We start from the raw sequence: 54,458 nt of genomic DNA on the forward strand, positions 1-54,458 counted from the left end.
GAGCTGATCGTGCGCGCGGCCGACGTCTGTCTGAAGGAGCGCCGGCGCGTCGTGCTGTTGTTTCGCGAGACGCCGCTGCATGCCGGCCATATCGCGCTGATGGACCAGGCAACCCGCAACGGCGCAATCGTCATGCCGCCGGTGCCCGCCTTCTATTCGAAGCCCAACTCATTGGATGAAATGGTGACCCAGACGGTCGGCCGCGCGCTCGATCTCTTCGACATCCACCTGCCGATGGTCAAGCGTTGGAAGGACGGCCCTGGTTCACCCGGCCAGCACTGATCTTGTGCTCCGGGTATCGACCCTAAAGGGCCAAGAGCGCATTTTCGATCACGGCAAGCGCCGTGGCAGTCTTCTCGTCCGGCTCCGCTCCACGGAAAAACCTCACGACGTTTCTGAGATTACCAGCTGCATCGCCTGTTGAACCGTCGGCTGCCATCAGCGCCTGCCCTTCGGCCTCCAGCATCGCCAGCTCGATCTTTTCCGAACTGAGTTCGACACCTTTCACGCCGTTGCGCAGGGTTTCCGTTTCTTTGGTGGGGGCCGGATGCGGCCCGCTCTTCAACCGCCGGCGCGCAGCGCGGAGCGGCTTCACCACCTCATTGCGCCAGTCTGCGACGCGGCCGTCGATACGGGCAACCTCTGTTGGCGAAAGCGCCACGGAATTTTTTTCCAGCCAGGCGGAGAACAACAGCACCGGCACGTCGACGCCGCTGTCGTCCTGAAGCAGAAGGCAGGCTTCGCCGACACCGGGCGTACCATAAAGCCGCAATGCGAAATCCCAAAGTCCCTGCCCGATATCCGCAGCCATGCAGCCTCTCCATCGCCTTGGCACGGCTTATCAGCTTGACTGCGAACCAGGCAAGCTTCGCCTCAGGCGGCGCGGCGACGCCGCCCGGCCTGGGAAGAGCCGGCGGTGAGCTGGAACTGGCCGACCATCTGGCGCAGTTTCGAAGCCTCGTCGGCGAGACCGGAGCTCGCTGCCGTCGTCTCCTCGACCATGGCGGCGTTCTGCTGGGTCATCTGGTCCATCTGGTTGACGGCCGAGTTGATCTCCGAAAGCCCGGTCGACTGTTCGCGGGCCGAGCGGGCGATATCGTCCACATGGCCGTTGATGGTGATGATATATCCCTCGATCGACTTCAGCGATTCACCGGCGTCGCGGACATATTTCACGCCATGGCCGACTTCGACTGTCGAGTTCTGGATCAACGCCTTGATCTCCTTGGCAGCGTTCGCCGACCTCTGCGCGAGTTCGCGGACTTCCTGCGCGACGACCGCAAAGCCCTTGCCAGCCTCACCGGCCCGGGCAGCCTCGACGCCGGCATTCAGCGCCAAAAGATTGGTCTGGAAGGCGATCTCGTCGATGACGCCGATGATGTTGGAGATCTGGCTGGAACTTTCCTCGATGCGGCGCATCGCCTCGACGGCATTGGCCACAACTTCGCCGGAACGGGCGGCGGACGAATTGGCTTCCGCAGCGATCTGGCGCGTCTCATCGACTTTCTTGGACGCGGAACTGACATTCGCAGTGATCTGATCGAGTGCGGCGGCCGTCTCTTCGAGTGAAGCGGCCTGCTGCTCCGCGCGGCGCGACAGGTCGGATGCGGATTGGCTGATTTCCTGGGTTCCCCCGTCGATCGCCTCGGCGCTGCCGGCAATCTGCGTCAGCGTGCTGGCGAGCTGGGCGATCGAGGTATTGAAATCGTGGCGCAGAGCCTCGAAATCCGCCGAAAAGGCGTCTGTGAGCTGGAAGGAAAGATCGCCTGCGGCGAGCCGGCGCAGGCCGCCGCCAAGGCCGGATGTCGCGACGCGGAGCCTCTGGGATGCGTCGGTTTCGGCTTGTTCCTGCGCGGCGATGCGCTCGGCTTCCGACCGGTTACGGGCTTCGATGGCCTCGTCTTCCAGCCGTTTGTTGTCGAGTGCCGCCCGGCGGAAGATCTCGACTGCCGCCGCCATCCCGCCGATCTCGTCCTTGCGGTCCATGCCGAAAATGGTCAGCGCCAGTTCGCCGCCGGCGAGGCGCCGCATGCAATCCTGCAGACGCTGCAGCGGCCCGACGACGCCCGACAGCACGACCCGGATCGAGAAGCCGACCACGATCAGCGACATGACGCCGATCACGGTCATCCAGACGAAGAGGCTGGCCTTGTCCTTCAGCGCGTCCTCGAAACTCGTGTGTGCGACGTCGAGCTGCAGCTTGGTCAGCGCGTTCAGCGGTTCGGCAAGCGGCTCGATCGCCGGGTAGAGCCGCTTCGTCACATAGGTATCCAGGGCCGTCTGATCGCGCTTGCCCATGATCGCCAGAAGCTCGTTGACGGCCTTGGTGGTTTCGGTATGAGCGCCGAGGTAACGCTGAACAAGACTTTTTTCCTGATCGGTCAGGTAGGTTGCCTGGTAGGCCGCCCATTCGCGGTCGGCGGTGACAAGCGCTGCCCGGACGGTCTGTTCGCCCAGTTCCCAGCTGAATGCGCCGCTGCGGGTCTTGTGAGCGGTGTCCACGATGGTGACCGCATAGGCGTCGGAGACCATCTTGATCTGCGCCATGGGCTCGATTCGATCTTCTACGATCATGCGGGTGCGGGCCGAAAGCGTGTCCATTCCGATGAATGCGGCTGTCGTCGTTGCCGCCAGCGCAAGCGCAAGGCCGACGACGCTGGCGACAAGCTTGAATTTAATGGTCATCGGAAAGATCCATGGCTGCATTTGAGACAATGGCCAAATCCTGTTGGCCCGCTATGGTTAAGGATTGCGGAAAATGCTGAGGATATGTTTAACGGCACTACCAGAGATGGCATCGGTTGCGTCTTTCGCTCGGGACCGAGGCCGCGTTTGACGAGAGGCAGGCGGCGACGGTTCGGGAGCCGGCATGAGGGAGATGAGTTATGAAACTTGCGCATGTCGCGCTTTGGACACCGGAACTCGACAAGCTCGTTGCGTTCTTCGAAGACATGTTCGGCGCCACCGCCAGCCCGCTCTATGAGAGCCGTCGGCGCGCCGGCTTCTCCTCGAAATTCCTCACCCTTTCCGAAGGTGCTACGATCGAGATCATGAGCGGCCCGTGGATTGCGCCGGAAGCGCCGCGGGAGCGCGCCGGTTACGCGCATATGGCAATTTCGCTCGGCAGCCGAAAGGCGGTCGACGAGATGGCCGCCAGGGCGGCAGCCATGGGCGTCCTCGTCTCCCCGGCCCGCATGACCGGGGATGGGTTCTACGAGGCGGTGATATCGGACCCTGACGGCAATCCGGTCGAGATCACGGAGTGATGGATCTCAGGTCTGGCCGGCTCAGCCTTGAAAAGTCCAGGGATTGAGGCAGGGCACGCCGAGCGGCTCGAAATCTAAGATGTTACGGGTGACGACGGTCAGCCCGTGATGCAGCGCTGTTGCGGCGATCATTGCATCCGGTGACGGCCGCTTGTTCGGAGTGGGAAGGGCGCCGGTGCGAAGAGCAATCGCCGTGTCGAAGGGAAGAATGCGGTCGCTGAAATTCACCAGCACATCCTCGGTCAGCCAGCGTTCCAGTTCAGTCGAGAAAACAGCGTTTCGGCTTTGCTCCAGTCGGACCCCGAAACGAATCTCCATGATGGTGATCACTGACAGAAACGCGTCGTCTATGCGGAACTTCCGCATGAAAGCCTGAAAGGCAGGGGCTTGCTTTTCCGGCCGCTTCGAGCACGAAATGACATTGGTATCCAGCAGGAATGCCATTCAGAACTCAACCTCGCGCCCCTCGAAACTCAGGCGCGGAGGGTCGAAATCCTGATCGACGGTACCTTGGGTATCACGCAAAGCGTCGTAGAGGCTCTTCTGCTTCTTCCAGTTGGCCTCGAATTCGTCGTAGCTGACAAGCACATGCGTCGGCTTGCCGTGATCGGTGATGACCAGCGGGTTTTCGTTTGCCGCTTGCCGGGCCTTGCTCGGGTTCTGGTTGAAGGAGGCACTGGTCATGTATGAAAGGGGCATGGGGACCTCCGGAGCATCTCTAGTATCTTTTTTCGAAAATATACTAGAATTGCCCGTCCTTCAATGCAGATGCCGTCAGCCCTTGCCCAGTGACCTCACATTGGCGGCAAGTTCCGTTGCGAGCCTTAGTGCAGCGCCGGTCGCCATCACCATAGGTGGCAGGATCAACCATTCGAGCGTCCAGGCTGCACCTGAGCGTTCCTGCTCGTGCACCATCGATTGCTGCATGCCGGAAAGCTGCACCGCGTTGAAACGTGCGAGCGATACCAGCACTTCGGCGGCTACCGGGTTCTGCTTGTGGGCCATGGCGGAGGAGCCACCGCCGCCGGCGAGCTCCATTTCCCCGCCCATCAGGGCAAGCAGCGCCACATCCTGGCCGAGCTTGCCGAGCGAGCCGGAGATCAATGCGAGGATGCCGGCGAACTCCGCCAGCCGGTCGCGCTGGCTCTGCCATTGCGGCGCGTCAGTCAGAAACAGTTCCCAGGCCAGCGCCTTGCGCACGTCGGCGGCCTTGTCTCCGAGCTTTTCGAGGCAGCCCGCGGCGCCGCCGAACTGCACGGCAAAACCGGCCTCGGAAAACCTGTCCAGCCGCTGGTGATGCCGGGTCAACGGTTCTTTCCAGGCGCGGATACGGTCCGAAACGGTGATCGGGATCGCCGCCTGCATGCGGGTATGGCCCATCAGCCTCCGGTTGCCGAATGCCTTGTCGATGTCATCGAAAACCTTCTCGAGGGCAGCGAGCCGTTCGATGAACAGAGAGCAGGCCTGCTTCAGGCGGATCATGAGCGCCGTGTCGATGACGTCCTGGCTAGTCGCGCCGAAATGCACGTGCTTGGCGGCCTCGCCGCCGCCTGCCTGCTGATTGACGGCATCGCGAAGCTGCTTGACGAGTTCGGCGACAACGACGCCGTCGCGCGCGGTCCCGTTTCGCAGGCCGGCCATGTCCGGCTCAAATGTCTGCAAGGCTGCGGCAATGCGCTCCCCAGCCTCGGCCGGGATGATGCCGCAGGACGCCTCGGCCCTGGCAAGGCCCGTCTCGAAGGCCAGCATGGCGTCGATCTCGGCTTTCACCGAAAACAGCTGTCCGGCCTCGTCGTCACCGACGAGACCGGACAAAAATGGATGCTCGAAAGCCGAGACGCTCATATCTACTCCCGGGGCGAACCCTGATTCTTCGATCTCAGATATCGAAGAATATGGTTTCGTTTTCGCCCTGAAGATAGATGTTGAAGGTGACGGTATTACCGTCACGCTTGCCGATCAGGGTTGGAACGCGAACCCGGTGCTCGATGCGCGACAGGATCGGATCCGCTGCGTTGGCCTCTTCCTCATCGGAGAAGTACATGCGGGTGTTGAGGCCGAGATTGATGCCGCGGGCGACGACCCAGAAGGTGACGTGCGGAGCCATCGGGCGGCCGTCACGGAACGGCACGCTGCCCGGCTTGATCGTTTCGAAAGCAAACTCGCCGGTCGCCATGTCGCCTGGCTGACGGGCCCAGCCGAAGAAGTTCGGATCGGCCTTGCCACGGGTTTCCGACGGGCTGTTGTAATAGCCGTCGGCGTCCGCCTGCCAGATCTCGATCATCGCATCCTTGAGCGGCGTGTTGGCGCCGTCATAGATGAAACCGCGAATGGTGATGCGTTCGCCGCGCGTCTGGTCATTGACCATCGGGCCGGAGCCGAGATCGGTGTCATAGACGCCGGTAATGCCGGAAAAGTTCGGCGTACAGCCGATATGGACATACGGACCCGCGGTCTGCGAAGCGGATTCCTTGAAGTAGGTGAGCGGCTGGACCATCTCAGTTGCCCTCTTTACGGTTCTCGAAGAATGTCGAGCGACGGCCGCGCAGGACGATATCGAATTTGTAGGCCCGCATGTCGTGCGGGATGGTGTTCTGCATGTCGAGCGCGGCGATCAGGCCCTTGATCGCGTTTTCGTCCGGAATGGTCTTCACGATGGGACAAATCCAGATCATCGGATCGCCCTCGAAATACATCTGGGTGATCAGGCGCTGGGCAAAACCATGGCCGAAAACCGAGAAGTGGATATGGGCCGGACGCCAGTCGTTGACGCCGTTCGGCCACGGATATGGGCCGGGCTTGATGGTCTTGAAGGCGTAGCCGCCGTCCTCGTCGGTGATCGTGCGGCCGAAGCCGCCGAAATTCGGGTCGAGTGGGGCGAGATAGGTTTCCTTCTTGTGGCGATAGCGGCCGCCGGCATTGGCCTGCCAGAATTCCACCAGCGCGCCCGGAACGCCGCGGCCACGCTCGTCGACGACGCGGCCGTAGACGAGGATGCGTTCGCCAAGCGCCATCTCGCCCGGCTTGGCATAGTTGACGATCAGATCGTTGTCGAACTCGCCGAGGATGTTGTGGCCGAAGACCGGGCCGGTGATCTCGCTCTTGGTGCCTTCGAGCGAAATCAGCGCGCGCTGCGGCGAGCGCAGCACCGAAGTCTTGTAGCCTGGCGTGAAGGCCGGCGGATGCCATTCCCGGTCACGGGCGAAAAAGGGTGTGGTTTCTGGGGGTGTGTTCTTCATTTTTGCTCTCCCGCGGCCTTGTCCGCGTCCATTTCGGCATAAGTGGCTTTGGCGATCTTGAAGGCATGGTTGGCGGCCGGAACGCCGGCATAGATTGCCACATGCATCAGGGCTTCGCAGATATCGTCCTTTGTCGCGCCCGTATTGGCGGTTGCGCGGATATGCATGGCGACTTCGTCGTGATGGCCGAGTGCCGCGAGAAGCGCGATCGTCACCATCGAGCGCTCGCGCTTCGTCCAGTTCGGGCGCGACCAGACCGTACCCCAGGCGCCTTCGGTGATCATTTCCTGGAACGGTCCGTCGAACGGCGTCTGGTTTGCCAGGGCGCGGTTTACATGGGCGTCGCCCAGCACCGCACGGCGGGTCTTCATGCCCTGAGCGTAACGTTCCGATGGCGCGGAAGGATCAGCCATGTCTATTCCTCGAGTTGTTCGATGAAGCCGCGGATCAGCGCGGCATGGGCGGCGGGTGCCTCGACGCAGGGGATATGCGCCGCACCCTCGATGATTTCGTAGCGCGCGCCGGGGATCAGGTCGGCAAACGATTTGACGAGTTCGGGCGGTGTCGAGCCGTCCTCGCGGCCGACGATACAGAGCACCGGCACGGCGATCTTGCTTGCAGTCTCGGTGAAATCGGCATCGCGGATCGCGGCGCAGGTGCCGCTGTAACCGGAGGTCGGCTGGCGCACGAGCATGTTGCAATAGGCCTGGTAGGCGGCATTGTCCGGCTTGCGGAACGGCGCGGTAAACCAGCGCTCCATGATCGCATCGAGAATGCTGCCGATGCCGTTTTGCTCGACGGCGGTAATGCGTGCCGCCCAGCTTTCGGCCGTACCGATCTTGTGGGCGGTGTTGGAAAAGATCAGCGCCTTCACGAGGTCCGGACGAGTGGCATACAGGCTTTGCGCAATCAGCCCGCCGACCGAAAGGCCGCAGACGATGACCTGGCTGAGCTGCAGGTGGTCGAGCAGGCCGGCAAGATCGGCCCCGTGGTCGGCGATCGAATATGGTGGGCTGCCGAGGCCGGAGAGCCCGTGGCCGCGCTTGTCATAGGTGAGGATCGTATAATCTTCGGCAAGCTTCGGCAGTTCGTGATGCCAGATGCGACTGTCGGTTCCGAGCGAATTGATGAACACGATGACGGGCTTTCCGTCGCCCGCGCGCTGGATGTCGTAATGGATCACAATGTCGTTGATGTGTACAAACTGCATCAGCGACTCCTCTCGCTTTGATAGATTGCACTAGTTTCCAGTTAGGTAAAATGATATTTCAGCATCATCCCCTAACCGCAGGGTTATTTGATCTTGATCAACTCCCGAGTCAAGTTTCGGCACTTGCATACATTTGTCGAGGTCGCGCGCCAAAAAAGCGTGGTCAAGGCAGCCGAGATTCTGCATGTCAGCCAGCCGGCCGTCACCAAGACCATCCGCGAGCTCGAAGAGGCGCTCGGCGTCGCCGTGTTCGAGCGCGAAGGCCGCGGCATCCGCATCACCCGCTACGGCGAGGTTTTTCTCCGCCATGCCGGCGCGGCGCTGACGGCGCTCCGCCAAGGCATCGATTCCGTCTCGCAGGAACTGTTCGATTCCGCACCCCCGGTCCGCATCGGTGCGCTCCCAACCGTCTCCACACGGGTGATGCCGCTCGCCATGACGCTCTTCCTCGCCGAAAAGACCGGCAGCCGGGTTAAGATCGTGACGGGAGATAATGCCGTTTTGATGGAACAGCTTCGAGTCGGCGATCTCGATCTGGTGGTCGGCCGGCTCGCCTTGCCGGAAAAGATGACCGGCCTGTCCTTCGAACATCTTTACTCGGAGCAGGTGGTGTTCGCCGTCCGCACGGGGCACCCGCTGCTCGATGGCAAGCAATCGATCTTCGAGGGCTTTGCCGACTATCCGGTTCTGATGCCGACGCGCGGCTCGATCATCCGGCCATCGGTCGAACAGTTCCTGATCGCCAACGGCGTGGCCAGCCTGCCGACCCAGGTGGAGACCGTCTCCGACGCTTTCGGCCGTGCCTTCGTGCGGTCGAGCGATGCGATCTGGATCATCTCCGCCGGGGTGGTCGCCGCCGACATCGAGGACGAGGTTCTGGCGACGCTGCCGATCGACACAAGCGAGACCCGCGGCCCGGTCGGCCTCACCATTCGTGCCGATGCAAATCCCTCAACGCCGCTGTCGATCCTGATGCAGACCATCCGCCAGGCGGCGGCAGAAATCATGCCGGCGCGGTGACGGGGTGTGGGCCCGGCGCTCAATCAGACCGGTGCGATTTTCCTCACCTCGTCGCCGCAAAACAGGATGACGTATTTTCCGATCTTGTTGCCCGCGTTGGCCCAGGCCTGCAAGTCGGAACAATACGGCTCTTGCTGCCACATATCCGGATGATCCGGATCGACCAGAACCGTCAGCTGCGGTCCTTGTTCATAGACCAGCATTTTCGAGCGCAACGGTTGCCAGGTGTCGGAGACATTCGCATCCGTCATCCACCGACAGAGGAAATCGCGGCAGAGTTGAGGCCGATCGGTATAGATCGCGCAGCCCTGCCCCTCGGAACAGTGTCGGCACCATTCATCTGCCGACTTGTCCAGTGCTGCTATTTCGGGGAGCCGGCAGCAGAGCGTGCAGGTGCCGCAGGACCGCCCTGCATTCCCTTGTTCAAACGTGTCCAAGATCTCGCTGCCCTAACCGCAAAAAAAGCCCGGCCGAACAAAACGGCCGGGCCAGCGATTATACGCTGCGGTTCTTCCATGCAAACAGTGGTCGCGACCTTAGGTCGGTCGAAGCTCGGGAAACGCGCGCCGCAATTCGTCCATCGAGGCCATCACCGCGTCGTCTGCGCGCAGCGTCACCGAGATATTGTCGGCGACGTTAAGCGTTTCCTCGAAATGGATCGGCATTTCAACACCGCCCTGGCGGACCAGTGTGGCTTCGTTGCGAAAGCCATGCTTCAGCAGCCAGTCGCGCGGGGCGCTCAGACTCACGGCCACATGAAACGCGCCGTTATCCTCCTTGCTGGCCTTCAGTTTGTAAGTTACGGCGGACCTGTCGCCGCCGATGTCGATCTGGCCCGGGTAACCGGCTTCTTTCAGATGTTCAGTCACGCTTTTCGCTCCTTCGTTTGATGAGCCCATGGGACAACCGACACTCGCTCGCTTTGTTCCGGTTGAGGGGACCGATACATGAACAAGCCCGGTTGACGGCTGTTAAGCACCGTGATCGAAAGGGCGCGGACGACCAAGAGGAGGAGACGCGATGACCGACCGGGAATTGCTGGAGGCGCTGTTTGCCGCCGCCGTGAAGGCCGCCGATCCGCTGACCGGCATCGTGAAACACCTGCCTGCCCCGCCCGTGAACGGCCGAACCGTGGTCATCGGCGCTGGCAAGGGCGCCGCGCAGATGGCCGCGGCACTCGAGAACGTGTGGACCGGGCCGCTGACCGGTGTGGTCGTGACCCGCTACGGTTATGGTTGTGAAACGACGTCGATCGAGATACTCGAGGCCTCGCATCCGGTGCCGGATGCGGCGGGCCTCGCCGGCGCAAAACGGCTGGTCGAGACGATTTCAGGCCTCTCCGAAAACGACCTCGTCATCGCGCTCGTCTGCGGCGGCGGTTCCGCGCTGCTGCCTGCCCCACCCGAAGGGCTGACGCTGGAAGACGAGATCGCCCTGAACGAGACGCTGCTTGCCTCGGGCGCGCCGATCTCGGCCATGAATGTCGTTCGCAAACATCTCTCCACCATCAAGGGCGGCCGGCTTGCGGCGGCGACCAAGGCCCGCGTCGTCAGCCTGATCGTCTCGGACATTCCCGGCGACAACCCGGCCTTCGTCGCCTCAGGCCCGACCATTCCGGATGCCACGACGCGCCAGGATGCACTTGCGATCGTCGAGCAATACAAGCTGGAACTGCCGGCTGCGATGACCGCGCATCTGAATTCGCCGGCCGCCGACGCGCCGGAACCGAACGATCCGGCCTTTGCCCACCACGAGCATTTCGTCATCGCCTCGGCTGGCGTATCGTTGGAGGCAGCAGCGGCGGTCGCGCGCGCCCATGGCGTGACGCCTTACATCCTCTCCGATTCCGTCGAAGGCGAAGCGCGTGATGTGGCGCTGGTGCATGCGGCGCTTGCCCGCGAGGTGTCGCTCCGCGACCGGCCGTTCGCAAAACCGGCGGTTCTGCTGTCGGGTGGGGAGACGACGGTGACGCTGCGCGCCAAGGGTGGTCGGGGCGGCCGCAACGGCGAGTTCGCGCTCGCCTTGGCGCTGGCCATCGACGGGCATGAGATCACCGCGCTTGCCGCCGATACGGACGGCATCGATGGCTCGGAGACAAATGCCGGCGCCTTCGCGGATGGCACGACGGCAAGGCGTCTGCGCGCCGCAGGTTTGGATGGCCGCAAATTGCTCGATGGGAACGACAGTTTTTCAGGGTTTTCGGCGATTGGCGACGTGTTCGATACCGGGCCGACCGGGACCAATGTCAATGATTTCCGGGCGATCCTGGTACGGTAGCGGCACCAATCTCTTCTCCCTCCAACTGGGAGAAGAGATCACTGCAACTGCGGCTTCCGCAAAAAATCGTTCCGGTCCGCCGACTTCACCCTCAGCCAGGCCTCACGTCCGTCGCGCAAAACTCGCATCGGGATTTCGGCGCCCGGAGGGCCGCTGTTCCAGATCTTGCGGTAGAAATCCGCAAGTCCGTCGACCTCGCCGTCGCGGATCTCCGAAATCACGTCGCCGCGCTTCAGGCCGGCCTGGGCCGCCGGTCCGTTCTCGGTGACGCTCATGACCACTACTTCGCCGTTGCTTTCCGCCGACATGGCGCCGAGCCACGGGCGTGGCGGGCGGTTGAACTCGCCGCGATTGAGGAGATCGTCGAGGATCGGCTTCACGAGGTCGATCGGCACGACCATGTTAATGTCGGCGATCTCTCCACCCTTGCTCATCTGCAGGCGTAGCGATCCGACGCCGAGCAGCTTGCCTTCCGTATCGATCAGCGCCGCTCCGCCCCAGGAGGGATGGGCGGGCGCGATAAAGATCGCCTCGTCCAGCAGATATTCCCAATATCCGGCGAATTCCTGCTTGGCGACGATATTGCCGCGCACATATTCTCCCTCGCCATCGGCGAAGACAACGGGATCGCCGAGCGTCGCGGTGGCGGAATCGCCGATCTGGAGTGCCGGCAGATCAAGCGGCGCCATGGCCTGTACCAGGCCGAAGCCGCTTTCCTGATCGTAGGCGAGCGCGTGAGCCGGCACGACGCGGCCGTCCTGGCGTGTCAGCCAGACGTCTTCGGCTTCGGTGATCAGGTAACCGATCGTCAGGACCAGCCCGTTTTCGCGGATCACCACGCCGCTACCTTCCCGGCGGGTGCCGAGAGTATTGGCCGTAAAGGCGTTGTCCGGAATTGAAGCACGCACGGCCACGACCGACCGTAAACTTTTCTCGATATCCATGATGCAAATCCTGATGAGGCAATACGCGGTCCGGAACCCCGCAAGGGTCTGCAAAGGCTAACCATACCGTCTCTTAAGGTATGAATGTGAGCGGCGTGGAGCAAGAGGCCGGAGAGAACTCATGCTCGCGAAATGCTCTACCTCATTTGGGCCCTCCCCCGTTTCCGGGGAAGGAATGCACTTTAAAACCTCAGCCCGCTGGCGTCAGCGTCACCGAGGTGCCGGTGGCGGCGACGTTGAGGCCGAGCTGGCCCGTGACGCTCACCGTCTGCAGGTGGATGGAGCCGGCGGTGCCGCCGACAAGGAGGTTGGCGCCGATGCCGGCACCGACGGTGGCCTCGGCGGTGGCGCCCTGGTAGAGGCCGCCGAGCGAGCCGTGGTGATAACCGGCGGTCGGGGCGAAGACCGCCCAGATCAGCCGCGAGCGTGTGGTGAAGCCGAGATCGACCCCCATCTTGCGCACAGTGCCGGTATAGCGGTCGAGGGGTTCGCTACCGATTGCCGTTGTAAAGACGCAGTCGGCTTCCTTGGCGGAGCCAAGCACGTAACCGACGCCACCGCCGATCGAGCAATCCAGATAGCCGATGCGTACCCCACCGCGCTGATCCGGTTCTTCATAAACCGGAACGCGGTCCCGGCGGGTGATCAAATCGGCGGAAAAGGCGGCTCCGGCGCTGGTTACGACCGGCAAAGCGGCGAGCGCCACGGCAACAATCTTCTTCATCCCTGTACTCCTTATAATTCTTCAGCCGCCCTTGTTGAGACTCATGTAAGCGGGTCAGGCAGCGTTGGAGAACGCATATGGCGGAAGAATGATCCAATGCCAGCGCACACGAATTGTCACCAAATTGTTCCAACCGTGAGATGACCGATTGGCCGATCGGTTTTAATTCCCGCCGGTCTCTCCCGCCCCGCGCCTTCGGAGAATGATCCGGTGCAGTTATCGAGGGTGGCCATTAAATCACCGAGCGGCGTCGATTCCGGAACCGCGGTCATCCGGGTACGTTCCTGTCGATCTTTCGGGGAGATCGGGATGGACATGGACAGGAAACTGGAATGGCTGGCGAGGTCCGGTTATGCGGCGCGGGGCATCGTATACATCCTGATTGCCGGCATGGCCTCACTCTCGACCCTCGGCGGTGGCGAGCCGGATTCGAAATCCGCCCTGCAGATCGTGCTGGCACAGCCCTTCGGGCAGATCTGGCTCGGCCTGATCGGCATAGGCCTGATCGGGTTCATTCTTTGGCGGGTGGCACAATCGATCCTCAATACCGACCGGCATGAGAATAATGCAAAGGGGTATCTGGTCAGGGCAGGTCTGCTCGTCAGCGCCGCGACCTATACCGGTCTCGCCTTCTATGCGGTCGGACAGGCCCTGCATCTCGGCCTCGGCAGCGGATCGTCCGGCGGCCGCGAAAGCTGGACCGCCTGGCTGATGCAGCAGCCGTTCGGGCCTTATCTCGTCGCCTGCGTCGGCCTGGCGATCGTCGGCGCCGGCTGCGCCCAGGCGGTAAAGGGCATCAAAGGAGGATATCTGCGTTATTTCGAAAACGGGTTCCAGAACCGGACCGCCCTCAACGGCATCTGCACCTACGGGCTGCTGGCGCGGGGCGCCATTTTCCTCATTATCGGCGGGTTCTTCATCTATGCCGCCTTCGCGGTCGATCCGAACCAGGCTGGCGGCATGGCGGATGCGCTTGCCTGGGTGCGCCGGCTTCCCTTCGGAGCGATCCTTTACGGATTGGCGGCGATCGGGCTTTTCGCCTTCGGTCTCTACGGATTGATCGAGGCCCGATATCGGATCGTGCAGCCGCCTTCGATGGATCGGCCGCTCCGCGCGATGCGGTCGGCCGTGAACTGAAATTGAACAAGGAGCTTGGATGGCATTCCATCAGCGCGTGACACGAAAAGTGGTCGAAAGGGTCATGACTTTCGAGCCGATCGGCCTGATGATGGTCGCCTTTCTGGCAGGTGGGCTTTTCGTCTTCTTCAGGCTGACCGACGAGGTTCTGGAGGGCGAAACGCATGCCTTCGACGAAAAGATCCTGCTCGCCTTGCGGGACGCTACAGATCTTGCGACGCCACTCGGCCCCTATTGGCTCAACCATGCGATGGGGGATATCACTGCGCTCGGCGGCGTCACCGTGCTGACCCTGATGACCGTGATGGGAACCGCTTTCCTGCTTTTGTCGCGGCAAAGGGCGATTGCTCTCTTCATGTTCCTGTCGATCGCCGGCGGCTGGCTCGTCAGTTCGCTGCTGAAGCTCGGCGTGGCGCGTCCGCGGCCGGATATCGTGCCGCATCTGGTCGAAGTCAGCGACCTCAGTTTTCCGAGCGGCCATGCGATGCTGTCTGCCGTCACCTACCTGACGCTCGGAGCGCTGCTGTCGCGCGCCCAGCCTTATCGTTCCACGCGGATCTTCCTGATTGGCGCGGCGATCTTCCTGACGTTCATCATCGGTTTCAGCCGGGTCTATCTCGGCGTCCACTATCCGACCGACGTCCTCGGCGGCTGGTGCGCAGGCGCGACCTGGGCGCTGGCGTGCTGGATGATCGCGCGACGCTACATTTCGGCGGTACCGGAGTAGTCCGGCGAATCGGATATCTTTGGGAGGAGTTTCGGGCATGAGCACGTCCATATTTTTCTGGCGTCGGACCGATATCGAAGGGTTTGAAAGGCTGGAGCTTTCGGTCGAGCCGGACGTCGTCACCGCGACGTCGACGGTGCTCTGTCTGGAAGCCGGCGGCTTTCGCCTCGATCATCGCTGGCGGCTCGATCCCGGCTGGCGTGCTCAATCGGTCACCGTCGAGCGCTGGAATGGGCAAGGCCATGGCCTGCTGCACCTGGAACGCGTCGGCAAAGGTTGGCGCGTCAACGACACGGCCCGCCCCGACCTCGATGGCGCGGAGGAGCCGTACCTGTCGGTCACTCCGTTCTGCAACACCTTTCCGATCCGCAGGACCGCAGAGGAGAAGGGAGCCAGCCTGACTTTGGATACGGCATTCATCGATGGTCCAGCGCTCACGGTGGCGCGGTCGAGCCAGCGTTACGACCGCCAGGGTCCGGGCCGGGTGCGCTACGTCGATCTCGGCCTTTCCGCAGGTTTCGAAGCGGACCTCGTCATCGACGGCGAAGGGCTGGTTTTATCCTACGAACACCTGTTCGAACGGGTGACGCCGGAGTGATATTGATGATCCCTCACGGGTCGATATAGCCGATCGCCCGGACCCGCACCTCGCGGGTGCCCGGATCCTCGGAAAACAGGATGGCGCCGGAGGATTTGGATTTTGCCGGCACATAGTCGAAGGTGACGTCGGCGTCTTCGATCAGCTTGCCGCCATCCAGAATCTCGCCACGCACAATAACGGCAGCAGCCGTCGCCGTCGCCTTGTTGGCGATATCGAAGGCGACACGGTAGCCGCCTTCCACCGGTCGCCTCTCGGTGATGGCGATGGAGAATTCCGGCTGCATATCCTCGTCCGTCCAGGCCTCGTATCCGACCAGGCCGATCGTTGCGACAACGATGAGCGCCGAAATCATCCCGGTCGCCCATTCGATCCAGTGCGGCTCCTTGACTTCCCTGTGGCGTTTGTTGGCTGTGGTTGTCATCGATCACTCGTTACAGGATGAGGCGAGCGGCAGCGGCGCCGATTGCGCCGGGGAAGCTGAGGACGACAGCCGACATCAGCATCTGGGTCGGTGCCGTGTCGTCGAGTCGACCGAAGGTCCACAGGACATAGAGGCTGATCAGCATCGCGACCAAGTAGCCTGGCAAAGTGAAGCGGAAGAAAGCATGCCACCACGGCGTTTCCTTCGAAATTTCATGGGTGCCCTTGAAAGCGACCGCATAAACAAACCCGTGCATGATGGCGATCGACAGGCCGATCGTCAGGAGCGCATGCCACGGCGTCATCTTGTAGGCGATCAGGATGATTTCCTCGGTCGGTGCGACGTTGAGGTTGAGGAAGAGCGCGCCGACCGCCATCAGGAAAAGCTCGCGACTGTAACTGGTGGAAATTTCGTCGGGCACTGCGTCGCCGCCTTCCCTTTCCTCCGCGCCGTCCTCGCGTTCATCCCCGCCGGTCTGTCCGCCAAGCTGGGACCGGCCGAGCAACGCTCCGATACTGGCCGGCACGGACTGTATGGCGATCTTGCCGAGCATTTCGGAGAGCGGCATGTGGGGCTTGATATCGCCGAGCATGACGAGACCCACCGCGCTTATGATAATGCCGAGACCATAAGCGATGGTGGCGTCGCGACAGGCTTGCGCTACGGTGGAGGTACGCTCAAAACCGATCTGGTCGGCGAGCAATATCAGAAGCGGAATATTGGCGATCAACAGCAGGAGCAGGCGCCAGCGTTCGATGTAGAAGCCGAGCTGCCAGAGCTCCATGGTCATCAGCATCGGGATGCCGAACAGCATGGCGCCGGCAGCGCCACGTCCGAGACCGATCAGGAAGTTTCGACTTCCGCCTGCGTCATCGCCCTGTTCCGCCGTGACACCGTTCAACGCCGGCTCCTCCCCTTTGTTCGTCAAGCGGGCAGGAACTCGGAAAGCGTGAGAAATGTTCCGGACATGCAGGAGCGGGAGAACGAACGGGTCAGCGGTCGAACAGGTCCTGCCATTGCTTTTCCCCGACCAGGCAGTCGCTGGACGGCTGGTTGCTGGCTGCCTTCTGCACGATTGCGGGCGGCATGAGTCCGCTGATCTCTAGGACCAGCTTGCGGCGTACCGCCACGGCAAAATCCTCGATTTTGTGAACCGGCAGCACGAAGGAGCCGGGTCCGCCGATGACGCAGTCGCCGTAATATTTGTCGAGCCCGCCAGGTGCGCCCGAGGGCCGCAGCATGATCGCCAGCCCGTTGATGATGATGCCCGCCTCCATGGCCTTGTTGCGGGCCGGGACGACGGGATTGCCGGAATTGTTCGGCCCGTCGCCGGAAATGTCGATCACCTGCCGAGCGCCGCGATAGGAATTGGCGACAATCATCGTTGCCCCTTGGGCGATTGCCGCGGAGATCGAGGTGCGGCGCTGGGTAACGATCGGCCGGGCTTCGAGCTTGGCAGCGAAATTGATCGCGTCCTGTTCGTTTTCGATCACTGTCCAATCGATGACCGATTCCGGCACGACGTCGCCGGCCCATTCGAAATAGCTCACTGCGATGCGACCGTTCAGTCCGGTCTTTACCGCTGCGATGAATTCCCTGTGCTTGAGCGCCTCGACATAGCCCTCGCGCTGGACGCTGACTTCCTCGTAATCCATGGAGCGGGACGTATCGACCGCGAGAACCAACTCCACATCGACTTCGCCTCCCTTTTGCTGCGCGACCATCGGGGCGGTGGCAGCGGCGGAAAGGCTGATGAGCATCGCGAGTGTTGTAAGCATTGGCAATCCAATCACTGCGTTATCGATTGCTTAAAACTGTAACACAGCGCCGATGCAGGGCGACTCCGCTCCGCGTGCCTCCCTTCAATTTTCGGTGATAAGCCTTTATTCCGCAGCCACTCCACGTAATCTGCCATGGCGGCCGCGGCTGCATCGACGGCGCCGGGAGTGCGCCTATCAACGGGTATCTGGGCGGGATCATGCGATGACGAGGTTAACCGGCAAATGTTTTTGCGGCGCAGTCGCCTACGAAGTGGAGGACGCCTTCGTTTACGCGGCCAATTGCCATTGTTCGGATTGCCGCCGCACTACCGGCTCTGCCTTCAAGCCCTTCGCCGGCATCGAACGGCAGAAATTTGCGGTGGTAAAGGGTGAAGACGGCTTGCTGATCTTCGGGGATGCCGAAAATCATGACGCCCATTGCAAGACCTGCGGTTCGCTTCTCTATTCGCGGGTGCGGGAGGCGGCCTGGGTGCATGTGGCGATGGGCACGCTGGTCGATGCCCCGGCAATCCGGCCGTCACACCATATCTTCGTCGGCTCGAAAGCGCCCTGGTACGAGATCACCGACGACCTGCCGCAATATCAGGGTCATAAGGGATAGCTATTCCAGGCCGGCCAGCGCCTTCAGCTTCGGGCCTTCGAGTCGATAGAAGATCCGGTCTTCCTTCCGGTCGCCGCCAAGCTCGTCGTAGAATTTCAAAAGCCGCTCATTGGCCCGCGCCGCCGTCCAGTCGATGCGGCCGAAACCGCGCTCGACTGCCAGCCCTGCCAGCCGCTTCATCAGCGCGGCGCCGATATCGCGGCCGCGCTCTGACCCCGCGACATAAAGCTCCTTGAGGAAAAACCCGGGCTGCAGGCCGGGTCCGGGATAGATGGCGGCAAATGCCGCAGCGGCGATGATGCGGTCAGTCTCGGCAACCAGGAATTCGGTCTGCGGAGGACGGTTGAGAATCCCGCTCAGGATCGCTTGGCGCGGCGGGCAGAAGACACCGTAATAGGCCTGCATCTCCTCAAAGAGGCAGGCCAGTTCCTCTGCGTCGGCGGGTTGGAAAAAGCGAATATTCATAAACTGGACCCGTTGAAACCGAGCCACTATTCCGGTGCCGCAAACCTGTGTCAACTTGGGGTATGGGCTATTTCCGGCAGCCGCTGTTGACTTCAAGGCGCGCATATCGACAGAGTGGCGCCGAAGAAGGAACCGCCATGTCCAGGTCAGAAAAATTCATCGTGCTGCCGTTCAAGAAAGTGCGGGGCAACGTGACGCCTGGCGAGATGCGCGTGGCTTCGAATGCCGCTTCTGCCGAGAAGATCGCCCGCGCCATGGCTGACCGCTTCGTCGGCGTCGCGGCGTACTCTGTTCAGGTCGATATGGAAAGCGGCGACATGTCCGATCCGCGTATCCTCTGGCAGACAGGCGAAATCGCCGATATCGCCGCCTAGAGGCTTTAGCCGTTATCCTCGTCGATACGCGCTTCGATCCCGGCTATTTGCGGAGGATCACCCACAGCGCATGCACGATGCCCGGCAACCAGCCGCAGAGGGTGAGCAGGATGTTTAGCCAGAATTGCAGGCCAAGGCCGACCTGAAGAAACACGCCGAGCGGTGGCAGGATGAAGGCGAGCAGAATGCGGATGATATCCAACGGGCGTTCTCCGGGTTGATGGGTTCGGCCGGTAACGCGCTGGATGGGATATGGTTTCAGGAGACGCTCATCTCAGCAGCGTCTTTGCGATAATCTCCAGCTGAATCTCGTTGCTGCCGCCGAAAATGCTCTGGGAGCGGGAATTGAAATAGACGGCGGAGGCGACCGTGCGCTCTTCATCGATGTCGCTTTCCTCCGGCAGCTCGTGCAGCGGCCGGTGTTCTTCAAAGCGCAGCGCATCGGGGCCGAGGATCGAGGCAGCCAATTCGGCGATCGACTGGCGGATGCGGCTGCGCTCGATCTTCATCGTCGAGGACGGCACCGACCCCGGATTACCGCCCGCCTGGACCTTGGACATGGCGGAAAGCTCCAGCATGTCATTGGCGTCCACATCCGTGGCGATCTCGGCAAGGCGTGCCATGAACAGCGGATCGTCGATCATCGTTCGCCCGTCCGGCAGTGGCTGGGAGGCGAGCCGATGCAGGCGCGTCAGCATAGCCCGCAATACTCCGCCGGCGAAGGCGCCGCCCCGCTCGAATTCGAGCAGGTATTTGGCGATATCCCAGCCTTCGCCTTCCTCGCCGATGCGATCCGAGACCGGCACTTTCACGTCGTCAAAGAAGACCTGATTGAACTCGTGGGTGCCGCAGATCGAGCGGATCGGCCGGATGGTGACGCCCGGCGATGTCAGGTCGATCAGGATGAAGGTGATGCCCTCCTGCTTTTTGCCCGTGTCAGCCGTGCGTACCAGTGCGAACATCCGCGTGGCGTGATGCGCCAGGGTCGACCAGATCTTTGAGCCGTTGACGATGTATTGGTCACCGTCGAGCACCGCCCTGGACTTCAGCGAGGCAAGGTCGGAGCCGGAGCCCGGTTCGGAATAACCTTGAGCCCAGAGATCCTCACCACTCAGGATGCGCGACAGGTAGAAGCTTTTCTGCGCCTCGTTGCCGTAGCGCATGATGACCGGGGCGATCATCTTGATCGAGGCGCCGCGAAAATGTGGCTCGCCGGCCCGTTCACATTCCTGATCGAAGATGTAGCGCTCGGCGAGCGTCCAGCCGGTGCCGCCATATTGTTTCGGCCAGGATGGGGCGGCCCAGCCCTTGTCGTTGAGCTTCGCCTGCCATTTGAGGCCGATGGCGGGGTCGGCGAGGAAGCTGGGGTTTAGCCGCTCGGCGCGCTTCAAATCATCATCCAGATGGCCGTCGAGGAATGTCCGCACCTCGTTCCGGAACCGAACCTCTTCTTCCGTCATCAACAGATCCATGGAAATCTCCTCAGACGGGTTCACGCAGCAAGCTGCCGGAGAGCATGGCAGGATCGCGGATGATCTCGCCATAGCGCTTCAGGTGGTCCGCGGTGGTGCCAAACGTGTTTTCGATCGCATAGAGTCGGCGGAACCAGGCGCCGATCGGCATCTCTTCCGAAAAGCCCATGGCGCCATGCAGCTGGATCGCCTCCTGCGCGACAGAGCGGGAGATCTTGCCGATCTTCGCACGGGCGCCGGAAACGCCGCGGATGCGCATCGGGCGCGGCGCGTCGACGGAAAGCGTGGCGAGCAATGCCGAACCGCGGGCCTCCTGGCATTTCACCGCCATCTCGGCCATGCGGTGCTGCAGTGCCTGGAAGGCGGCGAGCGGCTTGCCGAATTGCACGCGCTCCCTGGTATAGGCAACGGTCGCGTCGATCAGCGCATCCATGATGCCGACCGCTTCCGAGGCGAGCGCCGCATTGACGCGGTCATGGGCCGCCTCGATTTCGAAGAGCGTATCGGCTGCGGCACCCAGCAGCGCCGAAGCGGGCACGGAGACATTGTCGAGGACGAGATCGCTGGCACGGCTGCCGTCGACGAGTTTCACTTCGGTGCGGGTCAGACCGGCAGCATCCCCAGGCACGACGAACAATTTTACTATCCCATCGAGCTTGGCCGAGACCAGAAAGATATCCGCGAAGGAGCCGCCGGCAACCAGCGGCTTTTCACCGGAGATGCGATAGATCTCGCCGCTGGGGGTCGCGGTGGCGGCGATATTGCCGAGGTCAAAACCGCTCTGCCGCTCGGCATGGGCGAGCGCCGGACGCGACGTACCAGCGATCAGGCCGCCGAGGATCTCGGCTCTCTGCTCTTCGGAGCCAAGCTTTTCGACTAACCCGCCGGCGAGAATGATGGATGCGAGATAGGGCTCGACCACCAAAGCGCGGCCAATTGCTTCCATGATCAGCGAGATTTCCACCGCGCCGCCGCCAAGCCCGCCGTTCTCTTCGGCAAACGGCAGCGCCAGCCAGCCGAGATCGGCCATCTCGGACCAGATGCCGGCATCGAAGCCGGTCTCCGACGCGACGATCTTGTTGCGCTTCTCGAAGTCGTAGCGATCCTTCAGGAACCGCTCGGCGCTTTCCTTCAACAGAAGCTGCTCGTCCGAATAGTTCAGGTCCATGATTGGGTCTCGTGGTTGGATGAAGTGAGGCGGCGCGGCAAACTCCCAGATCTCCCCTTGATGTCACCGGAGGTGACAGAGGGGGCCGCGTCGCGAACTCAACTGCAGAAGAGCGTGCCGCGGCACTCCCCTCTGCCCTGCCGGGCATCTCCCCCTCAAGGGGGGAGATCGGCTTGCCGCTCCGCTCCACGCCTCCATCCGCTTTGTGAGTCTGACGCGCGGAAGCCCTCACTCCTCGCGCTTGTAAGCCCCATGCCCCGGGCGATAGGTCTTCGTGTCAAGAAACTGCGACAGCCCCTTTTCGCGGCCCTTTTCAGGGTCGACGAACGTCGTCTGGTCGGCCTTGGCGGTCAGGTATTCGGCCGACTCTTCCCAGGTCATCTCGCGCACGTATTTATAGGCCATGCGGGCCTGGCGGAGCACGGTCGGGTTCTTTTCGAGGAGCACGCGGGCGATCTCGACGGTGCGCTCGCGAAGCTTGTCGCCCGGCACCGCCTCGTTCACCAGGCCGAGTTGCTCGGCCATCTTGCCGCCGAACTTTTCGCCGGTCATGACGTAATACATCGCCTTGCGGTCGTTCATCAGCGTCGAGATCGCCTTGGAGACGACGCCGCCGGGGATGACGCCCCAGTTAATTTCCGACAGGCCGAAGACGGCGTCTTCGGAGGCGATCGCAAGGTCGCAGCAGATCAGCGGCGTGAAGGCGCCGCCAAAACACCAGCCGTTGACCATGGCGATGGTCGGCTTGGCGTAGTGCATCAGAAGGCGCCATTGCCAGGCGCGGGTGGAGCGATAGGCGCGCATCCGCTGGATGTCGGAGCCGCCGTCGGTCGCGCGGAAGAAGTCCTTGAGGTCCATTCCGGCGGAAAAGGCTTCGCCTTCGCCGGTGAGGATCACGACGCCGGCGCGGTCGTCGATTTCAAGCGCGTCGAGTACCCGGATCATGTCTTCGGCAAGGCCGACGCTCATGGCGTTGCGCTTGTCCGGGCGGTTCAGTTTCACCCAGGCAATGCCGTCTTCGAATTCGACCTTGACGTTCTCTCCGCCCAGATCGCTTGCTTCAATGGTCATCATGTTCTCCTAAAAGGTCCGGGACCTTATGACAGGCTGGTCATTTTGGTGACGAGATAGGCGTCCATGCCCTCGGTGCCGCCTTCGGAGCCGTAGCCGCTCTGCTTGACGCCGCCGAACGGCGTTTCGGCCATCGAGATGAAGTTGTTGTTGATGCCGACCATGCCGGCTTCGAGTGCGTCGCTGACCATCGCCGCGGTCTGGCTGGACCGGGTGAAGGCGTAGGAGGCAAGGCCGTAGGGCAGCCGGTTGGCCTGTTCGATCACCTCGTCGAAGGAGGTGAAGCGGGCAGTGACCGCGACCGGGCCGAAAGGCTCGTCATTCATGATGATCGCGTCCTGCGGCACGTCGGCGAGAACCGTCGGCTGGAAGAAATAACCGCGATTGCTGCCGCGCTCGCCGCCGGCCTTCACCTTGGCGCCACGCTGCACGGCATCGGCGACCATGCGCTCCATCGCCGGCACGCGGCGGCTGTTGGCAAGCGGCCCCATTTGGCTCGACGGGTCGAGACCGTCGCCGATTTTCAAGGCCGAAGCCGCCTTGGCAAAACCGTCGACGAACTTGTCGTGGACGCTGTCATGTACGTAGAACCGGGTCGGCGAAATGCAGACCTGGCCGGCATTGCGGTATTTCGCGTGCACCATGACGCGGATCGCGTGGTCAATATCGGCATCTTCGAAGATCAGCACGGGGGCGTGACCGCCAAGTTCCATCGTGGCGCGCTTGACGCCGGCTTTCGCGGCGAGGACGGCGAGATGCTGGCCAACGGCTGTCGAGCCGGTGAAGGTGATCTTGCGGATGCCGTCTGCGGCAATCAGGTGTTCGGAGACATCCGCCGGCTTGCCGTGCACGACGTTCAGCACGCCGTTCGGCAGGCCGGCATCTTGCAGCGCCCGGGCGATTTCGAGCACGGTCGACGGCGTCTCTTCCGAAGGCTTGATGACCATGGTGCAGCCGGTCGCAAGCGCTGCGGAAATCTTGCGGGCAGGAATAACGCCCGGGAAATTCCAGGGCGTGAAACCGGCGACGGCCCCGACCGGTTCCCTCGTGACCATCCAGCGGGCGCCGGGCACGCGTGAAGGCACGATACGGCCATAGGTACGGCGGCCTTCGTCGGCGGTCCAGTCGAGAATGTCGGCCGAGATGTGCACTTCCGGGATCGCTTCGCCGATCGGCTTGCCCTGGTCGAGCACCATGCGCCGGCCGATCTCGTTCGCCCGTTCGCGCAGCAGATCAGCCGCCTTGCGGATGATCTTGGCGCGGTCGAAGGCGGTCATCGCCTTCCATGCCTTGAATTCGCGGGTCGCGGCTGCGACGGCTCGCTCGAGATCCGCCGGCGTTGCGTGCGGCAAGGCGCCGATTGCCTCGCCGGTCGCAGGATTTATGACGTCCTCGATAACCCGGCCTTCCGCGCCGAGCCATTCGCCATCCACGAAAAGTTTCAACTCACCATAAGAATGGGTCTGCGTCACGGTTTCCTCCCTCGCGGCGACCATAAAAAACGGCAGGGGGCAATGCCCTCAGCGCACCACGAATAGCGCGTCGAGAGCCAAAGCCCCGTCCCCCTCGCCATAGACAACGAGCGGATTGATATCGACTTCGACAATCTGAGGCTCCGAGCGCATCAGCGCGCCGAGCTTGACGACCACGTCGGCAATTGCTTCGACATCGCGCGCCGGCTGGCCGCGAAAGGCCCCGAGCAGCTTCGATGCCTTCAGCTTGTGGATTTCGGCGATCGCCCGCTCGCGGCTGATATCGGCCGGCAGCAGGCGAGCATCGGCGAGAGCCTCGATCCAGACGCCGCCGAGGCCAACGAGTACGACCGGACCCCATTGCGGATCGCGCTTGGCGCCGACCACCATTTCGAGGCCCTGGCGCGCCATGCCCTCGATCAGCACGCCGTCGAGCTTGAGGCCCGGCTTGTGCTTGGCAATGCTGGCATACATCTTTTCATGCGCCGCCCGAAGTGCCGCCTCGTCGGCGATATTGACGATGACGCCGCCGGCATCGCTCTTGTGGGCGAGTTCGGCCGCCTGCGCCTTCATGACCACCGGATAACCGACATCGGCTGCGATCGTCGCGGCCTCGTCGGCGGATTTTGCCAAAGCGCCCTTCGGGATGTGGATGCCGAGATCGGTAAGGATCCGCTTGCCTTCATACTCGACCACAAGGCCGGAGGGCGGCAGTTTGCCGATCCGTTCGCCTTCCGGCGCCCGGTCGTTGGTGGCGGCGAGCGCAGCCGCATAATTCATCACCACCGCCATGGCGCGCATGGCGCGTTCCGGCGAGCGGAAGAACGGAATGCCGCTGTCGCGCACCGCCTTCATGAAGGTCGGGTCGAGCGGATAGTCATCGCCGACGATGTTGAGGATGACCGGCTTTGTCGCGGTCGCGGCGACCGGAATGATGGCGTCCGACTTCTTGATCTGCATCGGCGGCGAGCCGCCCGCGTGCGACAGGAAGACGATCCCCACATTCGGATCCTTCAGCATGGATGCCGTGGACGTTCCGAAAATACCGGGATTGGAGAAGCCGGTGGTGCCGATGTCGAACGGGTTGTCGACATGCACATAGGGCGGCACCTGCGTGGTGAGCTCCGCATGCACCTCTTCCGACAGTGTCGCGATCGGCAGGCCGACGCGTTCGCAGAAATCGAAGCAGAGACCGCGGATGGCGCCGGAATTGGTGACGATGCCGGCTTCACCCGGCGGCGGCGACGGATAACGGGCAAGGATCGCGGTGACGTCGAATAGTTCGTCGGTCGTCTCGACCAGCGCGACGGCTTCGTTGCGGACGGCGGCCTGCATCAGCGCGTGGTCGCCGGCCAGTGCGCCGGTATGCGATTGCGCCGCCTGCTTGCCGCGCTCGCTGGAACCCGGATGCAGCATGACGATCGGCTTGCCGAGTTCGCGGGCGCGCCGGGCGACGGCGAGAAACTTCTGAGGATTCTTGATCTGCTCGACATAGACCGCGACGACGGCGTTGTCCTTGTCCTCGATCAGCCAGCCGACCAAGTCCTCGGCAGCGATCACCGCCTCGTTGCCGGTGGCGATCACATAGGAAACCGCGATTTCGCGCGAATGCATGGCGAAGCGGATATTGGCCGCCGTCGCACCGCTCTGGGCGACGATGGCGACTCTGGAGCGCTCGCCGACGCCGCGCAGGTCGACCGGCTCGAAAGTCAGCGGAATGCCGTCGACATAGTTGGTATAGCCCATGCAGTTGGGTCCGAGCATCGCCATGCCCGCCTTGCGGCAGATCTCAGCAAGCTCATTCTGCTGCTGGCGGCCTTCCTCACCGGCTTCGGCGAAACCGGAAGAGTAGACGATGACGCCCGCCACATCCCGCTCGACGCAGGCAAGAACCGAGTCCCTGATCGCCACCTGTGGCACGATGAGGATCACCACGTCGACGCCCTTGGGCAGGTCGCCGATGGTCTTCACGCAGGGGCGACCGTTGATCTCGCCGCGCGAACGGCTGACGAGATGCAGGTCGCCGGCATATTTGAAGAGTTCGAGATTGGCGAGCACGCCGCCGCCGATCGAGGCGGGATCCGGCGACGCGCCCACGATCGCGATCGATCGTGGGCGCAGCAGACGGTCAAGATCGAACGGCTTGGCCGGATCGAGCGTCTTGGGAGCGGTGGTCATCGTATCAGCCATGGGAGCCACTTCTTAGTCGCGACGGTAGGCACCGAGGCCCGGGCGGAAGGATTTCTCGTCCAGGAACTGGCTCATGCCGGTATTGCGGCCGTTTTCCGGGTCGCGGAGTTCCGTCTGATCGGACTTCGCCATCAGATATTCGCCGGCCTGTTCCCAGGTGAGATCGCGGGTGAAACGGCAGGCGGTCTTGGCCTGGCGCAGCACGAAGGGGTTCTTGCCGATCAGCGTCATGGCGAGCTTGCGGGTCTCGGCCTTCAGCTCGTCCGGCGAAACGGCCTTGTTGACCAGCTTCATGTCGGCAGCCTGCTGGCCGGTGAAGGTTTCCCCGGTCATGATGTAATACATCGCGTCGCGGAAGCTCATCGTCTCCAGCACCGACTTGGTGACGATGCCGGCGGGGATGATGCCCCAGTTGATTTCAGAAAGGCCGAAGATGGCGTCTTCCGAGGCGATGGCCAGGTCGCAGCCGACCAGGAACTGGAAGGCGCCGCCGAAACACCAGCCGTTGACCATGGAGATGGTCGGCTTCGGGAAATACATCATCCGGCGCCACTGCCATGCGGCGTTCGCCCGGAACAGGCGTTCGCGCTGGATCGGCGGCACCTTGTCGGTGGCGCGGAAATATTCCTTCAGGTCCATGCCGGCCGAGAAGGATTCGCCGGCGCCGGTGACGACCATCACCTTGCAGCGGTCGTCTTCTTCCAGCGCATCCATGATCGCGTTCATTTCCCAGACGATGCCCGGGTTGATGGCGTTGCGCTGCTTCGGACGGTTGAGCGTCACCCAGGCGATGCCCTCGTCGAAATCCACGGTAACATATTCGCCCCACTTGCCATTGTTCTGGCCGGCGGCAGCGGATTCGGTCTGGTTTTCCATAGCAAATTCTCCCTACTGGGGAAATGGATATCAGGGACCCGAATATGCGTCAAGCGGCTTTCAGTCTCAGGCCTGGCGAAAAGAAAGCCGTTTGACGTCGTGCTGACCCGATGCTTAACCGCGGCCGAGGAATGGCATTTCGACCGGCAGGATGATGCTCTCGTAAAGGTTCACGTCGTCCGGCAGCGTCGCCATCAGCACGACGATCCGTGCCACATCCAGAGGCATCATCGTTGCGGGACGGACCTTGTCGGTGATGCCGGGAACCAGCGAACTGACCGTCGAGCCCGGATGCACCATGGAGACCGCAATGCCGTGCTCGCGGCCGTCGACGGCGAGCGAACGGGTAAGGCCCTCGAGCGCGAACTTGCTCGCCGTATAGGCGGCGGTATGGCCGCGCGGAACTTTGGACGACAGGCTGCCCATGTTGATGATCCGGCCGCGCTTCTGTTCCTGCATGATGACGAAGGCGGCGCGGCTGCAATAGAAGACCGAGTGCAGGTTGGCACCGATCACCTCGTGCCAGCGCTCGTTGGTGAGCTTTTCGACCGGCGTATGATCGGCGATGCCGGCATTGTTGATCAGGATGTCGAGCCGGCCGTATTTTTCCTTCACCGTGACGAACAGCTTTTCGACCTGCGCGTCATCGGTGACGTCGGTCTGGACGACGAACGCATGGCCGCCGTCGGCTTCGATCTCGGCCGCCAGTTTTTCAAGCTTGTCGGCGCTGCGGGCGGCAAGCACGGTGAAGGCACCCTCAGCGGCAATCGCCTTGGCGATGCCCCAGCCGATGCCCGAACTGGCGCCGGTGACGATGGCAATACGGTCCTTGATCGAAATCATTTGAAACTTCTCCCCTGATTAATACGCTTAGGCGCGTGAAATTCCTTCATAAAGCGCTTCGAGCCCGCGCCGGTCGCTGACCCCGAGCTTGCGATAGGCACGCTGACGGTAGGTGACGATACTCGAAAGCGCGAGCCCGACCTTTTCGGAAATTTCCCGATGTGTGCGGCCGAGTAGCAGGCCGGCGGAAACCTCTGCCTCACGGCCCGAAAGTGCAAACCCCGCCTGCAGCAGCCGCCCGGCGATCTCCTGCTGCGGCGGATGCAACGGTGCCGTCTGCGGCCTGCCTTGGAGCCGCACATGCTTGACGACCATGGCCATCAGCAGCGGCGCGGAGGCTTCCAGCCGTTCGACCGCGGAGAGCGGGAACGGGCCGCTTTCGCGGGTGCGATAGAGGCTGGCGAAGATCCGCGGCTCCTCCGAATGATAGATGGTCAGGCGTTCCAGCACATGGGCGCGCTCGTAACAGTCTCGGCGGTATTCGGGATCGCGGATGCCGTTCCAAGCCTGGCGCACCACCTGCACCTTGGCAAGTCCGGGGCCTCCGTTCAGCATCTGGCGGGTCACCCGGTCGCGTAGCCAATAACGGCGGGCATAGTCGAGCGAGGCGCGCTCGGCAAAGCCCGGAATGGTCGAGTGATAACCGCAGGCGAAGAGATAGGTGAGCGACCCGTCTTCCTCGGCCTGGAAGGCGGAACAGAAATCGGTGCCGGCGATGCCGCGCAGGGTTTCCAGCAATTTTTCGGGAAAGCCGGGCTCGCCGACCTCGTCCACGAGGGCAGCCATGACGGCCACGTTGTCTCCATCAAGCGCAGGCATTGACGCCTCCAGGGTTGAGAATAAATCCGTCGTGGGCATGTCCACCTGCAAGGTGGACATGGGAGGGTCGGCAAGGGCCTACCATCACGGCCAATGCAACAAGCCTGGATATGGAGGAACCACCATGGTTGACGCACCAAAGCTTCGCAAACTCTATCACTTTTCCTACCCCTGCCGCGATGGCGAGGAGACTCGCAAGTTCTACGAGGACCTGCTTGGCCTGCCGCTGGTCAATTGCATGACCGCCGACAAGGTGCCGTCGACGGGCGAAGAAAAGCCCTACGCGCATTTCTTCTTCGAAATGGGCGACGGCTCCTACATGGCCTTCTTCGACCTCGGCGAAAACGCCATGCCGCTTCCCTCGCCGAACACGCCGGACTGGGTCCAGCACTTCGCGATGGAAGTCGATTCCGTCGAAGAGGTTCTTCAGATGAAGAAGCGTCTTCAGGATGCCGGCGTGAAGACCACCGACGTCATCGACCACGAGTTCATCAACTCGATCTACTTCTTCGACCCGAACGGCCTTCGCCTCGAAGTGACGGCCCGCACGGAAGAGCCGGGCTATCTGGAACAGGCGGCTTCGGAAGCCCATGACGCCATGAAGGCATGGGTGAAGAAGAAGGCCGGGATGATTGCGGCGAAGTCGGCTGCGGCTTGAGGTAGCCAATCGGGGACCGGACGAATGGCCGGTCCCCGATCCCGCCGTGAAGGCGGGAGATGAAATCGGAGCACCACCGATCCAGCCTTGACGGTGGTGCTTTTCATTAAAGCTCACGGTCAAACCTCCCGATGATCCGGAGCCCGCCCCCGACAAGCTCCGGCTTGTCTTTCAAGACAACAACCCCTGCCGCCTGCTCCAGTCGATCACCCGGTCGATGCAGGCTTTTAAGAGCTCCGGCTGGCCGAGGTAATAGTGGGTCGCGTGCGGGATGGTCATGTATTCCTTGTTCTCGGTGGCGAGCGCCGCCCGGATCGTCGGATTGTGTGTCGCCGGGACCGCCTCGTCGGCATTGTTCTCGATCTGCAGCACCGGCGAGCGCTTGATCAGCGCCGCGTTCATCGGACCCTTGGCATTCGACAGGTCGTAGCTCCACTGGGATAGCCACGAGCGCAACGTCGTGAAGCGGGCGAGCCCGACCGGGCCGACATTGACCGTGCGCGGATCACCCATATAGCTCTTGCCGATCGGCCGGTCGTTCGGGTCGATCGTGCCGTCGAACCAGCGCACGTCGCACATAGTGCGGTGGACGACGAAGGCGCGTTCCTGCTCGAACGAGCCGCGGCGCTTCAACTCCGCCAGCATGTCGAGCGCCCAATGGGTAATCTTGCGGTTGCGGGCGACCTGGGCCGCCCGAAACCGCTGGATGAATTCCGCCGAATAGGGCGGCTGGTGCGGGCAGTCCGGCGAATAGATGTCGAATTCCGGGTCGCGCAGATCCGGGTCCAGTTCGTCGAGAACCGACGGGTCGAGCCATTCGGTCAACGTTTCGGCACGCGACAGGTGGGCGGCGATGAAGATCACGCCGTCGGCCGGCTTCAGGCCCACTTCGACGAGGTTGACCTCGTCGCCGGCCGGCGTGTGGGTGATCGTCGGGTTTTCCGCCTGTGCCTGGTAGAACAGCGATAGCGAACCGCCGCCCGACCAGCCGACCAGCACCACCTTCTCGTAACCAAGCTCGCCGCGGGCATAATCGAGCCACTTGCCGAGGTCGATCGCCACCTTTTCCATGATCAGAGCGGTATCGTTCTTCGGATAACGGCTTGCGGCGCAAAGCACGTGCAGACCGGCGTCCGCCAGCGCCGTCGGCATCGGCAGGAGCTGCAGCGTCGAGGTTGGATGCATGAAGACATAGACCGTCTTCGACGGCGCACCGGCGCCGCGCAGAAGCTGGCCCTCCAGGTTGACCCTGCCGGAATTGCCGGCAAAGCCGTAGGTCTCAGTATATTTCGCGGTCTCCGGAAAGGAGACGATCAGCGGGATCCGCTGCCATTCCGCCTTGGTGGTCATGGTGTCCTACCCATTATGCTTCGCCCGCTCGGCCGACGGAACCGGCGAGCAGGCTTTCCAGATTGAGCTGCGAATATGCCCCTAGGCAACCGCTTCCGGCGACCTGGTTCCCGCCACGACCGGCACCGAGGTGGCGTCGTAGGTGAACAGCCATTCGTAGCGCTGCTTGACCTTGTCTTCCTGCCATTCGGCGTTGACGTAGTCCTCGGCGAGCTTCGGATCCTTCAGCGCGGCATTGTGGAAACGGCTGAGATTGCCTTCGGCGCCGCGGACGATCTTGCCGGTGCGCTCGACGCGGGCCGCCTCGTAACCGGCGAAGGCCGCTTCGTAATTGCCGTTGTTCTCGGCAAGCGCGCGGGCGAGCACGAAACCGTCCTCGATCGCCATCACCGCGCCTTGCGCGAGGAAGGGCAATGTCGGATGGCACGCGTCTCCGAGCAGCGTCACGCGGCCGCGGGTCCAGTCGTCCATCGGCGGGCGCAACATCAGGGCCCATTTATAAGGCACGTCGATTGCCTTGATCATCGTGCGGATGTCTTCATGCCAGCCTTCATAGTCGGCAAGGCACTCTTCCACGGTGCCCGCGACCGACCAGGATTCGACCTGCCAGTCGGCGCGCTCGACGACCGAGACGTAATTCATCAGCTTGCCGCCGCGCAGCAGGTACTGGATGACGTGGCCGCCGGGGCCGATCCAGTTGGTGCCGACCGGGCGCAGCATGCGTTCCGGCAGGCGCTCGACCGGGATGACGCCGCGCCAGGCGACGATGCCGGTGAATTTCGGGTCGTCGCGGCCAAACAGCGTCTCGCGGATCTTCGAATGCACGCCATCGGCGCCGACCACGATGTCGGAGGTCGCGGTGGTGCCGTCAGCGAAGGTGATCGTCGCGCCCTTGTCGTCCTGGGTGATCCCGACGCATTTCTTGGAGAGCTTGATCGCATCAGGCTTGATGCGGCGCACGCCTGCGGCCAGCGTCTGGTGCAGGTCGTTGCGATGGATGGTTATGTAAGGGAAGCCGTAACGCTCGATCGACAGCGGGCCGAGGTCGAACAGTTTCCAGGTCTGCCCGCTGTTCCAGAGGCGAATCTCCTTGCCCTCCGCCTGAGCGGCGATCGACATGATGTCGTCCTCGAGCCCGAGCGAAAACAGGATTCGCGTGCCATTGGCGCTGACCTGAACGCCGGCGCCGACTTCTTTCAACTCGACCGCCTGTTCGTAGACATCAACGTCAAATCCTTGGCGGAGCAGCGACAATGCCGCTGTCAGACCACCAATTCCGCCTCCCACAACAGAAATCTTCATTTTGTATCCTTTGAAATGCTGGCGACCAATCTCTCCGGTGCGCCCGCGCCTGTCAACTATTTTTGATAAAGTATAATTGACTTTGTTAAAAACCAATTTCATATCTGCCACACTGAAGCATGCGGGCAGGTCCTTGGAGGAAGATGCTCACATCTCAGAGTTTCAATACCCGGTTCAAAAACAGGAAAGAATGTCACCGATTACACCTGCGATATCTGGTTTCCTGATATTATTGCGATAAGATCGAAAACGCCGGATAGCTGTGGTATCTGGTGGACAGAGGACAGCGGAATTCGATTGACTGACAAGAGGAATACTCTTGTATATAGTCAAATCTAGTTGCCTATAGACGAATTCAAGGCGGCGAGGTCGAGGCGCGGTCCGAGGAGCATGCATAATGACGGTTTGGCTGACGCCCAAGGGTGGCCAGATCGCTTCAACAGTCAGGTTTTCAGGGAGGAAACCATGGTAATCAAAAGTCCGCAGGATTTCGGCGCGGGCATCTTGTTCATCCTTTTCGGCGCGATCGGCCTCTTTGTCGGCTCGGACCTCACCTTCGGTTCCGCCCGCAACATGGGTCCTGGCTATTTCCCGATGATCATCTGCGGCCTGATCGCCCTGATCGGCGTGATCGTCACGGTAAAGTCGCTGGCGATCGAAGGCCCGGCCATCGAACGCATCCAGTTCCGCCCGATCATCTTCATCCTGCTGGCGATTGCCGCCTTCGGCCTGCTGATCGCCCAGATCGGCGCGGTGATCTCCTCGATCCTGCTGATCATGTTCGCTGCCTATGCGCGGCGCGGCGTCAATCTCGTCGAGACGGTGATCTTCGCGGTCACGACCGCGGCATTGGTCGTCATCATCTTCGTCTATGGCCTCGGGCAGCCGATGCCCGTCTGGTGGGGCAGGTAAGCAATGGAAGTTTTTGAACACCTCGCAACCGGCTTCATGGCGGCGGGCTCGCTGGAAAATCTGATGTTCTGTCTGATCGGCACCGTTCTCGGCACGCTGATCGGCGTTCTCCCTGGCATCGGACCCATCCCCGCGCTCGCCATCCTCCTGCCGATCACCTTCGGCCTCGATCCGCTGTCGTCGCTGATCATGCTCGCCGGCATCTACTACGGTGCGCAGTACGGCGGTTCGACCACCTCGATCCTGGTCAACATGCCCGGCGAGGCATCCTCGGTGGTCACCTGTATCGAAGGTCACCAGATGGCCCGCAAGGGCCGCGCCGGTGCAGCACTCGCGATCGCCGCTCTCGGCTCGTTCTTCGCCGGTACGGTCGGTACGGTCTTCATCGCCGCCTTCGGCCCGCCGCTCGCTTCGATCGCCCAGCAGTTCAACTCGCCGGACTATTTCGCGCTGATGCTGCTCGGCCTCGTCATGGCGATCGTGCTCGCCCACGGCTCCGTCCTCAAGGCGGTCGCCATGGTCCTGATGGGACTGCTGCTCGGGCTCGTCGGCACCGATATCAACACCGGTCTCACCCGCTACACGTTCAGCCTGTCGGGTCTCTGGGAGGGTATCGACTTCCTGCCGCTGGTTCTCGGTCTCTTCGGTATCGTGGAAATCATCCGCAACCTTGAAAACCCGCCGCCGCCGCGCGAAACGATCAGCACCCGCATGCGCGATCTGTGGCCCAACAAGCAGGAATTTCGGGACTCTATTCCGGCGGTCCTGCGCGGCACCGGCCTCGGCTCGATCCTCGGCATCCTGCCGGGCGGGGGCGCGGTTCTCGCCTCCTTTGCCAGCTACACGCTGGAAAAGAAGATCTCCAAGAACCCCCGCAAGTTCGGTCACGGCGCCGTGGAAGGCGTCGCAGGTCCGGAATCGGCCAACAACGCCGCTGCCCAGACGTCATTCATCCCGCTCCTGACGCTCGGCATTCCGTCGAACCCGATCATGGCGATCATGATGGGTGCGATGATCATCCAGGGCATCCAGCCGGGCGCTGCCGTCATGACCACCCGTCCCGACCTCTTCTGGGGCATGGTCGCCTCGATGTGGATCGGCAACCTGATGCTCGTCGTCATCAACCTGCCGATGATCGGCATCTGGGTGAAGCTGCTGTCGGTTCCCTACCGGCTGCTCTACCCGGCAATCCTGCTGTTCTGCGCGATCGGCGTGTACTCGACCAGCACCGAACCGTTCATGATGGTTCTGATGATCGTCTTCACGGTGTTCGGTTACGTCCTTCACAAGCTCGGCTGCGAGCCGGCACCGATGGTGCTCGGTTTCATTCTCGGGCCGCTGATGGAGGAGAACCTCAGGCGTTCGCTGGTCATTTCGCGCGGCAACCCGTCGATCTTCATTGATCGCCCGATTTCCGCGACGCTTCTGGTCGCCACGCTTCTGATGATCGGCCTGATCGTCTTGCCGCAGTTCCGAAAGACACGCGAGGAGGCGTTTCAGGAGGAATAACACACATTCCGCAGCAGTTTTGGAGGAGGAGCCAATGACTGAACGACATCTGAAACTGACAAGACGCACGCTGCTTGCGGCGGCCACGATGGCCGCCGTTCTGCCGGGTGTCTCGTTCGCACAATCCAGCTATCCCAGCGCCACGATCACTTTCGTATGCGCCTTTCCGGCCGGCAGCGGCGCCGACGTTCTGGTCCGCTTCTTTTCCGAGAAGGTGGCGGCGGTCTCCAAGCAAACGGTGATCGTCGAGAACAAGCCGGGCGCCAACGGCAATATCGCCGCCGAATATGTCAGCCGCGCCAAACCCGACGGCTACACGGTCTACGTCCATTCCGGCACGTCGACCGCGGCCAACATGTCGTTGTTCAAGAAACCGTCGATCGACGTCACCCAGGCGTTGCGCGGCGTCCAGTTCATCAACAAGCAACCCTTCATGATCGCGGTCGCGGCCGACAGCCCGATCAAGGATATGAAGCAGCTTACCGAGCATCTGAAGGCCAAGGGCGGTGATGCCACCTACGGCTCAACGGCAACCTCGGGCAAGGTCCTCGCCGAAGTCTACCTGCAGCTCGCGGGGGTCTCGGCAACCGAAGTCGCCTACAAGACCGGCCCGGATTCCCTGAACGACATCACCAGCGGCCAGCTCGATTTCGCAGCGCTCGACCCGGTCTTCGCCCTCAGCCAGCAGCGCGAGGGGCGCTTGAGGCTGCTTGCGGTCGGCTCGCCGCAGCGCATGAAGTCGACGCCCGAGATTCCAGCCGTCAAGGAATACGGCCTCAATGTCGACCAGCTTGGATGGTGGGGTGTATTCGTGCCGGCCAAGACCCCGGACGATATCGTCATGAAGCTGAATTCGCTGTTCCAGGAAGTGCTCGACAAGCCGGAAACGGAAGCCTTCCTGAACAAGTTCGGCGGAGACGTCTACAAAGGTACGCCGAAGGAGGTCGACGAGCTTCTTGTGAAGACCGTCGAGGAGTGGCGTGGCTATGTGGCGCTTGCGAAGATTCCGCAAAACTGAGGCCTGTTCGACAGGCTTCACGGGAACCTTTTATGGGAATGACTGGGGCGTTCAAGGGAGGAACTTGTGCCGATGACCACTGAAATCTCACGCAGAAACCTGATGATGGCGACCACCGCCGTCGCGGCGCTCGCATCCTTTGGTGCATTCGCGCAGGGTGCCTATCCGAACGGCCAGATCACATTCGTCTGCGCCTTCCCGGCCGGCTCCGGCGCGGACGTTCTGGTCCGTTTCTTTGCCGAAAAGTTCGCCAAGGTCTCCGGTCAGATGGTGATCGTGGAAAACAAGCCGGGAGCTGCCGGCAACATCGCCGCTATGTACACCGCCCGCGCCAAGCCGGACGGATATACGATCTACGTCCATTCCGGCACCTCGACGGCGGCCAACATGTCGCTGTTCAAGGCGCCGCCGGTCGATGTCGTCAAGGAACTGCAGACGACGTCCTTCATCAACAAGCAGGCCTTCATGTTCGTCGTGGCTTACGACAGCCCGATCAAGGACATGAAGGCGCTGACGGAATCCCTGAAAAAGAAGGGCAACAACGCCAGCTACGCGACGGCTGCGACCTCCGGCAAGGTCCTCGGCGAAATCTACAAGCAGAAAGCCGGCGTCGACCCGGTCGAGATCAGTTTCAAGGACGCCAAGGATTCACTCAACGACATGCTGAGCGGCTCCATCGACTACGGCGTCCACGATCCCGTCTTCGCCCTGTCGCAGGCCAACGAAAAGCGTATCCGGATCCTGGCGACCGGTTCGCCGATCCGGCTGAAGTCGCTGCCCGACATCCCGACCGCCAAGGAACAGGGCTACGATATCGACCAGCTCGGCTGGTGGGGTTCTTTCGTTCCGAAAGCCACGCCGAAGCCGGTGGTCGACAAGATCAACGCGCTGTTCAACGAAATCCTGGCCCAGCCCGATACCGTCGCCTTCCTCGCGAAATTCGGCGGCGACGTCTATGTCGGCACCCCGGAAGAGGGCCAGGCACTGCTCGCCAAGACGGTCGAGGAGTGGAAGACGTATGTGGCCATGGCCAAGATTCCGCAAAATTAATCAACCGATTCGAAAGACCCTGTCGCCATAGTGCGGCAGGCCCTTTCGCAGGGACCCTTACGAACCGCCATAGGAGATGAAAAGTGACAAAATGGCTTAAGAAGATCGCCCAAGCCACCGCCGCCATGGCGATGCTGGCGGTCGCACAGATTGCAAACGTTACGCCCGCTCAGGCCGCTTATCCGGAGCAGACGGTCACCTTCGTCTGCGCCTTCCCGGCAGGTTCAGGCGCCGACGTTCTCGTCCGCTATTTTGCGGACAAGGTGTCCAAGATCGCGGGCGCCACGATCATCGTCGAAAACAAGCCGGGCGCACTCAGCAACATCGCTGCTGAATACACCTCGCGCTCCAAGCCGGATGGCTACACGATCTTCGTTCACTCCGGCAACTCGATCGCCGGTAACATGTGGATCATGAAGAAGCCGCCGATCGACGTCGGCAAGGACCTGATGACGATCGCGACCATCAACAAGCAGGCCTTCATGATCGCCGTCGCCAAGGACGCGCCCTACAAGGACCTGAAGGAACTGACCGCCGCCATGAAGGCAAAGGGCGACGGTGGCTCCTACGCCGTCAACGCCACCTCGGGCAAGGTCATGGCCGAAGTCTACAAGCAGAAGGCCGGCCTCGAAACCGTTTCCGTCCAGTACAAGACCGCTGCCGACTCGCTCAACGACATCACCAGCGGCGCAATGGACTTCGGTTCCTACGACCCAGTCTTCGCCCTCTCGCAGCAGCGCGAAGGCCGTTTCCGTCTTCTCGGCGTTGGTTCGCCGGAACGCATGAAGGGTGCTCCCAGCATTCCGACCCTGAAGGAACAGGGCTTTGACGTCGACCAGCTCGGCTGGTGGGGTGCCATGGTTGCCAAGGGCACGCCGGAAGACATCACCACCAAGATCAACGGCTGGTTCAACACCGTTCTGCAGCAGCCGGAAACCCAGAAGTTCCTGGCTGATCAGGGTGGCGACCCCTACATCTCTACCCCGGCCGAAGCCCAGGCTCTGATGATCAAGACGATCGCGGAGTGGAAGGACTACGTGGCGATCGCCCAGATCCCGCAGCAGTAAGACCTGCTGAAGCAGATAAAAAAGCCGGCGGAAACGCCGGCTTTTTTCGTTGCGGAGAATGACAGGAAGATCTGCCAGTTCCCGGCAAGCGGGCATTTCGGATGTCAATCGCGATAGCTCGGATCGATCCTATCCAGTTTTCGCAGCATCGCCGGCCATTCTTTCAGCCCCGGCTTGGCCGGCGACATCTCGTACATATGCGCGGTCAGTTCGGCGATCTTCTCTTGCGGGATCGTGAGGCCCTGCGGCTGGGCGGCCATGGCGGCGAGCTGGGCGCGGGCGGCCTTTTCCAGCCAGAAGGTCCAGACGAACGCCTCGCCGACGCTTTCGCCCGAGGTCAGCGTGCCGTGGTTCTTGAGGATCATGTTCTTGTGCGGGCCGAGATCGTGGATCAGGCGCTCCTGCTCTTCCATGTTGAGGGCTAGGCCCTCGTAGCCGTGATAGCCGATGCGGTTGTAGAAGAACATCGAATGCTGGGAGAGCGGCAAGAGGCCGCAATCGAGCATGGAAAGCGCCATGCCCGCCTCGGTATGCAAATGCATGACGCAGTTGAGCTCGTGGCGCGCCTTGTGCACGGCGTGGTGGATGACGAAACCGGCGCCGTTCACCGGATAGTCCGACTTGCCGATGATCTTCGCCTCGTGGTCGATCTTGACGAGGTTGCTCGCCTTGATCTCGTCGAAGGCCATCCCGAACGGATTGATCAGGAAGTGGTTTTCGGTGCCCGGGACGCGGGCGGAGATATGCGTGTAGATGAGGTCGTCCCAGCCGTAGAGTGCCGCGAGACGATAGGCGGCGGCGAGATCGACGCGGACGGCCCATTCCTCGTCGGTGACCGAGGCGCGGTCGAACTCGGTAATGACTTCGCCGGATTGGTCCTGTCCTGCCAGTCCGATGACGTGACGTTGAAATGCCATGTGACGTCCTCCCCAGAGTTCAAAGGCTAGAGTTCAAAAGCCCAGATTGCAATCGGAACCACCGGCGTCGGCAACGGCGTTCCCTTGAAAAACGCTTGGACATTCTCGACCAGCAAAAGGGCCATGGCGAGGCGAGTTTCCGCGGTAGCGCTGCCCTGGTGCGGCGTCATGATGACATTCGGCATCCACAGCAGCTTTTCTGAAACCCTCGGCTCGTTGGCGAACACGTCCAACGCCGCAAAGCCGAGCTTGCCGGTTCTGAGCGCCTCCACCAGCGCCGCCTCGTCGACGATCGAACCGCGCGAGACGTTGACCAGCGTGCCCTCGGGTCCGAGCGCCTCCAGCACTTCGCGGTTGACGATCTTCCTGGTGTCCTCGCCGCCGCGGCTGGCGACGACGAGAAAATCGCTCTCCGTCGCCATCGCGACGAGGTCCGGCATGTAGGTATAGGGGACAGGTTTCTGCCGTGGACCATGATACGAAACCCGCATGCGGAAAGCGGCGGCGCGTTCTGCAATCGCCGCGCCGATATTGCCGAGCCCGACAATGCCGATCGCCTTGTTCTTGAGCGACCGGCCGAGCGGAACTTTTGCCGCGATCGTCGTCCATCGGCCGTCGCGGATATATTGGGTCTGGGGCACGATATCGCGGGCGGAAGCCAGCATCAGCGCCATGGCGAGGTCAGCGACATCCTCGGTCAGCAGGCCCGGCGTATTGGAAATGCCGATGCCACGTGCCTTGACGGTCGGCATATGGATCGAGTCGATGCCGATGCCGTAACAGGCGACCAGCTTCAGGTCCGGGAATTTTGCGAGTATGTCCGCGTTGGCGCCGACGCCCGGATCGGTGACCAGCACCTGCACGCCCGGTATTTCGCTGCCTGCGGCTACGTCCGCGACCGACATTTGCCGCCCGCCCATGCCTTCGAGCGTCGAGACCACCGAAACCGGCAGGACCGCCGTCAGCACAACGATACGGATGGTTTTCTGGTCTGATGTCACGGAAACGATGCCCTCCCCGGATCGAAATCTTGGAGCCGACTTTATACGGCTCCCTGCCATGACGATAGGCCTTTTCGTCCATGTAGAACGGAATTCGTCATCGACGGATTACCCGTGGATGAACTTCCAGGGGCTTACTTCGCTTTCGAGCGACAGCGGCACTTCGATCAGCCACGGCCCGCCACGCGTAATCGCGGTCTCGATTGCCGTGCGGAGATCCTCCGGCGCGCTCACCCGGGCGAAATCCACATGGAAGGCGGCGGCGAGCTTGTCGAAATCGGGGTTCTTCAGCTCCGAGCCGATCAGCCGTCCGCCAAATGCTTCGCTCTGGTCGCGCTTCACGTTGCCGAAGGCGGAATTGTTGAAGACGACGGTGATGACGTCGATGCCGTATTGGGCGGCGGTCGCCAGCTCCTGGGCGGCGAACATGAAGCCGCCATCGCCTGATATCGATACGACCGGCACGTCCGACCGGGCGACCTTGACGCCAAGCGCGGTCGGAAAGCCGAAACCGAGTGTGCCCTGGAAGCCGGTCGAGATGAAGGTGCGTGGTTCGTAGACCGGATAGCAGTACCAGGAGGCGAAACCGGACTGGCAGACCTCTTCGACGAGGATGCCGTCATCCGGAAGGGCTGCGCGGATCGCTTGCAGATATTCGTAATGCGGCGAAATTTCCTGGATGGCTTGCGCCGTCTCCGCGCGCGCCTTTCGGATCGATTCCTGCCAATCGCTGGAAAGGGTCCGCGGCTTGATCTCGCCAAGCAGCGCTGTGAGGGAGGTCTTCGCCCGGCCGAGTACGCCGAGGGCCTCCGGTGTGCGGGTCAACTCCTCCGCGTCGATTTCCAGCCGCACCACCGGCACATCGGCTCTCGGCTTCCAGCGCCAGCTCGGCACCTCGAGCCGGGTGCCGATGCCGATGACGCAATCGACCGCCGGCCAGAGCTTTCGCGCTTCGGCAATGGTGAGGCCGAGTTCGTGGCGGTTGGAAACCACGCCGCGCCCGGAGCGAAAGCCGACCACCGGCGCATGCAGCATTTCCGCAAGCCGCAGCACCTCGTCGCGGGCCTCGAATGCGCCGGGGCCGACGAAGATCATCGGCCGTTCCGCCCTGCCGACCACAGCCGCCGCCTCATCGATCGCCACGTCGGCTATCGGATCCGGATGGTTTTCGAGCGGCCGGGCGATCTCGAATTCGCCCTCCGCCACGAACTGTTCCCAGGGCATTTCGACCGTCGCCGGGCCCGGTTTGAGCGAGCGCATCTCGCGAAACGCGTGGGCGATAGCAGCGGAAACATCCCCTGCCTTGTCGGCGCGTTCGGCGGACTTGGCGATGCCGGCTAGCACGGCGCGCTGGTCGCGCATCTCGTGCAGATGGCCGCGACCCTTGCCGAGAAACGCGGTCGGAACCTGCCCGGTCAGACACAGAACCGGCTCGTTGCAGCCCCAGGCAGTCAGAAGCGCAGCGCCCGTGTTGAGCACGCCCGGGCCTGGTACGACGGAATAGACACCGGGATTGCCCGAGGCTCGGGCATAGCCGAACGCCATGTAGGCGCATGTCTGCTCGTGCCGCGGCGTGATCACCCGCATGCCGTCGCGCTGGAAGGCGTCGAACAGGCCGTAGAGCTGGGCGCCCGGTATGCCGAAGACGGTATCCACATTGTGAGCGCGCAATGAAGCGACGATGGAATCGCCCCCGGTAGTGGTCATGTGAGATCGCCTTTTTGAATGAACGTTCGGAGCTTTGGCGGAGACGGTGCGTCCTGCCGATTTCCCCGCCCCTACAAACTCTTCCTTACCGTCGGGTCCAGATTGAACAACTTTGCCGCATTCAGCCCCAGGATATTCCGTTTCGCCTGCTCGCTCAGGAACGGCAGGTCGTAAATCTCCTGCGGCAGGTCGAAATCGAAATGCGGCCAGTCGGAAGCAAACAACAGCTGGCTCTCGGCGTTGATCATCTCCAGCGTCAATTGCAGCGCCTTCATGTTCACCGTTTCCATCGGCTGGGTGGTGTACCAGCAGTTTTCACGCATGTAGTCACTTGGCAGCTTTTTCAGCTGCGGCGCCTCGGAAGGGCGCATCAGGTACTGGTCGTCGAGCCGCTGCATCAGGAAGGGGATCCAGGCGAGCCCGCTTTCCACCCAGATGCTCTTCAGCTTCGGGAAACGCTCCGGAATGCCATTCAAGATCCAGTTGGTCATGTGCACCATGTTGCACCAGACGAAACCGAGCGCGTGCATGCCGAGGAAGCGGTTGATCGTCGCAAGCGACTGGTCCTGCCAGTGATAGGCGGCATGGAAGGCGATCGGCAGGTTGCGCTCCTCGAGCATCGCATAGATACGCATGTAGTCGTTGTGATGCACCGCCTTGTGGCGGACGGACGGAACGCAGAAGCCGATGACACCCGGCTGGCCGGAAAATTCCTCGATGGTGCGTTCCGCTTCCTTCGGCACGTTGAACGGCAGGTAGGCGAGCGTCTTCAGCCGGTCGTCCTTGGAGAGCACCTTGTCGATCAGCCAGCGGTTATAGGCGCGGCCGAGATAGACCTCCATTTCCGGCTGTGGATGCAGGCCGAGCGTCAGCATCGGCGTCGGAAACAGCACCATATAGTCGACGCCGAGCGCGCTCATCGCCCGCCGCGACAGCGTGATATCGCGATGCACCCCGTCCTCGACCTTTTCGCGGATGCCCGCCTGGTGCGGAATGCGGCCGCCGACATCCTGGTATTTGAGGCCCATGTCGCCGTTCAAACCGTAGGAGGCGGTGCCCATCTTCTCGTCGTGGAAGAGCATAGCCTGATGGCGGATGACCGGGTCCTCGATATATTGCACCAGTTCATGCCAGGAGATCGTCTCGGTGTGGTGGGCGTCCACGTCGCAGATCAGCCAGTCCTCGAAACCACGCTTCTTAGCGGCCCGGTTGGCATGGGCTAGAATGTCGCGCGTATCGGTGAAGACGTCGATCTGCTGCACCGGCAATTCGCGGGCGCGATCCTTGTTGGAAATATCCATGTTCGCTCTCCTCAGGCGAAAGAGTGGATTTTATGCCTCAAAGTTCATCCGGCCGGCGCCGGTACCAGAGCGCCAGTTCCATCGGCCCGAGATGCAGGGCGCGCAGGATTTCCGACACGGCAGACAACGCTTCGGTGGCGGTCACCGTCTCGTCGCGGGTGCCGGTCAGCGGCCGGAACGTGCGTTCCTCGCCGTCGCTCTTGGCGACGTAAAGCCGGATCGCCGCAGTCATCATCCGCGCCACCGCCTCGTCGGAGACGCGCGATGCTTCGCCGTTTTCCAGCAGTTCGGCCGTCGCCTTCTCGATCTCGGCGGTGGCGTCCTCGATCCAGCCATAGGGATCGTTGCGCCCAAGGGGATTGCTGCGAAAAGTGGGTTCAGAGGACGACATAGATCTGCCCCTCCCGGATCGCCAGTTCGGCGCGGTGCAGGCGGTATTTGGCCGGCCCGGCATTGCGGCCGGTTTCCAGGTTGAATTCCCAGCCGTGCCACGGACAGGCGACGTGCATGTTCTCTTCATTGTATTGAAGCGTCCGCACCTCCTGCCTTTCATCGACGGGCTCGATGACTTGAGGATAGATGCGGCCCTGACAGATCGGCCCCTGCCGATGCGGGCACATGTTGTGCCAGGCGTGCAGCGCACCCTTCACACGAAAAATGCCGATCTCCCGCTCCCCGCAGGCGACGACCTTGCGGCCGCCATCGGCGATCTCATCCTCCGAACAAACCAGATATTCCGCCAAGGTCTCCTCCCTATCCTTCGCGCGATTTCAAGATTCTTGAAATCATTCAGTTATATTGTATAAAGATGAACGAGGACGTCAAGCGGAGAGGTCATGGACGCGTCGGTAAACCAGAAAGCGGCAGGCAAGGACCGGGAGATCAAGGGCGCCGCCGGCATCCAGTCGCTTGAAAAGGGGCTGAAGGTGCTGACGGCGATTCGGCATGCTGGCCGTGCCATGCGGCTGAACGACATCGCCGCTGCTGCCGGCATGACGCCCAGCATGGCGCATGGTTATCTGGTCAGCCTGGTGCGCACCGGCTTCGTCACGCAGGACCGGCTGTCCGGCCTTTACGATCTCGGCGATGCCGCGCTGCAGCTCGGGCTTGCCTCGCTTTCCCGCACCGATTTCCTCAGCCTCGCCCGCGCGGCGATTTCGCAGCTTGCCGCCAAGCTCGGCGAGACGGTGACGCTGGCGGTCTGGAACGGCGATGCGCCTGTCGTGGTCGACAAGATCGAGGGCCGCTCCGACAGCGTCTACGAGATCAAGGTCGGTTCGCTGGTCCGCCTGTGGCCGACGGCGACCGGTCGGGTCTTCATGGCCAACCTGCCGGACGCCGAATGGGAACACCACTTGCGCGCCATGATGCACCAGGGCGGCGAAGCGGAGGGCTCGATCGCCCGTTTCATAACCGATCTCGCAACGGTGCGCAGCCAAGGTTATGCCGCGACGCTGCCGTCCACGGTTCCGGATTTTTCGGCGGTCGCCGCCCCCGTCTTCGATCACCGCTCGCATCTGAAAGCGGTCGTCACCGTGCTCGGTCGGCAGGATGGCTTCGATATCGCGCCTTCCGCCCCGCCGCTGACCGCAACGTTGCGTGCCGCCAGGTCCCTGTCGCTGCGGCTCGGCGCCTCAGTAAGTTGAGGGTTTTGTGCAACGCGACTTGTGCCGCTGCACTTTCTCCGCTACCCCGCTCATATAACCGTTTAAAGAAGGTCACCGCATCGTGATGGCTGAAGACGTCAGGCCCGAAGAAGCAAGCACCGGCGATTGGGTGATGCAGCAGCCCCGGGCAATCTACTTCCTGAACCAGGCAAATCATGCCGTCCGCAGCCGGCTGGAAGTGGCGTTGTCGGCGCTGCAGATGACCGGCATTCAATATACGGTGCTGAGCGTCATCGGCAGCCGCGAGGGTCTCTCCTCGGCCGAACTCTCGCGCCGTTTCTTCGTGACGCCGCAGACGATGAACGAGCTGATCGGCGGCCTGCAGCGCCGCAATCTCATCACCCGCAAGGAAGACCCGGCCAACCGCCGCATCCTGCGCATGAGCCTGACGACCGAGGGCAAGCGGATGATCAAGGCCTGCGACGCGGCAGCCGATGCCGTCGAGCGGGACGTCTTTTCCTTCCTGCCGCAGGAAAGCTACCAGCAGCTCCGCGAGCTTTGTCGGCTGGTCGCCCGCAATCTTCGCGAGCGCGACGAGATCGCCAAGGGAGACTGACAAAATGCGCGGCCGGCGATAGATTTTCGCGGGCCGTGTCGAACGGGCTTATTCTCGAACGACATTGGGGTAGCAGTCCGATGACGGGCTGCCGCATCCAGGGAGAAAAGCCATGAAATACATGCTGATGATCTACCGCGACGAAGCATGGTTCGCTGCCGATGCCAAGAGCGGCGCCCATTCCGCCCCCTATATCGCTTATGCCGAAGCGCTGAAGAAATCCGGCGCGCTTGTCGGCGGCGATCGGCTGCAGGTCTCCGAGACCGCAAGCACGGTACGGGTCACAGGCAACAAGACCGAGGTGCTGGACGGCCCCTATGCCGACACCAAGGAACAGCTGGGCGGCTTTTACATCATCGACGTGCCTGATCTCGATGCCGCGCTCGAATGGGCAGCGAAATGCCCGGGTGCGATCAACGGCGCGATCGAAGTGCGCCCGATGTGGGTGATGTGACGCCGATGGTCGGCGGCGGCGAGGTTTTGGACGGAGTTTCCGGCGAGGCCGAGCGCGTCGCCCGCCAGTCCTACGGCCGGCTCGTTGCCTTCCTCGCCGCCCGCACCCGCGACCTGGCGGGTGCCGAGGACGCACTGTCGGAAGCCTTCGCTTCGGCGCTTTCCGATTGGCCCAATATGGGTATTCCGAAAAATCCCGAAGCCTGGCTGCTGACGGTCGCCCGCCGAAGGCAGCTCGATGCGATGAGGCGCGGGGGCACGCGTGCCGCCGCCGCGGATCATTTGAAGCTGCTGTCCGACGAGCTTTCCGATCAGGAGCAGGCGGACATCCCGGACGAGCGGCTGCGGTTGATGTTCGCCTGCGCCCATCCGGCGATCGACGCCCGGATGCGTGGGCCGCTGATCCTGCAGACCATCCTCGGCTTCGACGCGGCAACGATCGCCAGCGCTTTCCTTGTTCCACCGGCTACCATGGGGCAGCGACTGGTCCGCGCCAAAACCAAGATCCGCGACGCCGGCATCGCCCTCCGCCTGCCCGGACGCGCCGACATGAGCGAACGGCTGGATGCGGTTCTGGAGGCGATCTATGCGGCCTTCACCGAAGGCTGGATCGATCCGGCTGCCGCCCCGTCCCGCCGCCGCGGTTTGGCGGAGGAGGCGATCTGGCTCGGCCGGCTGGTGGCCGTGATGCTGCCCGACGAGCCGGAAGCGCTCGGCCTGCTGGCACTGATGCTGCATCTCGAAGCCCGGCGCGGCGCGCGGCGGACCGAGGCCGGCGATTATGTAGCGCTCGCCGAACAGGACCCGGCCGCCTGGGACAGGACCCTGATCGACGAGGCCGAAGACATCCTGCTCACCGCCAGTCACCGCGGAAGGATAGGCCGCTATCAATTGGAAGCCGCCGTGCAATCGGCCCATGCGATCCGCCGTTTCGGCCGTCAGCCCGATTGGGCGATCCTTGAAACCCTCTACGGCCATTTGGGGGCGTTGACCGGCTCGCCGGTGGTTGCCGTCAACCGCGCCGTGGTGATCGCGAGCGGCCGAAGCGTGGAGGAAGGGCTCGCGGCACTCGATGCGGTCAACGGCGACCAGCGCCTTGCCGGCTACCAGCCCTATTGGGCGGCGCGCGCCGACCTGCTTTCCCGCTGCGGCCGAAGACAAGAAGCCGATGCCGCCTATGCGCGCGCCATCGGCCTCGAAACGGACCCTGCGATCCGCCGATTCCTGGCAGGTCGCCGGTCGGGACTCGCAGTTACGTCCTGAGCTGCGGCCGCAGAGGAACTCCGCCGCCTTGCCTCAAGATCAAAGTGCTCGGCCGACAGCCCGGTCGTTCTCGAGGCGGGCGATGCAGCCGGCGAGCTTGGCCAGCAGAAGATCGAAATCGATCGGCTTGGTCAGGTAGTCCGCCGCCCCTGCCCGCAGGCCCGTCAGGACATTGTCCTTGTCGGTCAAGGCCGACAGCAGGATGAAGGGGATGTTGAAAAGCTCGGCGTGGTTCATCTGGATTTCTGCCAGGAGCTGGTGACCGTCCATGACGGGCATCGAAATGTCGCAGATGACGATGTCCGGCCAATAGGACAGGATGGCTTCCAGCCCCTCCTGCCCGTTGGCGGCCTCCAAAGTTGCAAACCCGGCGTCCGTCAGTTCTTCAACGATGAGCTGGCGGATATCCGCTTCGTCGTCGATGCATAGTACGGTAATCATCCTGCTATTCCCTAAGCTGCACGTTTGATGAGATTTGCGAGCGGTCCCTTGTTCGGGAGCGCCACGGTGAATGTTGTTCCCCGGCCGAGCACGCTCTCGACCGAAATCGAACCGCCATGCAGGTCGACGATCTGCTTGACGAGGTTGAGCCCGATGCCGGTGCCGGCAATCCCGGTCGCGCTGCGGGCCCGGTAATAGGGCTGGAAAAGCTTCGGCAGGTCCTCGGCATCCATGCCGATGCCGGCATCCTGGATCGACACATAGGACATGCCGTTCTTCGTCGAGGTCCGGATATGGATATCCGGCGCCTGGGGGGCATATTTGACGGCATTCGAAAGCAGGTTGGTGAAGACCTGTTCGATCGTTGTGCGATCGGCAAGGATCGTCTGCGGCAGATGCGAAAGGTCCCGGTGAATTCTGTGGGATTTGCGAACGTCCATCTGCCGGGCGCAGCAGGATTCGATGATTTCCGCCAGCGAGAGCCGTTCCGGCTTCAGCGTCGTTTTACCGGTCTCCAGCCGGCCCGCCGACAGGATGCTCTCCATCAGGTCGACCATGCGCAGCACGGCGGCGCGGATCTGGGCCGACTTCTCTTCCACATATTCGGGCTTCTGGGTTGTTTTCGTGCGCGACAGGCGCTGCGCTGCGGCATCGATGATGGCAAGCGGGGTGCGGAACTCGTGGGAAGCCATGGTGACGAACTGACGCTGCAGGGCGTTCACATGCCGCTCCTGCGCCAGGAGCCTGTCCAGCTCCTCCCGCTGGCGCTCGATCTCCGTCGTCCGCAGCCTGACGCCCTCTTCGAGCTGGTCGCGGTGGCGCATCAGTGCCAGACGGCTTTCGGAGAGGTCGAGGGTTGTCTTGCGCAGTCCACGGCCCAGGAAGATCACCACGCCCATGGCCACGACGATGCCGGCAATGCCGACCGGAGCGATTTTCTCGATGAGCATCAGGCCCGGCCGGATGGGCTGCCAAGCCATATATCCAAGCGTCGAGCCGGCGCTGGCCATGACCGGAATGGCCGCAGTCGATTCGGCAGCGTCGGTGGTAAAATGCAGTGTCTCGATCCGCGCATAACGAGCGATTTTTTCGACCGCGCTGGCATCCAGAAATCTTACGGCAACCGCAATGAATTCCTTGCCGGCATCCAGCGAGACCTCGTCGCTGCTCGGGACGATCGGCCTTGCGCTGACGACAGCCGGCCGGCCGGCGATCGAGAGGATCTTCTCCGCGAAAATTTCGGCAAGCACCGGGGGATTGGAATCGCCGGGTGCGGTCCGTTTGCGGAGCGCCGCCCGGATGTCTTCCCGCAAGGCAGCCGCAGCCTTTTCATCGCCGAGAAAGGTCAGGGCCGCGATATCCTCGCCGTCCCGCATAGCGAAGACCAGCTCATCCCGCTCATTGAACACGTAAGTGCGGTCATGGCTGAAATATTTGTGCATCCACATACCGATATTGTCGGCAATCCATGGGTGATCGTCCTTGGCGACAAGCAGGACCGCGTCGTTCCATGCCGTGACGCTTTCCAGTTCATGCTGTACGGCTTTCACCTGCTCGTCGAGGCCCTGTTCGACGTAACCCTTCTGCCGGGTCAAGGAGAAATCGTCCACCTTGACCGAGGCAAGCCACATGAAGCCGGCGAGAAGCAGCGCTGTCAGGGCCGTCAGCAATGTCAGCACGATCGTGACGTGCGATGTGATACGGATGTTCTGCTGCATAGGCACCGCTTTCTCTCGGCCCATCATGCATCCAAAACATTACATTCCGCTAAATTTTAAATGCCAAGGTTGAACGGAGTATTTTCCATACAGCTGTGGGTGGGACGTCAGGCGGCGATGGTCGTCCCGGTGGTCGAACCGACGCTACGGGGAGAAACTACGTCGCTTTTCCCGACTATAACCAGGAAGCCGGGCTTTTCGGCAGCCGGCCGTCGGGGTCGGTGACCGTGAGCTTCAGCTGATCCTTGCCGTTCCAGCGCCAGAGGGCGACGCAGGTTCCGCCTGGCGACATGAAGGACGGATAGATAACGCCGTCGCAGCCATCATCGAGCAACCTCTCTGCAACGAGATGCGTCGCCGGTATCTGGCCGGCATCGAGATCGGCCCGCCATTCGCAGTGGTGGATTGTCTCGTCGACGCCAAGACCGGCCAGAACCTGGGGGCTGGTCAGATCCGCGAGCCGCGCGCCGTCGAGCCGAAGCTGCGCGATCAGGGCCGGATGCTGGACGAAACCCTGATTATACTCCGCCCAGGCGGTGCAAAGCTCGCGTGCCGCATAGATGGTCGCTGCGCCGACCGGGTTCCAGCGTCCGCCGAAGCGAGCAGCGCCGTCGCCGGAAAGCGGCGCGTGCGCCCAGCGCGGCACATAGGCACGCCAGAGGATGCCCGATTCCGGGGCCAATTCAGGCATAAACGCCGGAGCGTACCGCCTCCAGGTAGGCGAGTACCTTGTCGGCCTTGCCTTCGCCGACGAGGTCGTAAGCCGTCTTGCCCGCCCAGCCCGGGATAGGCTGGTGCTTGAACCAGATCGCCGCGCGGTTCTCGTCGCCGGCCATCTCGCTCGCCATGGCCAGAATGCGCACGACCGGGGAGAGCGCCAGATCCACCTTGCGGGCGCCGCTCTTGGCCGTCAGCGTATTGCGGGCGACACCGATCAGTTTTGCGAGTTCCGCCTGGGTCAGTCCGAGCAGATCGGACACCCGCCGCGCCGATAAAAGCGCGGATTGCGATTCACGGAAAGCGGCGGCGCCGATTTCAAAAGCATGAGCCATGAGAGCAGTCCTGATCCAGTTTTGATCATCTGTTGCTCAATATGAGCCCAATTTCCGCGCATTTCAAGCGCTGCCGTTAATCGTCGTCATCTTCCAGTTCCGGCTCGACGAAATCGTCGACCGGCAGCTTGCGGGTCAGCAACCCGGCATCCTCCAGCATTTCCGCATCCGGAAGGTCGCGGAGTGTGTCGAAACCGAAGGCGGTGAGGAAGGCCGGCGTGGTGATATAGGTATAAGGCGCACCGGGCGTCGGGCTGCGCGGGCCGGAGGCGAGGAAACCGAGCTGCCGGAGCGTCGCGATCGTATCACGGCTCACCTCGCGCCCGAAAATCTTCGAAATTTCGGCGCGCGTCACCGGCTGGAAATAACCGATCGTCATCAGCACCAGCGCCTGGTGATCGGTCAGATCCGCGGGCGGTGCGTTGGCAGTACCGGAAGCATGGATGACATCGGCAAATTCCGGCCGGGTGCGATGCTGCCAGCCGCCGGCGACCGCGACGAGTTCATAAGGCCGGCCGCCGAGCGACTCGCGGATCTCCTCGATGATCGCTTCGATATCGCAGTCCTCTCCAACGACGCGCTCCAGCGCTTTCCGGGTGACGGGCTCGGAAGAGGCAAAGATCACCGCCTCCACCCGCGCCGCCCATTGGCGATGCCGCTCCTCCTGCGTCAGGTGGAGAAGCTCCTTGTCGATGACGATTTGCCGCGCCCGCTTCGCCATGCTCAGAGCCCGTAGATGCGGAAGGTTGGGCGGCCGGAAAGCTCGCGCACCGCTTCCAGCTGCTGCAGCCGCTCGAACAGCCGGCGCGACGCGAAACGGGAAAGGTTCGGCGTTTGCAGCGAGCCGGAAACGGCGTCATCGGAGAGCAGCAGGCGCAGCCCGTCCTCCGCCCCTTTCGCGCGCAGCTTTGGCGTGACGAAGGCAAGCCGCTCGGCGCGCCGGGCAATGTCTGCCGCCAGCCGGCCGGCTTCGGTCGCGGCATGTACAACGGCCAGGCAGATCGCCCGGTCGAACCCTTCTTCACCGGGCCGGATGCGGCCACGCCCGCCCTCGGCGCGGAACACCGAAGAAAAGCGCTGGCTCATCAACAGCGGCACGGGCACGGGCCAGCGCAGCTTCTGCGCCAGAAGGAGATCGGCAAGCCACCAGCCGAGCGCTTCGGCATCCGGGCGGATCGTGTGCGCCTCGCGGATGATCGCCGCGGCCGCGAACGGCGCGGCTGATCCGGCGAGGCCGAGGTCGTCAAAAGTCTGCGCGAGCGTTGCCAGCGGCTCGTCCCATTTGATGCCGAGCATGCCAGCTACCGTCTGCAGCATTTCCGCATCAAGCGCGGCCGAACGCGAGGCAAGCCGCTTCCAGGCCGAAAGGATCTGACCGGCCGGACCGGGATCGTCTCCCGGCTTGCGCAACAGCCAGGCATCGCGCAGCCCCGCCTCGTCTTCCGAACGCCCCGCAAGCCGAACAGCCGCCGTCGCGCATTTCAGCGCTAGCCGCTGCCGCCAGGCGCCCGCCCAATCAGGTTCGGCCCGAACGATCTGGTCGAGCGGATAGAGCGCGCCACCCGCCATGAATGCCGCATCCGCGGTGTCCGCGGCAAAAGTCTGGGGACCTGCCCAGCGAGCTGCCGGCATGGGCTGAAACGGCGTCTTCGGAGATACGGCCTTGGGAATCATGGGCGTGAGCGTAAATTTTATGTGCGCTTGTGGCCACCGATCGCGCAGCAATCCGCACCGTCGCCCGGCGGATTTGCACCGTTATTTGCAGGGCGCCGCTGCGAAAGCACTGAAAATCGGCGAGCCGAGGCCCCTGCCCCTGTCGATCAATAGGAGTTGAGTTTTGCGGATCGGCGCGTCGCCCTACATAGGATGCGGCTGGCCAAGGAGGATTTCAGTTTGACGTTCCATCGGATGATTGCATCTCTCGCCGTAGTCCTTGCCCTTTCGGCGCCAGTTCTAGCGCAGCAGCAGCGCGGTGGAGACGAGAACCGCGAGCGGGGGCGCCAGACGGAGCAGGGTGGCGGTGGTGGCATCTTCAGCCTGATCCCGGCCGATTCCACCACCGAACATGTCTTCAAGGCGCCTTCCGGCGATCTCCCCTATACCGCGACAGCCGGCACGCTGGATCTCTTCGGCCAGGACGGCAATCGCTCGGCGAAAATCTTCTATACCGCCTATATCGCGAAGAACAGAACGTCGGGCCGGCCGCTCACCTTCGCCTTCAACGGCGGCCCGGGCGCCGCCTCCGCTTATCTGCATCTCGGTCTGGTCGGTCCGAAAATCCTGGAATTCGGGGCGACCGGCGACAATGGCACGACGCCCCGGCTGAAGGACAACCCCGAAAGCTGGCTCGCGTTCACCGATCTCGTGCTGATCGATCCGGTCGGTACCGGCTGGAGCCGCGCCGCCAGCAACGACGCGGCCGGCGGTTATTACGGCGTGCGGCAGGATGCCGACAGCCTGTCCAAGGCGATCGCGCTCTACGTCCAGAAGAACAACCGGCTCGATGCGCCGAAATACCTGCTCGGCGAGAGTTATGGCGGTTTTCGCGCCGCCAAGGTCGCCGTGTCTCTGAAGAACAGTCAGGGGATGCTGGCCTCGGGCATTATCATGCTGTCGCCGCTGGTGGAGGGTCGTTTCCTCGCCAATTCCGACGATCCCTTGAGTGCGGCGCTACAGCTTCCCTCGCTCGCCGCAGCCGAGCTGGAGCGCCGCAACCAGTTCACGCCGGAAAAGCTTGCCGATGCCGAACGTTTCGCGATCGGTGACTATCTCGTCGGGCTCGCCGGCCCCTCCCCCACCGGCCAGGCGGCCGATACGCTCTATGGCCGGGTTTCCGAACTCACCGGCATTCCGAAGGACATCGTCGTCCGCACCCGCGGTTTCGTGGGCGATGTCTATGCCAAGCAGATGGGGGGGCCGGGAAAGATCGTCAGCCCCTATGACGCTGCCTACGCGGTGCCGGATGCCTATCCGGAAGATGCCGTCACCCGCAACGACGACCCGATCCTCGAAGGTTACACGCGCGCCTATGGCGCCGCGTTTGCCGCCTATGCTCGCAACGAGCTCGGGTTTGCGAGCGAAATGACCTATTCGCTGCTGAACGAGGAGGTGAACCGCCGCTGGGAGTGGAACGGCAGCCGTGGCGGAGATTCGCGCTCGCTCGCCAGCGCCAGCACCGATATCCGCGACCTGCTTTCGGTCATCCCGTCCTTCAAGCTGATGATCGCCCACGGCTACAGCGACGCGCTGACGCCTTACGGCGCCAGCCGCTACGTCATCGACCACCTGCCGCCTGAACTTGCTGCCGGCCGCGCCGAACTGAAGGTCTATCGCGGCGGGCACATGTTCTACACCAGGCCGGATTCACGCCGCAGTTTTGCAGGCGACGTCAGGGCGTTTTACGAGGCCAAGGCGACGGATTGAATTTGCCAGCTGTTCGATGACGGACGGGTCACCGTGATGTGAATGCGTCGCGTCTTGCTGGTCAGGGCTCGAAACCGCTACTAGCTCACATACGTTGATTTTCAGAAAGATCTTTGGGTCCATGACCAGCGAATACCAGATGTCGCGGCGCGCCTTCGTGATAGGCTCCGTCTCGATGACCGCGACGCTTGCCGGCTGCGCCACCACCGCTGAGCGAGCTCCAGTCCCGGAAATGGCCCGCCGTCCGATCGAGCCCCCCAGCGAAGCGGAGCTGCAGGCCCGGTACGCCGCCGTCGAGGACAGCGGCCACCTCCTGCCGGCGATCCCCTACAAGCAGATCGACCCGAAATATTATCGTCAGCGCGTGGTCGATCCGACCGGCGAACTGCCGGGCACGGTGGTCGTCGATACGCCCGGCCGTTTTCTCTACGTGGTGGAGCCCGGCGGCACGGCGATGCGGTACGGCGTCGGCATCGGCAAGGACGGTTTTGCCTGGCAGGGCGAAGGCGTCATCCACTGGCGCCAGCCCTGGCCGCGCTGGAAACCGCCGAACGAAATGGTCGCGCGCCAGCCGAGCCTCAAGAAGTTTTCGATCGAGAACGGCGGCATGGATCCGGGCGTCAAGAACCCGCTCGGTGCGCGGGCACTCTACATCTTCCAGAACGGCCAGGATACGCTCTACCGCCTGCATGGCTCGCCGGAATGGGCTTCCATCGGCAAGGCGTCGTCGTCGGGCTGCGTGCGCCTGGTCAACCAGGACGTCATGGATCTCTATGCGCGCGTCCCCTACCATGCCCGGATCGTCGTGCATCAGGATGTGTTGAAAACGGTGCCCACGGTCTGAAACAGCCCTCCACCGGCCTCACCGGATGTCCGGCGATGTTGTTTCGCCGGGCCTACCTGGTGTAAGCAGCCCAGCCGTAGTCAAAACAGTGCTGGAGGCCTGAACTGGATCTGGACGACGAGACGCCGCAATCCGATGCACCGACGCCGCGCATGCTGTCATGGGCGCGCAATTCGACGATCTATCGCATAAACCGGCGCATGCACACGGAAAAGCAGCTCTTCGATGCCATAGCGCGCAAGGCACGTGAGAAATTCGAGGATATCGGCGAAGTCCAGGTCAGGGCGCTGGCCGAGTTCGCGGTGAAATTCGCCTATGACAACAAGGCGCTGGATGATGCCGCCTTTGCCGAGACGAGCACCCGCTCGGGCATGCGCGGCGGCAGGTCCAGACGGGCCATTGCCCAGAAACTGTCGCAGAAGGGCGTGGCGAGCAGCACCGTGGCGGCCGCCATTGCCGAGGCGGATGATTTCCATGCGGCCATCATCCTGGCCCGCAAACGCGCCTTCGGGCCGTTCCGGAAGGGCGCGCTCGACGAAAAACGCAAGGCG

At 62.5% G+C, this 54,458-nt stretch carries 62 protein-coding genes (2 of these 62 only partly in view); 22 read left to right on the top strand and 40 right to left on the bottom strand.

Annotated features, from left to right (window positions below; translation table 11 throughout):
• Nucleotides 1-282, top strand: partial view of a UbiX family flavin prenyltransferase gene (locus tag RG540_RS22750; RefSeq protein WP_041363793.1) — the final stretch only. Its footprint begins 303 nt before the window's first position; the window shows 282 of its 585 coding nt (coding positions 304-585); its start codon lies beyond the left edge, outside the window; the stop codon is at nucleotides 280-282.
• Between the two features lie 22 nt (nucleotides 283-304).
• Here the strand turns inward: RG540_RS22750 and RG540_RS22755 are convergent, their stop codons facing one another.
• Entirely contained in the window at nucleotides 305-811 is a 507-nt protein-coding gene (locus tag RG540_RS22755) for a TIGR02444 family protein (RefSeq protein ID WP_041363795.1), read from the bottom strand.
• A 62-nt stretch (nucleotides 812-873) separates the two neighbouring features.
• Nucleotides 874-2,685, bottom strand: coding sequence for a HAMP domain-containing methyl-accepting chemotaxis protein (locus RG540_RS22760; protein ID WP_080725153.1), 1,812 nt, complete (start codon nucleotides 2,683-2,685; stop codon nucleotides 874-876).
• 200 nt (nucleotides 2,686-2,885) lie between these two features.
• Between RG540_RS22760 and RG540_RS22765 the strand changes: the two genes are divergently transcribed.
• Nucleotides 2,886-3,266, top strand: a complete 381-nt coding sequence (locus RG540_RS22765) for a VOC family protein (RefSeq protein ID WP_041363797.1) — start codon at nucleotides 2,886-2,888, stop codon at nucleotides 3,264-3,266.
• A 21-nt stretch (nucleotides 3,267-3,287) separates the two neighbouring features.
• On the opposite strand, the gene RG540_RS22770 is transcribed toward RG540_RS22765, so the two are convergent.
• The 7 genes from RG540_RS22770 to pcaD form a co-directional block, all read right to left on the bottom strand.
• The gene (locus RG540_RS22770; protein ID WP_041363799.1) at nucleotides 3,288-3,710 is read right to left on the bottom strand and encodes a type II toxin-antitoxin system VapC family toxin; all 423 of its coding nucleotides are present in this window, start codon (nucleotides 3,708-3,710) and stop codon (nucleotides 3,288-3,290) included.
• A complete protein-coding gene (locus RG540_RS22775; protein ID WP_041363800.1) occupies nucleotides 3,711-3,965 on the bottom strand; it encodes a type II toxin-antitoxin system Phd/YefM family antitoxin in 255 nt (84 codons plus the stop codon). It abuts the gene before it with no gap.
• Between the two features lie 75 nt (nucleotides 3,966-4,040).
• Nucleotides 4,041-5,111, bottom strand: a complete 1,071-nt coding sequence (locus tag RG540_RS22780; protein ID WP_041363802.1) for a 3-carboxy-cis,cis-muconate cycloisomerase — start codon at nucleotides 5,109-5,111, stop codon at nucleotides 4,041-4,043.
• A gap of 34 nt (nucleotides 5,112-5,145) precedes the next feature.
• Complete coding sequence (pcaG, locus tag RG540_RS22785) at nucleotides 5,146-5,763, bottom strand: protocatechuate 3,4-dioxygenase subunit alpha (protein ID WP_041363804.1); 618 nt, start codon at nucleotides 5,761-5,763, stop codon at nucleotides 5,146-5,148.
• 1 nt (nucleotide 5,764) lies between these two features.
• Complete coding sequence (gene pcaH, locus RG540_RS22790; protein ID WP_041363806.1) at nucleotides 5,765-6,505, bottom strand: protocatechuate 3,4-dioxygenase subunit beta; 741 nt, start codon at nucleotides 6,503-6,505, stop codon at nucleotides 5,765-5,767.
• On the bottom strand, nucleotides 6,502-6,918 hold the full coding sequence (pcaC, locus tag RG540_RS22795) for a 4-carboxymuconolactone decarboxylase (protein WP_041363807.1): 417 nt from the start codon (nucleotides 6,916-6,918) through the stop codon (nucleotides 6,502-6,504). The genes pcaH and pcaC overlap by 4 nt, the downstream gene beginning before the upstream one ends.
• Before the next feature lie 2 nt (nucleotides 6,919-6,920).
• Nucleotides 6,921-7,715 carry a 3-oxoadipate enol-lactonase gene (pcaD, locus tag RG540_RS22800; RefSeq protein WP_041363808.1) on the bottom strand — a complete coding sequence of 265 codons (795 nt, stop codon included), beginning with the start codon at nucleotides 7,713-7,715 and terminating at the stop codon, nucleotides 6,921-6,923.
• A gap of 93 nt (nucleotides 7,716-7,808) precedes the next feature.
• On the opposite strand from pcaD, the gene pcaQ reads away from it, so the two are divergent.
• Nucleotides 7,809-8,735, top strand: a complete 927-nt coding sequence (gene pcaQ, locus RG540_RS22805) for a pca operon transcription factor PcaQ (protein WP_041366219.1) — start codon at nucleotides 7,809-7,811, stop codon at nucleotides 8,733-8,735.
• A 23-nt stretch (nucleotides 8,736-8,758) separates the two neighbouring features.
• On the opposite strand, the gene RG540_RS33210 is transcribed toward pcaQ, so the two are convergent.
• Nucleotides 8,759-8,986, bottom strand: a complete 228-nt coding sequence (locus tag RG540_RS33210) for a hypothetical protein (protein ID WP_244446743.1) — start codon at nucleotides 8,984-8,986, stop codon at nucleotides 8,759-8,761.
• 285 nt (nucleotides 8,987-9,271) lie between these two features.
• Nucleotides 9,272-9,604 (bottom strand): hypothetical protein, encoded by a 333-nt coding sequence (locus tag RG540_RS22815; RefSeq protein ID WP_151046650.1) that lies wholly within the window; start codon nucleotides 9,602-9,604, stop codon nucleotides 9,272-9,274.
• A 151-nt stretch (nucleotides 9,605-9,755) separates the two neighbouring features.
• Between RG540_RS22815 and RG540_RS22820 the strand changes: the two genes are divergently transcribed.
• On the top strand, nucleotides 9,756-11,012 hold the full coding sequence (locus RG540_RS22820) for a glycerate kinase type-2 family protein (RefSeq protein ID WP_041363812.1): 1,257 nt from the start codon (nucleotides 9,756-9,758) through the stop codon (nucleotides 11,010-11,012).
• Between the two features lie 38 nt (nucleotides 11,013-11,050).
• Here the strand turns inward: RG540_RS22820 and RG540_RS22825 are convergent, their stop codons facing one another.
• Complete coding sequence (locus RG540_RS22825; RefSeq protein ID WP_041363813.1) at nucleotides 11,051-11,956, bottom strand: S1C family serine protease; 906 nt, start codon at nucleotides 11,954-11,956, stop codon at nucleotides 11,051-11,053.
• Nucleotides 11,957-12,146: 190 nt separating this feature from the next.
• On the bottom strand, nucleotides 12,147-12,680 hold the full coding sequence (locus RG540_RS22830) for a DUF992 domain-containing protein (protein ID WP_040123928.1): 534 nt from the start codon (nucleotides 12,678-12,680) through the stop codon (nucleotides 12,147-12,149).
• Nucleotides 12,681-12,989: 309 nt separating this feature from the next.
• On the opposite strand from RG540_RS22830, the gene RG540_RS22835 reads away from it, so the two are divergent.
• From RG540_RS22835 to RG540_RS22845, 3 genes are read left to right on the top strand one after another with little or no spacing between them, the layout of a single operon-like run.
• Nucleotides 12,990-13,817 carry a DUF1206 domain-containing protein gene (locus RG540_RS22835; RefSeq protein WP_041363816.1) on the top strand — a complete coding sequence of 276 codons (828 nt, stop codon included), beginning with the start codon at nucleotides 12,990-12,992 and terminating at the stop codon, nucleotides 13,815-13,817.
• A 19-nt stretch (nucleotides 13,818-13,836) separates the two neighbouring features.
• The gene (locus RG540_RS22840; RefSeq protein ID WP_041363818.1) at nucleotides 13,837-14,544 is read left to right on the top strand and encodes a phosphatase PAP2 family protein; all 708 of its coding nucleotides are present in this window, start codon (nucleotides 13,837-13,839) and stop codon (nucleotides 14,542-14,544) included.
• Nucleotides 14,545-14,581: 37 nt separating this feature from the next.
• Nucleotides 14,582-15,142, top strand: a complete 561-nt coding sequence (locus RG540_RS22845; RefSeq protein WP_041363820.1) for a putative glycolipid-binding domain-containing protein — start codon at nucleotides 14,582-14,584, stop codon at nucleotides 15,140-15,142.
• Between the two features lie 13 nt (nucleotides 15,143-15,155).
• Here the strand turns inward: RG540_RS22845 and RG540_RS22850 are convergent, their stop codons facing one another.
• The 3 genes from RG540_RS22850 to RG540_RS22860 form a co-directional block, all read right to left on the bottom strand.
• On the bottom strand, nucleotides 15,156-15,566 hold the full coding sequence (locus RG540_RS22850) for a TIGR02588 family protein (RefSeq protein WP_041363821.1): 411 nt from the start codon (nucleotides 15,564-15,566) through the stop codon (nucleotides 15,156-15,158).
• A gap of 10 nt (nucleotides 15,567-15,576) precedes the next feature.
• On the bottom strand, nucleotides 15,577-16,467 hold the full coding sequence (locus RG540_RS22855; protein ID WP_041363823.1) for a TIGR02587 family membrane protein: 891 nt from the start codon (nucleotides 16,465-16,467) through the stop codon (nucleotides 15,577-15,579).
• Nucleotides 16,468-16,558: 91 nt separating this feature from the next.
• Entirely contained in the window at nucleotides 16,559-17,344 is a 786-nt protein-coding gene (locus RG540_RS22860; RefSeq protein WP_041363825.1) for a DUF1194 domain-containing protein, read from the bottom strand.
• Between the two features lie 205 nt (nucleotides 17,345-17,549).
• Here RG540_RS22860 and RG540_RS22865 point away from each other — a divergent pair, with 205 nt between their 5' ends.
• Nucleotides 17,550-17,948 carry a GFA family protein gene (locus RG540_RS22865; RefSeq protein ID WP_041363827.1) on the top strand — a complete coding sequence of 133 codons (399 nt, stop codon included), beginning with the start codon at nucleotides 17,550-17,552 and terminating at the stop codon, nucleotides 17,946-17,948.
• Here the strand turns inward: RG540_RS22865 and RG540_RS22870 are convergent, their stop codons facing one another.
• Complete coding sequence (locus tag RG540_RS22870; RefSeq protein WP_051909698.1) at nucleotides 17,949-18,413, bottom strand: GNAT family N-acetyltransferase; 465 nt, start codon at nucleotides 18,411-18,413, stop codon at nucleotides 17,949-17,951.
• 137 nt (nucleotides 18,414-18,550) lie between these two features.
• Between RG540_RS22870 and RG540_RS22875 the strand changes: the two genes are divergently transcribed.
• Nucleotides 18,551-18,787: a hypothetical protein gene (locus RG540_RS22875; RefSeq protein WP_040123933.1), complete on the top strand. Its 237-nt coding sequence runs from the start codon at nucleotides 18,551-18,553 to the stop codon at nucleotides 18,785-18,787.
• A 43-nt stretch (nucleotides 18,788-18,830) separates the two neighbouring features.
• On the opposite strand, the gene RG540_RS31450 is transcribed toward RG540_RS22875, so the two are convergent.
• The 9 genes from RG540_RS31450 to RG540_RS31215 form a co-directional block, all read right to left on the bottom strand.
• Nucleotides 18,831-18,989 (bottom strand): YqaE/Pmp3 family membrane protein, encoded by a 159-nt coding sequence (locus tag RG540_RS31450; RefSeq protein WP_041363828.1) that lies wholly within the window; start codon nucleotides 18,987-18,989, stop codon nucleotides 18,831-18,833.
• A gap of 67 nt (nucleotides 18,990-19,056) precedes the next feature.
• On the bottom strand, nucleotides 19,057-20,259 hold the full coding sequence (locus RG540_RS22885; protein WP_041363830.1) for an acyl-CoA dehydrogenase family protein: 1,203 nt from the start codon (nucleotides 20,257-20,259) through the stop codon (nucleotides 19,057-19,059).
• A gap of 10 nt (nucleotides 20,260-20,269) precedes the next feature.
• Complete coding sequence (locus RG540_RS22890) at nucleotides 20,270-21,427, bottom strand: acyl-CoA dehydrogenase family protein (protein WP_041363832.1); 1,158 nt, start codon at nucleotides 21,425-21,427, stop codon at nucleotides 20,270-20,272.
• 228 nt (nucleotides 21,428-21,655) lie between these two features.
• Entirely contained in the window at nucleotides 21,656-22,498 is an 843-nt protein-coding gene (locus RG540_RS22895) for a p-hydroxycinnamoyl CoA hydratase/lyase (protein WP_041363834.1), read from the bottom strand.
• Nucleotides 22,499-22,524: 26 nt separating this feature from the next.
• Entirely contained in the window at nucleotides 22,525-23,970 is a 1,446-nt protein-coding gene (locus RG540_RS22900; protein WP_041366222.1) for an NAD-dependent succinate-semialdehyde dehydrogenase, read from the bottom strand.
• Between the two features lie 48 nt (nucleotides 23,971-24,018).
• Nucleotides 24,019-26,160, bottom strand: a complete 2,142-nt coding sequence (locus RG540_RS22905) for an acetate--CoA ligase family protein (RefSeq protein WP_244446744.1) — start codon at nucleotides 26,158-26,160, stop codon at nucleotides 24,019-24,021.
• Between the two features lie 12 nt (nucleotides 26,161-26,172).
• Nucleotides 26,173-27,036, bottom strand: a complete 864-nt coding sequence (locus tag RG540_RS22910; RefSeq protein WP_046599283.1) for a p-hydroxycinnamoyl CoA hydratase/lyase — start codon at nucleotides 27,034-27,036, stop codon at nucleotides 26,173-26,175.
• A 114-nt stretch (nucleotides 27,037-27,150) separates the two neighbouring features.
• Nucleotides 27,151-27,879, bottom strand: coding sequence for an SDR family oxidoreductase (locus tag RG540_RS22915; RefSeq protein ID WP_041363836.1), 729 nt, complete (start codon nucleotides 27,877-27,879; stop codon nucleotides 27,151-27,153).
• 27 nt (nucleotides 27,880-27,906) lie between these two features.
• A complete protein-coding gene (locus RG540_RS31215) occupies nucleotides 27,907-28,698 on the bottom strand; it encodes a helix-turn-helix transcriptional regulator (protein WP_051909702.1) in 792 nt (263 codons plus the stop codon).
• A 124-nt stretch (nucleotides 28,699-28,822) separates the two neighbouring features.
• Between RG540_RS31215 and RG540_RS22925 the strand changes: the two genes are divergently transcribed.
• Nucleotides 28,823-29,356 (top strand): VOC family protein, encoded by a 534-nt coding sequence (locus RG540_RS22925; protein ID WP_041363837.1) that lies wholly within the window; start codon nucleotides 28,823-28,825, stop codon nucleotides 29,354-29,356.
• Between the two features lie 171 nt (nucleotides 29,357-29,527).
• Here RG540_RS22925 and RG540_RS22930 read toward each other — a convergent pair whose 3' ends face one another.
• Nucleotides 29,528-30,706 carry an alpha/beta hydrolase family protein gene (locus RG540_RS22930; protein ID WP_041363838.1) on the bottom strand — a complete coding sequence of 393 codons (1,179 nt, stop codon included), beginning with the start codon at nucleotides 30,704-30,706 and terminating at the stop codon, nucleotides 29,528-29,530.
• 81 nt (nucleotides 30,707-30,787) lie between these two features.
• A complete protein-coding gene (locus RG540_RS22935; RefSeq protein WP_041363839.1) occupies nucleotides 30,788-32,008 on the bottom strand; it encodes an FAD-dependent monooxygenase in 1,221 nt (406 codons plus the stop codon).
• Between the two features lie 465 nt (nucleotides 32,009-32,473).
• On the opposite strand from RG540_RS22935, the gene RG540_RS22940 reads away from it, so the two are divergent.
• The 5 genes from RG540_RS22940 (at nucleotide 32,474) to RG540_RS22960 (ending at nucleotide 37,564) form a co-directional block, all read left to right on the top strand.
• The gene (locus RG540_RS22940) at nucleotides 32,474-32,920 is read left to right on the top strand and encodes a tripartite tricarboxylate transporter TctB family protein (protein WP_051900268.1); all 447 of its coding nucleotides are present in this window, start codon (nucleotides 32,474-32,476) and stop codon (nucleotides 32,918-32,920) included.
• A gap of 3 nt (nucleotides 32,921-32,923) precedes the next feature.
• Complete coding sequence (locus RG540_RS22945; protein ID WP_041363841.1) at nucleotides 32,924-34,429, top strand: tripartite tricarboxylate transporter permease; 1,506 nt, start codon at nucleotides 32,924-32,926, stop codon at nucleotides 34,427-34,429.
• Between the two features lie 34 nt (nucleotides 34,430-34,463).
• The gene (locus tag RG540_RS22950; RefSeq protein ID WP_041363842.1) at nucleotides 34,464-35,447 is read left to right on the top strand and encodes a Bug family tripartite tricarboxylate transporter substrate binding protein; all 984 of its coding nucleotides are present in this window, start codon (nucleotides 34,464-34,466) and stop codon (nucleotides 35,445-35,447) included.
• Between the two features lie 72 nt (nucleotides 35,448-35,519).
• Nucleotides 35,520-36,497: a Bug family tripartite tricarboxylate transporter substrate binding protein gene (locus RG540_RS22955; protein ID WP_041363843.1), complete on the top strand. Its 978-nt coding sequence runs from the start codon at nucleotides 35,520-35,522 to the stop codon at nucleotides 36,495-36,497.
• An 83-nt stretch (nucleotides 36,498-36,580) separates the two neighbouring features.
• Nucleotides 36,581-37,564: a Bug family tripartite tricarboxylate transporter substrate binding protein gene (locus tag RG540_RS22960; protein ID WP_041363845.1), complete on the top strand. Its 984-nt coding sequence runs from the start codon at nucleotides 36,581-36,583 to the stop codon at nucleotides 37,562-37,564.
• 104 nt (nucleotides 37,565-37,668) lie between these two features.
• On the opposite strand, the gene RG540_RS22965 is transcribed toward RG540_RS22960, so the two are convergent.
• From RG540_RS22965 to RG540_RS22990, 6 genes are all read right to left on the bottom strand, one after another.
• Nucleotides 37,669-38,481 (bottom strand): class II aldolase/adducin family protein, encoded by an 813-nt coding sequence (locus tag RG540_RS22965; RefSeq protein WP_080725054.1) that lies wholly within the window; start codon nucleotides 38,479-38,481, stop codon nucleotides 37,669-37,671.
• Between the two features lie 26 nt (nucleotides 38,482-38,507).
• A complete protein-coding gene (locus RG540_RS22970; RefSeq protein ID WP_051909704.1) occupies nucleotides 38,508-39,482 on the bottom strand; it encodes a 2-hydroxyacid dehydrogenase in 975 nt (324 codons plus the stop codon).
• A gap of 108 nt (nucleotides 39,483-39,590) precedes the next feature.
• Nucleotides 39,591-41,189: a thiamine pyrophosphate-dependent enzyme gene (locus tag RG540_RS22975; RefSeq protein ID WP_041363847.1), complete on the bottom strand. Its 1,599-nt coding sequence runs from the start codon at nucleotides 41,187-41,189 to the stop codon at nucleotides 39,591-39,593.
• Between the two features lie 71 nt (nucleotides 41,190-41,260).
• Nucleotides 41,261-42,490: an amidohydrolase family protein gene (locus tag RG540_RS22980; RefSeq protein WP_051909705.1), complete on the bottom strand. Its 1,230-nt coding sequence runs from the start codon at nucleotides 42,488-42,490 to the stop codon at nucleotides 41,261-41,263.
• A gap of 37 nt (nucleotides 42,491-42,527) precedes the next feature.
• Nucleotides 42,528-42,881: a hypothetical protein gene (locus tag RG540_RS22985; protein WP_041363848.1), complete on the bottom strand. Its 354-nt coding sequence runs from the start codon at nucleotides 42,879-42,881 to the stop codon at nucleotides 42,528-42,530.
• Nucleotides 42,868-43,233, bottom strand: coding sequence for a Rieske (2Fe-2S) protein (locus RG540_RS22990; protein WP_037084914.1), 366 nt, complete (start codon nucleotides 43,231-43,233; stop codon nucleotides 42,868-42,870). Before RG540_RS22990 ends, RG540_RS22985 begins: the two co-directional genes overlap by 14 nt.
• A gap of 93 nt (nucleotides 43,234-43,326) precedes the next feature.
• Here RG540_RS22990 and RG540_RS22995 point away from each other — a divergent pair, with 93 nt between their 5' ends.
• The 4 genes from RG540_RS22995 to RG540_RS23010 all read left to right on the top strand — a co-directional run bounded on the left by RG540_RS22995 (nucleotide 43,327) and on the right by RG540_RS23010 (nucleotide 46,429).
• Nucleotides 43,327-44,136 (top strand): IclR family transcriptional regulator, encoded by an 810-nt coding sequence (locus RG540_RS22995; protein ID WP_051909706.1) that lies wholly within the window; start codon nucleotides 43,327-43,329, stop codon nucleotides 44,134-44,136.
• 85 nt (nucleotides 44,137-44,221) lie between these two features.
• Nucleotides 44,222-44,713 carry a MarR family winged helix-turn-helix transcriptional regulator gene (locus tag RG540_RS23000; RefSeq protein WP_041363849.1) on the top strand — a complete coding sequence of 164 codons (492 nt, stop codon included), beginning with the start codon at nucleotides 44,222-44,224 and terminating at the stop codon, nucleotides 44,711-44,713.
• A gap of 112 nt (nucleotides 44,714-44,825) precedes the next feature.
• Nucleotides 44,826-45,167 carry a YciI family protein gene (locus RG540_RS23005; RefSeq protein ID WP_041363850.1) on the top strand — a complete coding sequence of 114 codons (342 nt, stop codon included), beginning with the start codon at nucleotides 44,826-44,828 and terminating at the stop codon, nucleotides 45,165-45,167.
• A 5-nt stretch (nucleotides 45,168-45,172) separates the two neighbouring features.
• Complete coding sequence (locus tag RG540_RS23010; protein WP_041363851.1) at nucleotides 45,173-46,429, top strand: RNA polymerase sigma factor; 1,257 nt, start codon at nucleotides 45,173-45,175, stop codon at nucleotides 46,427-46,429.
• Between the two features lie 39 nt (nucleotides 46,430-46,468).
• Here RG540_RS23010 and RG540_RS23015 read toward each other — a convergent pair whose 3' ends face one another.
• The 6 genes from RG540_RS23015 to RG540_RS23040 all read right to left on the bottom strand — a co-directional run bounded on the left by RG540_RS23015 (nucleotide 46,469) and on the right by RG540_RS23040 (nucleotide 51,272).
• Nucleotides 46,469-46,870, bottom strand: a complete 402-nt coding sequence (locus RG540_RS23015) for a response regulator (protein WP_040123958.1) — start codon at nucleotides 46,868-46,870, stop codon at nucleotides 46,469-46,471.
• A gap of 11 nt (nucleotides 46,871-46,881) precedes the next feature.
• Nucleotides 46,882-48,588: a sensor histidine kinase gene (locus RG540_RS23020; protein ID WP_041363852.1), complete on the bottom strand. Its 1,707-nt coding sequence runs from the start codon at nucleotides 48,586-48,588 to the stop codon at nucleotides 46,882-46,884.
• 175 nt (nucleotides 48,589-48,763) lie between these two features.
• The gene (locus RG540_RS23025; protein WP_041363854.1) at nucleotides 48,764-49,279 is read right to left on the bottom strand and encodes an RES family NAD+ phosphorylase; all 516 of its coding nucleotides are present in this window, start codon (nucleotides 49,277-49,279) and stop codon (nucleotides 48,764-48,766) included.
• Nucleotides 49,272-49,640, bottom strand: coding sequence for an antitoxin Xre/MbcA/ParS toxin-binding domain-containing protein (locus tag RG540_RS23030; RefSeq protein WP_041363855.1), 369 nt, complete (start codon nucleotides 49,638-49,640; stop codon nucleotides 49,272-49,274). The genes RG540_RS23025 and RG540_RS23030 overlap by 8 nt, the downstream gene beginning before the upstream one ends.
• Nucleotides 49,641-49,716: 76 nt before the next feature.
• On the bottom strand, nucleotides 49,717-50,361 hold the full coding sequence (gene scpB, locus RG540_RS23035; protein ID WP_041363856.1) for an SMC-Scp complex subunit ScpB: 645 nt from the start codon (nucleotides 50,359-50,361) through the stop codon (nucleotides 49,717-49,719).
• Between the two features lie 2 nt (nucleotides 50,362-50,363).
• A complete protein-coding gene (locus RG540_RS23040) occupies nucleotides 50,364-51,272 on the bottom strand; it encodes a DUF1403 family protein (RefSeq protein ID WP_046599296.1) in 909 nt (302 codons plus the stop codon).
• A 276-nt stretch (nucleotides 51,273-51,548) separates the two neighbouring features.
• On the opposite strand from RG540_RS23040, the gene RG540_RS23045 reads away from it, so the two are divergent.
• The 3 genes from RG540_RS23045 to recX form a co-directional block, all read left to right on the top strand.
• Nucleotides 51,549-53,063, top strand: coding sequence for a S10 family peptidase (locus RG540_RS23045; protein WP_041366231.1), 1,515 nt, complete (start codon nucleotides 51,549-51,551; stop codon nucleotides 53,061-53,063).
• Between the two features lie 121 nt (nucleotides 53,064-53,184).
• Entirely contained in the window at nucleotides 53,185-53,907 is a 723-nt protein-coding gene (locus tag RG540_RS23050) for a L,D-transpeptidase (protein WP_041363858.1), read from the top strand.
• Nucleotides 53,908-54,017: 110 nt separating this feature from the next.
• Nucleotides 54,018-54,458 carry the 5' portion of a recombination regulator RecX gene (gene recX, locus RG540_RS23055; protein WP_041363859.1) on the top strand. Its footprint extends 114 nt past the window's final position, so the window shows 441 of its 555 coding nt (coding positions 1-441); its start codon is at nucleotides 54,018-54,020; the stop codon falls past the right edge of the window.

The organism is Neorhizobium galegae bv. orientalis str. HAMBI 540 (assembly GCF_000731315.1).
Lineage (GTDB): Bacteria > Pseudomonadota > Alphaproteobacteria > Rhizobiales > Rhizobiaceae > Neorhizobium > Neorhizobium galegae.

Coding starts and splice junctions, on each gene's coding strand:
- RG540_RS22755 (WP_041363795.1), bottom strand. CDS start 811: ATGGCTGCGGATATCGGGCAGGGACTTTGGGATTTCGCATTGCGGCTT.
- RG540_RS22910 (WP_046599283.1), bottom strand. CDS start 27,036: ATGGAAAACCAGACCGAATCCGCTGCCGCCGGCCAGAACAATGGCAAG.
- RG540_RS23000 (WP_041363849.1), top strand. CDS start 44,222: ATGGCTGAAGACGTCAGGCCCGAAGAAGCAAGCACCGGCGATTGGGTG.
- pcaD (WP_041363808.1), bottom strand. CDS start 7,715: ATGCAGTTTGTACACATCAACGACATTGTGATCCATTACGACATCCAG.
- RG540_RS22830 (WP_040123928.1), bottom strand. CDS start 12,680: ATGAAGAAGATTGTTGCCGTGGCGCTCGCCGCTTTGCCGGTCGTAACC.
- RG540_RS22885 (WP_041363830.1), bottom strand. CDS start 20,259: ATGGATCTGTTGATGACGGAAGAAGAGGTTCGGTTCCGGAACGAGGTG.
- RG540_RS22895 (WP_041363834.1), bottom strand. CDS start 22,498: ATGACCATTGAAGCAAGCGATCTGGGCGGAGAGAACGTCAAGGTCGAA.
- RG540_RS22775 (WP_041363800.1), bottom strand. CDS start 3,965: ATGCCCCTTTCATACATGACCAGTGCCTCCTTCAACCAGAACCCGAGC.
- RG540_RS23025 (WP_041363854.1), bottom strand. CDS start 49,279: ATGCCTGAATTGGCCCCGGAATCGGGCATCCTCTGGCGTGCCTATGTG.
- RG540_RS22905 (WP_244446744.1), bottom strand. CDS start 26,160: ATGGCTGATACGATGACCACCGCTCCCAAGACGCTCGATCCGGCCAAG.
- RG540_RS22930 (WP_041363838.1), bottom strand. CDS start 30,706: ATGACCACCAAGGCGGAATGGCAGCGGATCCCGCTGATCGTCTCCTTT.
- pcaC (WP_041363807.1), bottom strand. CDS start 6,918: ATGGCTGATCCTTCCGCGCCATCGGAACGTTACGCTCAGGGCATGAAG.
- RG540_RS23050 (WP_041363858.1), top strand. CDS start 53,185: ATGACCAGCGAATACCAGATGTCGCGGCGCGCCTTCGTGATAGGCTCC.
- RG540_RS22765 (WP_041363797.1), top strand. CDS start 2,886: ATGAAACTTGCGCATGTCGCGCTTTGGACACCGGAACTCGACAAGCTC.
- RG540_RS22935 (WP_041363839.1), bottom strand. CDS start 32,008: ATGAAGATTTCTGTTGTGGGAGGCGGAATTGGTGGTCTGACAGCGGCA.
- RG540_RS22950 (WP_041363842.1), top strand. CDS start 34,464: ATGACTGAACGACATCTGAAACTGACAAGACGCACGCTGCTTGCGGCG.
- RG540_RS22860 (WP_041363825.1), bottom strand. CDS start 17,344: ATGCTTACAACACTCGCGATGCTCATCAGCCTTTCCGCCGCTGCCACC.
- RG540_RS22770 (WP_041363799.1), bottom strand. CDS start 3,710: ATGGCATTCCTGCTGGATACCAATGTCATTTCGTGCTCGAAGCGGCCG.
- RG540_RS22925 (WP_041363837.1), top strand. CDS start 28,823: ATGGTTGACGCACCAAAGCTTCGCAAACTCTATCACTTTTCCTACCCC.
- RG540_RS22940 (WP_051900268.1), top strand. CDS start 32,474: ATGGTAATCAAAAGTCCGCAGGATTTCGGCGCGGGCATCTTGTTCATC.
- RG540_RS22850 (WP_041363821.1), bottom strand. CDS start 15,566: ATGACAACCACAGCCAACAAACGCCACAGGGAAGTCAAGGAGCCGCAC.
- RG540_RS22890 (WP_041363832.1), bottom strand. CDS start 21,427: ATGGACCTGAACTATTCGGACGAGCAGCTTCTGTTGAAGGAAAGCGCC.
- RG540_RS22845 (WP_041363820.1), top strand. CDS start 14,582: ATGAGCACGTCCATATTTTTCTGGCGTCGGACCGATATCGAAGGGTTT.
- RG540_RS33210 (WP_244446743.1), bottom strand. CDS start 8,986: ATGACGGATGCGAATGTCTCCGACACCTGGCAACCGTTGCGCTCGAAA.
- RG540_RS22915 (WP_041363836.1), bottom strand. CDS start 27,879: ATGATTTCGATCAAGGACCGTATTGCCATCGTCACCGGCGCCAGTTCG.
- RG540_RS23015 (WP_040123958.1), bottom strand. CDS start 46,870: ATGATTACCGTACTATGCATCGACGACGAAGCGGATATCCGCCAGCTC.
- RG540_RS23045 (WP_041366231.1), top strand. CDS start 51,549: ATGATTGCATCTCTCGCCGTAGTCCTTGCCCTTTCGGCGCCAGTTCTA.
- RG540_RS22835 (WP_041363816.1), top strand. CDS start 12,990: ATGGACATGGACAGGAAACTGGAATGGCTGGCGAGGTCCGGTTATGCG.
- RG540_RS22875 (WP_040123933.1), top strand. CDS start 18,551: ATGTCCAGGTCAGAAAAATTCATCGTGCTGCCGTTCAAGAAAGTGCGG.
- RG540_RS23030 (WP_041363855.1), bottom strand. CDS start 49,640: ATGGCTCATGCTTTTGAAATCGGCGCCGCCGCTTTCCGTGAATCGCAA.
- RG540_RS22965 (WP_080725054.1), bottom strand. CDS start 38,481: ATGGCATTTCAACGTCACGTCATCGGACTGGCAGGACAGGACCAATCC.
- RG540_RS23020 (WP_041363852.1), bottom strand. CDS start 48,588: ATGCAGCAGAACATCCGTATCACATCGCACGTCACGATCGTGCTGACA.
- RG540_RS22760 (WP_080725153.1), bottom strand. CDS start 2,685: ATGACCATTAAATTCAAGCTTGTCGCCAGCGTCGTCGGCCTTGCGCTT.
- pcaG (WP_041363804.1), bottom strand. CDS start 5,763: ATGGTCCAGCCGCTCACCTACTTCAAGGAATCCGCTTCGCAGACCGCG.
- RG540_RS22820 (WP_041363812.1), top strand. CDS start 9,756: ATGACCGACCGGGAATTGCTGGAGGCGCTGTTTGCCGCCGCCGTGAAG.
- RG540_RS22825 (WP_041363813.1), bottom strand. CDS start 11,956: ATGGATATCGAGAAAAGTTTACGGTCGGTCGTGGCCGTGCGTGCTTCA.
- RG540_RS22945 (WP_041363841.1), top strand. CDS start 32,924: ATGGAAGTTTTTGAACACCTCGCAACCGGCTTCATGGCGGCGGGCTCG.
- RG540_RS22955 (WP_041363843.1), top strand. CDS start 35,520: ATGACCACTGAAATCTCACGCAGAAACCTGATGATGGCGACCACCGCC.
- RG540_RS22975 (WP_041363847.1), bottom strand. CDS start 41,189: ATGACCACTACCGGGGGCGATTCCATCGTCGCTTCATTGCGCGCTCAC.
- scpB (WP_041363856.1), bottom strand. CDS start 50,361: ATGGCGAAGCGGGCGCGGCAAATCGTCATCGACAAGGAGCTTCTCCAC.
- RG540_RS23040 (WP_046599296.1), bottom strand. CDS start 51,272: ATGCCGGCAGCTCGCTGGGCAGGTCCCCAGACTTTTGCCGCGGACACC.
- RG540_RS22865 (WP_041363827.1), top strand. CDS start 17,550: ATGACGAGGTTAACCGGCAAATGTTTTTGCGGCGCAGTCGCCTACGAA.
- pcaH (WP_041363806.1), bottom strand. CDS start 6,505: ATGAAGAACACACCCCCAGAAACCACACCCTTTTTCGCCCGTGACCGG.
- RG540_RS31215 (WP_051909702.1), bottom strand. CDS start 28,698: ATGCCTGCGCTTGATGGAGACAACGTGGCCGTCATGGCTGCCCTCGTG.
- RG540_RS22985 (WP_041363848.1), bottom strand. CDS start 42,881: ATGTCGTCCTCTGAACCCACTTTTCGCAGCAATCCCCTTGGGCGCAAC.
- RG540_RS23005 (WP_041363850.1), top strand. CDS start 44,826: ATGAAATACATGCTGATGATCTACCGCGACGAAGCATGGTTCGCTGCC.
- RG540_RS22840 (WP_041363818.1), top strand. CDS start 13,837: ATGGCATTCCATCAGCGCGTGACACGAAAAGTGGTCGAAAGGGTCATG.
- RG540_RS23010 (WP_041363851.1), top strand. CDS start 45,173: ATGGTCGGCGGCGGCGAGGTTTTGGACGGAGTTTCCGGCGAGGCCGAG.
- RG540_RS22980 (WP_051909705.1), bottom strand. CDS start 42,490: ATGGATATTTCCAACAAGGATCGCGCCCGCGAATTGCCGGTGCAGCAG.
- RG540_RS22995 (WP_051909706.1), top strand. CDS start 43,327: ATGGACGCGTCGGTAAACCAGAAAGCGGCAGGCAAGGACCGGGAGATC.
- RG540_RS22870 (WP_051909698.1), bottom strand. CDS start 18,413: ATGAATATTCGCTTTTTCCAACCCGCCGACGCAGAGGAACTGGCCTGC.
- RG540_RS22780 (WP_041363802.1), bottom strand. CDS start 5,111: ATGAGCGTCTCGGCTTTCGAGCATCCATTTTTGTCCGGTCTCGTCGGT.